The sequence below is a fragment of the Paenibacillus xylanilyticus genome, assembly GCF_009664365.1.
Taxonomy (GTDB): Bacteria; Bacillota; Bacilli; order Paenibacillales; family Paenibacillaceae; genus Paenibacillus; species Paenibacillus xylanilyticus_A.
Genome location: NZ_CP044310.1, coordinates 5,016,883 through 5,074,553, shown reverse-complemented (window position 1 = coordinate 5,074,553; position 57,671 = coordinate 5,016,883). Strand labels below are relative to the sequence as shown.

At 49.2% G+C, this 57,671-nt stretch carries 45 protein-coding genes, 1 pseudogene and 1 riboswitch (2 of these 47 only partly in view); of the genes and pseudogenes, 36 read left to right on the top strand and 10 right to left on the bottom strand.

Annotated features, from left to right (window positions below; genetic code table 11):
* A protein-coding gene (locus tag F4V51_RS22535; protein ID WP_153979715.1) for a polysaccharide deacetylase family protein crosses the window boundary here: on the top strand, positions 1 to 781 show its 3' portion. Its footprint begins 644 nt before the window's first position; only the last 781 of its 1,425 coding nucleotides appear in the window; its start codon lies beyond the left edge, outside the window; its stop codon occupies positions 779 to 781.
* 147 nt (positions 782 to 928) lie between these two features.
* Here the strand turns inward: F4V51_RS22535 and ilvD are convergent, their stop codons facing one another.
* The 3 genes and pseudogenes from ilvD to F4V51_RS22520 form a co-directional block, all read right to left on the bottom strand.
* Complete coding sequence (gene ilvD, locus F4V51_RS22530; RefSeq protein ID WP_153979714.1) at positions 929 to 2,614, bottom strand: dihydroxy-acid dehydratase; 1,686 nt, start codon at positions 2,612 to 2,614, stop codon at positions 929 to 931.
* 320 nt (positions 2,615 to 2,934) lie between these two features.
* Positions 2,935 to 3,177: pseudogene (locus tag F4V51_RS22525) on the bottom strand (KGG domain-containing protein); the annotation flags it as partial.
* Between the two features lie 121 nt (positions 3,178 to 3,298).
* Entirely contained in the window at positions 3,299 to 4,339 is a 1,041-nt protein-coding gene (locus F4V51_RS22520; protein ID WP_153979713.1) for an acyltransferase family protein, read from the bottom strand.
* A 222-nt stretch (positions 4,340 to 4,561) separates the two neighbouring features.
* On the opposite strand from F4V51_RS22520, the gene F4V51_RS22515 reads away from it, so the two are divergent.
* From F4V51_RS22515 to mgrA, 6 genes are all read left to right on the top strand, one after another.
* On the top strand, positions 4,562 to 5,527 hold the full coding sequence (locus F4V51_RS22515) for a sugar kinase (protein ID WP_153979712.1): 966 nt from the start codon (positions 4,562 to 4,564) through the stop codon (positions 5,525 to 5,527).
* Between the two features lie 87 nt (positions 5,528 to 5,614).
* Positions 5,615 to 6,280: a bifunctional 2-keto-4-hydroxyglutarate aldolase/2-keto-3-deoxy-6-phosphogluconate aldolase gene (locus F4V51_RS22510; RefSeq protein ID WP_095359776.1), complete on the top strand. Its 666-nt coding sequence runs from the start codon at positions 5,615 to 5,617 to the stop codon at positions 6,278 to 6,280.
* A 90-nt stretch (positions 6,281 to 6,370) separates the two neighbouring features.
* Positions 6,371 to 7,135: an alpha/beta fold hydrolase gene (locus tag F4V51_RS22505; protein WP_153979711.1), complete on the top strand. Its 765-nt coding sequence runs from the start codon at positions 6,371 to 6,373 to the stop codon at positions 7,133 to 7,135.
* Between the two features lie 27 nt (positions 7,136 to 7,162).
* Positions 7,163 to 7,939 carry an HAD family hydrolase gene (locus tag F4V51_RS22500; RefSeq protein ID WP_153979710.1) on the top strand — a complete coding sequence of 259 codons (777 nt, stop codon included), beginning with the start codon at positions 7,163 to 7,165 and terminating at the stop codon, positions 7,937 to 7,939.
* A 30-nt stretch (positions 7,940 to 7,969) separates the two neighbouring features.
* Positions 7,970 to 8,710 carry an NAD-dependent protein deacylase gene (locus F4V51_RS22495; protein ID WP_153979709.1) on the top strand — a complete coding sequence of 247 codons (741 nt, stop codon included), beginning with the start codon at positions 7,970 to 7,972 and terminating at the stop codon, positions 8,708 to 8,710.
* Positions 8,711 to 8,791: 81 nt separating this feature from the next.
* A complete protein-coding gene (gene mgrA / locus F4V51_RS22490) occupies positions 8,792 to 9,799 on the top strand; it encodes an L-glyceraldehyde 3-phosphate reductase (RefSeq protein WP_153980822.1) in 1,008 nt (335 codons plus the stop codon).
* Positions 9,800 to 9,955: 156 nt separating this feature from the next.
* Here mgrA and F4V51_RS22485 read toward each other — a convergent pair whose 3' ends face one another.
* A complete protein-coding gene (locus tag F4V51_RS22485) occupies positions 9,956 to 10,915 on the bottom strand; it encodes an AraC family transcriptional regulator (RefSeq protein ID WP_236146620.1) in 960 nt (319 codons plus the stop codon).
* 153 nt (positions 10,916 to 11,068) lie between these two features.
* Here F4V51_RS22485 and F4V51_RS22480 point away from each other — a divergent pair, with 153 nt between their 5' ends.
* The 11 genes from F4V51_RS22480 to ptsP all read left to right on the top strand — a co-directional run bounded on the left by F4V51_RS22480 (position 11,069) and on the right by ptsP (position 24,762).
* Positions 11,069 to 12,250: a galactokinase gene (locus F4V51_RS22480; RefSeq protein ID WP_153979708.1), complete on the top strand. Its 1,182-nt coding sequence runs from the start codon at positions 11,069 to 11,071 to the stop codon at positions 12,248 to 12,250.
* A 1-nt stretch (position 12,251) separates the two neighbouring features.
* Positions 12,252 to 13,241, top strand: coding sequence for a UDP-glucose 4-epimerase GalE (gene galE / locus F4V51_RS22475; protein WP_095359770.1), 990 nt, complete (start codon positions 12,252 to 12,254; stop codon positions 13,239 to 13,241).
* 15 nt (positions 13,242 to 13,256) lie between these two features.
* A complete protein-coding gene (locus F4V51_RS22470) occupies positions 13,257 to 14,855 on the top strand; it encodes a UDP-glucose--hexose-1-phosphate uridylyltransferase (RefSeq protein ID WP_153979707.1) in 1,599 nt (532 codons plus the stop codon).
* Between the two features lie 292 nt (positions 14,856 to 15,147).
* A complete protein-coding gene (locus F4V51_RS22465) occupies positions 15,148 to 15,735 on the top strand; it encodes an MSMEG_1061 family FMN-dependent PPOX-type flavoprotein (protein WP_153979706.1) in 588 nt (195 codons plus the stop codon).
* Positions 15,736 to 15,825: 90 nt separating this feature from the next.
* Entirely contained in the window at positions 15,826 to 16,989 is a 1,164-nt protein-coding gene (locus F4V51_RS22460; protein WP_153979705.1) for an iron-containing alcohol dehydrogenase, read from the top strand.
* Positions 16,990 to 17,203: 214 nt separating this feature from the next.
* Positions 17,204 to 17,740, top strand: coding sequence for an NfeD family membrane protein (locus F4V51_RS22455; RefSeq protein WP_153979704.1), 537 nt, complete (start codon positions 17,204 to 17,206; stop codon positions 17,738 to 17,740).
* Between the two features lie 52 nt (positions 17,741 to 17,792).
* Positions 17,793 to 19,340, top strand: coding sequence for a flotillin lipid rafts scaffold protein FloT (locus F4V51_RS22450; protein ID WP_201281168.1), 1,548 nt, complete (start codon positions 17,793 to 17,795; stop codon positions 19,338 to 19,340).
* A 165-nt stretch (positions 19,341 to 19,505) separates the two neighbouring features.
* Positions 19,506 to 20,360 carry a glucose PTS transporter transcription antiterminator GlcT gene (gene glcT, locus F4V51_RS22445; RefSeq protein WP_153979703.1) on the top strand — a complete coding sequence of 285 codons (855 nt, stop codon included), beginning with the start codon at positions 19,506 to 19,508 and terminating at the stop codon, positions 20,358 to 20,360.
* Positions 20,361 to 20,648: 288 nt separating this feature from the next.
* A complete protein-coding gene (ptsG, locus tag F4V51_RS22440) occupies positions 20,649 to 22,703 on the top strand; it encodes a glucose-specific PTS transporter subunit IIBC (RefSeq protein WP_153979702.1) in 2,055 nt (684 codons plus the stop codon).
* 78 nt (positions 22,704 to 22,781) lie between these two features.
* Positions 22,782 to 23,057 carry an HPr family phosphocarrier protein gene (locus F4V51_RS22435; RefSeq protein WP_036617010.1) on the top strand — a complete coding sequence of 92 codons (276 nt, stop codon included), beginning with the start codon at positions 22,782 to 22,784 and terminating at the stop codon, positions 23,055 to 23,057.
* The gene (gene ptsP / locus F4V51_RS22430; RefSeq protein ID WP_095289546.1) at positions 23,050 to 24,762 is read left to right on the top strand and encodes a phosphoenolpyruvate--protein phosphotransferase; all 1,713 of its coding nucleotides are present in this window, start codon (positions 23,050 to 23,052) and stop codon (positions 24,760 to 24,762) included. The genes F4V51_RS22435 and ptsP overlap by 8 nt, the downstream gene beginning before the upstream one ends.
* Positions 24,763 to 25,008: 246 nt before the next feature.
* Here the strand turns inward: ptsP and gcvPB are convergent, their stop codons facing one another.
* From gcvPB to gcvT, 3 genes are all read right to left on the bottom strand, one after another.
* Entirely contained in the window at positions 25,009 to 26,484 is a 1,476-nt protein-coding gene (gcvPB, locus tag F4V51_RS22425) for an aminomethyl-transferring glycine dehydrogenase subunit GcvPB (RefSeq protein WP_153980819.1), read from the bottom strand.
* 74 nt (positions 26,485 to 26,558) lie between these two features.
* Positions 26,559 to 27,914 (bottom strand): aminomethyl-transferring glycine dehydrogenase subunit GcvPA, encoded by a 1,356-nt coding sequence (gcvPA, locus tag F4V51_RS22420; RefSeq protein WP_153979701.1) that lies wholly within the window; start codon positions 27,912 to 27,914, stop codon positions 26,559 to 26,561.
* The gene (gene gcvT, locus F4V51_RS22415) at positions 27,911 to 29,047 is read right to left on the bottom strand and encodes a glycine cleavage system aminomethyltransferase GcvT (RefSeq protein ID WP_153979700.1); all 1,137 of its coding nucleotides are present in this window, start codon (positions 29,045 to 29,047) and stop codon (positions 27,911 to 27,913) included. Before gcvT ends, gcvPA begins: the two co-directional genes overlap by 4 nt.
* A 292-nt stretch (positions 29,048 to 29,339) precedes the next feature.
* Positions 29,340 to 29,463: riboswitch (glycine riboswitch) on the bottom strand.
* Positions 29,464 to 29,802: 339 nt separating this feature from the next.
* On the opposite strand from gcvT, the gene gcvH reads away from it, so the two are divergent.
* The 5 genes from gcvH (at position 29,803) to F4V51_RS22390 (ending at position 35,805) form a co-directional block, all read left to right on the top strand.
* Entirely contained in the window at positions 29,803 to 30,195 is a 393-nt protein-coding gene (gene gcvH, locus F4V51_RS22410) for a glycine cleavage system protein GcvH (RefSeq protein WP_095289549.1), read from the top strand.
* Positions 30,196 to 30,625: 430 nt separating this feature from the next.
* Entirely contained in the window at positions 30,626 to 32,086 is a 1,461-nt protein-coding gene (locus F4V51_RS22405; protein WP_153979699.1) for a PTS mannitol transporter subunit IIBC, read from the top strand.
* Positions 32,087 to 32,126: 40 nt separating this feature from the next.
* Complete coding sequence (locus F4V51_RS22400) at positions 32,127 to 34,223, top strand: BglG family transcription antiterminator (RefSeq protein ID WP_153979698.1); 2,097 nt, start codon at positions 32,127 to 32,129, stop codon at positions 34,221 to 34,223.
* Positions 34,224 to 34,228: 5 nt separating this feature from the next.
* The gene (locus F4V51_RS22395) at positions 34,229 to 34,663 is read left to right on the top strand and encodes a PTS mannitol transporter subunit IIA (protein ID WP_095359756.1); all 435 of its coding nucleotides are present in this window, start codon (positions 34,229 to 34,231) and stop codon (positions 34,661 to 34,663) included.
* Complete coding sequence (locus F4V51_RS22390; protein ID WP_153979697.1) at positions 34,660 to 35,805, top strand: mannitol-1-phosphate 5-dehydrogenase; 1,146 nt, start codon at positions 34,660 to 34,662, stop codon at positions 35,803 to 35,805. The genes F4V51_RS22395 and F4V51_RS22390 overlap by 4 nt, the downstream gene beginning before the upstream one ends.
* A 69-nt stretch (positions 35,806 to 35,874) precedes the next feature.
* Here F4V51_RS22390 and F4V51_RS22385 read toward each other — a convergent pair whose 3' ends face one another.
* Positions 35,875 to 36,144 (bottom strand): cysteine-rich CWC family protein, encoded by a 270-nt coding sequence (locus tag F4V51_RS22385; protein ID WP_153979696.1) that lies wholly within the window; start codon positions 36,142 to 36,144, stop codon positions 35,875 to 35,877.
* 53 nt (positions 36,145 to 36,197) lie between these two features.
* Positions 36,198 to 38,207, bottom strand: a complete 2,010-nt coding sequence (locus tag F4V51_RS22380) for an endonuclease MutS2 (protein ID WP_153979695.1) — start codon at positions 38,205 to 38,207, stop codon at positions 36,198 to 36,200.
* A 558-nt stretch (positions 38,208 to 38,765) separates the two neighbouring features.
* On the opposite strand from F4V51_RS22380, the gene F4V51_RS22375 reads away from it, so the two are divergent.
* The 12 genes from F4V51_RS22375 (at position 38,766) to F4V51_RS22320 (ending at position 56,276) form a co-directional block, all read left to right on the top strand.
* Positions 38,766 to 41,102, top strand: a complete 2,337-nt coding sequence (locus F4V51_RS22375) for a helix-turn-helix domain-containing protein (protein WP_162009976.1) — start codon at positions 38,766 to 38,768, stop codon at positions 41,100 to 41,102.
* Between the two features lie 284 nt (positions 41,103 to 41,386).
* Positions 41,387 to 42,340: an ABC transporter permease gene (locus F4V51_RS22370; RefSeq protein ID WP_095289557.1), complete on the top strand. Its 954-nt coding sequence runs from the start codon at positions 41,387 to 41,389 to the stop codon at positions 42,338 to 42,340.
* A gap of 50 nt (positions 42,341 to 42,390) precedes the next feature.
* The gene (locus tag F4V51_RS22365) at positions 42,391 to 43,263 is read left to right on the top strand and encodes a carbohydrate ABC transporter permease (protein WP_095289558.1); all 873 of its coding nucleotides are present in this window, start codon (positions 42,391 to 42,393) and stop codon (positions 43,261 to 43,263) included.
* A 90-nt stretch (positions 43,264 to 43,353) separates the two neighbouring features.
* Positions 43,354 to 44,853: an extracellular solute-binding protein gene (locus F4V51_RS22360; protein ID WP_153979693.1), complete on the top strand. Its 1,500-nt coding sequence runs from the start codon at positions 43,354 to 43,356 to the stop codon at positions 44,851 to 44,853.
* Between the two features lie 23 nt (positions 44,854 to 44,876).
* Positions 44,877 to 45,980: a glycoside hydrolase family 88/105 protein gene (locus F4V51_RS22355; protein WP_153979692.1), complete on the top strand. Its 1,104-nt coding sequence runs from the start codon at positions 44,877 to 44,879 to the stop codon at positions 45,978 to 45,980.
* 96 nt (positions 45,981 to 46,076) lie between these two features.
* Positions 46,077 to 47,588 (top strand): extracellular solute-binding protein, encoded by a 1,512-nt coding sequence (locus tag F4V51_RS22350; RefSeq protein ID WP_153979691.1) that lies wholly within the window; start codon positions 46,077 to 46,079, stop codon positions 47,586 to 47,588.
* Positions 47,589 to 47,758: 170 nt separating this feature from the next.
* Complete coding sequence (pulA, locus tag F4V51_RS22345; RefSeq protein WP_153979690.1) at positions 47,759 to 49,828, top strand: type I pullulanase; 2,070 nt, start codon at positions 47,759 to 47,761, stop codon at positions 49,826 to 49,828.
* A 293-nt stretch (positions 49,829 to 50,121) separates the two neighbouring features.
* Positions 50,122 to 52,998, top strand: coding sequence for a type I pullulanase (pulA, locus tag F4V51_RS22340; RefSeq protein ID WP_153979689.1), 2,877 nt, complete (start codon positions 50,122 to 50,124; stop codon positions 52,996 to 52,998).
* 283 nt (positions 52,999 to 53,281) lie between these two features.
* Positions 53,282 to 53,917, top strand: a complete 636-nt coding sequence (locus tag F4V51_RS22335; protein WP_153979688.1) for a 50S ribosomal protein L25 — start codon at positions 53,282 to 53,284, stop codon at positions 53,915 to 53,917.
* Between the two features lie 178 nt (positions 53,918 to 54,095).
* Complete coding sequence (locus F4V51_RS22330) at positions 54,096 to 54,614, top strand: hypothetical protein (protein ID WP_153979687.1); 519 nt, start codon at positions 54,096 to 54,098, stop codon at positions 54,612 to 54,614.
* A gap of 272 nt (positions 54,615 to 54,886) precedes the next feature.
* Positions 54,887 to 55,852: a helix-turn-helix transcriptional regulator gene (locus F4V51_RS22325; RefSeq protein ID WP_153979686.1), complete on the top strand. Its 966-nt coding sequence runs from the start codon at positions 54,887 to 54,889 to the stop codon at positions 55,850 to 55,852.
* 61 nt (positions 55,853 to 55,913) lie between these two features.
* The gene (locus F4V51_RS22320; protein WP_153979685.1) at positions 55,914 to 56,276 is read left to right on the top strand and encodes a DNA-binding protein; all 363 of its coding nucleotides are present in this window, start codon (positions 55,914 to 55,916) and stop codon (positions 56,274 to 56,276) included.
* A gap of 55 nt (positions 56,277 to 56,331) precedes the next feature.
* Here F4V51_RS22320 and F4V51_RS22315 read toward each other — a convergent pair whose 3' ends face one another.
* The gene (locus tag F4V51_RS22315) at positions 56,332 to 57,426 is read right to left on the bottom strand and encodes a glycosyltransferase family 4 protein (RefSeq protein WP_153979684.1); all 1,095 of its coding nucleotides are present in this window, start codon (positions 57,424 to 57,426) and stop codon (positions 56,332 to 56,334) included.
* 158 nt (positions 57,427 to 57,584) lie between these two features.
* Between F4V51_RS22315 and F4V51_RS22310 the strand changes: the two genes are divergently transcribed.
* Positions 57,585 to 57,671, top strand: partial view of a DUF3817 domain-containing protein gene (locus F4V51_RS22310; protein WP_162009975.1) — the 5' portion only. Its footprint extends 231 nt past the window's final position; 87 of the gene's 318 nt are visible here — the first part of the coding sequence; the start codon lies at positions 57,585 to 57,587; its stop codon lies off the right edge, out of view.

Genomic DNA, 57,671 nt, shown 5'->3' with positions numbered 1-57,671 from the left:
GGTGCTGCAAGAGGCCGAGCGGCAGGGATTGCAAAGTGTACGCATCGATACCTTAATGGGAGGAGGCATTACCGTGAGTGAATCTCAGAAAACGAGTCCAGCTCAGACCGTATTATCCCCATGGAAACGAATTGTGGTTGCTTTATGGCTTGGCTGGGAGAAGCTGTTCCACTGGGTGTATCATCTGCGTACAGCTTCGCCAGAAGACCCGATGCTTCATTATCGATCCCGTGTATATCACGGTGCGTTGGTTGAGATGAGCGAGGGGCAAGTCATCCGAAACGGCGACCCGGTTATTGAACTTCATTTTGATAATAAAAAATTATTTGAACTCGGGATGACCTCGCGTTCCAGTATGCATCTGGCCATCCGTATGATTCGGGCCATGGAACAGCAGCTTCCTGATCTGGCTCGGCAGATTGCATCGGAACCGGAACTCCGTTCTGCCAAAGCAGTGTACGGTGTAAGTATGATTAATCGGGGGCCGGAGAAATTCGGATTCACCGTTAAGGATCTGCCGCCTGGACCTTTCAGTTCGGCTTCCAAGGTGTATCTTAAACTATTGCTCAGCGTAATTCATCCTTCAGGAACCAAGCGTCTGAAACAGCGTTCCGAGCAATTGGTTCCGAAAATGATTGCTATGCCGCTGGAGGCATTAATGGAGCGTTACGGACAACATGCCCTTGTAGCTGCAACAACGGAACAGATGCAATCTGATCTGGTGGAGACTGAAGCGGAAGTACTGGCCGGTGCCGAGCTGAACAACACACCAACGGTTTAATAAACTAGAAGGTATTATTCATATCTAATTCGTTTGCATGTAAATCACTGCAAAAAGGGTTGCTCCCTTGCCATCACTGGCAGAGGAGCAACCCTTTTTATTTGGTATTTTGCATCAGATAGCAAAACAATTATAAATGGCAAAAGATTAAATTTTCAAAACCCCACCGTTACTTGCGTTGGTAACGAGTTTGGAATAGCGAGCCAGCAAGCCTGTTTTTACTTTTGGCTCGAAGCCTTTCCAACCTGCACGGCGACGTTCGAACTCTTCATCGCTGATGTGCAGCTCGATGATGCGGTTGTTCAGATCCAGCTCAATGATATCGCCTTCTTCAACAAAAGCGATTGGACCGCCTTCTGCTGCTTCCGGAGAGATGTGGCCGATACTGATACCCCGGGATGCACCAGAGAAACGTCCGTCTGTGATCAGACCGACTTTGGCACCAAGTCCCATACCTACGATCTGGGAAGTAGGAGCAAGCATCTCAGGCATACCTGGTCCGCCTTTTGGTCCTTCGTAACGGATAACGACAACGTGTCCTTCTTTTACTTTGCCGTTCGCGATGCCTTCGAGTGCTTCTTCCTGTGAATCGAAGCAGATTGCAGGTCCTTTGTGGTAACCGCCAACCGAAGCATCAACCGCACCGACTTTGATAATCGCGCCTTCCGGTGCAAGGTTACCAAACAATACCGCAAGGCCACCTCTTTCGGAATGCGGGTTATCCAGCTTGTGGATAACATTCGTATCCTGAATCTCTTGTCCCTCTACGTTCTCACGGATCGTTTTACCGGTTACGGTAATACAGTCAGCGTGGATCGCGCCTGGTTTCTTCAGCAATTCGTTCAGAACTGCACTTACGCCGCCGGCATTGTGTACATCTTCGATGTGCAGGTCGGATGCTGGTGCAAGCTTCGCCAGGTGAGGTACGCGGTTAGCCACTTCATTGATGCGCTCGATTGGATAATCGATGCCTGCTTCATGAGCAAGAGCCAAAGTGTGCAGTACAGTGTTGGTTGAACCACCCATAGCCATGTCCAGTGCGAAGGCGTTGTCGATCGCTTCAACCGTAACGATATCGCGTGGTTTCAGATCCATTTTGATGAGTTCCATCAATTGTTTCGCGGATTGTCTAACAAAATCACGACGCTCAGGAGCTACTGCCAAAATGGTACCGTTACCTGGCATAGCCAGTCCCATTGCTTCAGCCAGACAGTTCATTGAGTTCGCTGTGAACATACCGGAGCAAGAACCACAAGTTGGGCAACCGAACTGTTCAAGCTCAAGCAAGCTCTTATCGTCGATTTTACCAGCCTGGAATGCACCTACGCCTTCAAATACGGAAGTCAGGGACAGGGCCTTACCATTGCTGTCACGACCTGCTTTCATTGGACCACCACTTACAAATACAGTAGGGATATTGCAGCGGAGTGCACCCATCATCATGCCTGGCGTGATTTTATCACAGTTCGGGATACAGACCATGCCGTCGAACCAGTGCGCGGATACAACCGTTTCAACAGAATCGGCAATGATATCACGGCTTGGCAGCGAGTAACGCATGCCGATATGTCCCATGGCAATTCCATCGTCTACGCCGATCGTGTTGAATTCGAATGGAACACCGCCGGCTTCACGGATGGCATCCTTAACAATTTTACCGAATTCCTGCAGGTGAACGTGGCCGGGCACGATATCAATGTAAGAGTTACATACAGCGATAAACGGCTTGCCAAAGTCCTCTTCTTTAACGCCCGCTGCGCGGAGCAAACTCCGGTGCGGTGCACGGTCAAAACCCTTTTTGATCATATCGGAACGCATCTTCTTGGCTGACATGGTGTATTTCCCCCCAAATATATAATATTGAGCAACATGAATGGAAATATAAATGGCAGTGCATCTGTCGTTTAATTTCATCCGTACTCTAAAAAATAACCGACGTGGTCGGCTTCGAGCTTCCCGTAGTTTATGAAGTTCTTTGCTGCTTTAAACCCGTGAACAACCCGGTTTTTTATAGAGTCTATCACAACCGTCGTCATATTTCTACAATCAATAGAAAGAAGCCGTCTCTCATTTCCATGGAGTTCGGCTTTCTTAACAGCAATATGACGTTTTGTTATTATTCGGATAGGATTCGGTGCAAAAGGCTAGTTGCTTCCGCCTTTGCGTCCGATCTCACGATAGAATTCTTTGGTATGCGTTTCGGAGGTTGCTTCGCCACCTTTGCGGCCAATCTCCTTGTAAAAATCGGAATCATGAGCATCGGAGGTCGCTTCTCCACCTTTTTTGCCTATCATTTGGTAAAAGCTGCGGTCATGATTTTTGGAAGTGGCTCTGCCACCCAATCGGCCTGCTTCCTCGCGACTCATCTTTTGTCCAGCTGCCTGTGAACGTGCCATTACAAATCACTCCTTAAGGGATAAGTTGTTTTTTGTAGCGCGTATCCCTACTTACCACGTTGCTTCCAGCATGAAACAAGCCGTTACGATAGAGAGTAATGAACAAGGGACAGATGAGCATTCACGCAGAACGTTTGAATATTTCACGGCGATGCAGGGAAAACCGGGAGATATCCGGTTCGATTACGGGCCGAAAGGCATGACGTACTGCAGGCTGGGCCAATAGTACAGCAAACATTACGGCAATGGCAACGATCACGGGAATGTATAATCCGCTTTCGATATAATTATAAACGCCTGACCAGATCAGAAGGCGAACGAGAAATCCGTGCAGGAGAAATACATAAAGTGTACGCCGTCCCATATCGGTCAATCTGGATGTAAGAGAAGGCACCCAGGCCAGAAATAGAGCTCCCGAGATCATTTCAAGGGCATAAATTGCAAGACGATAGATTCCGGCATACCACTCATGGTGACCGAGTTCAGCATAAGTCATGCTGCCCATTAACCAGCCTGTGGAGATCTGAAGTCCTCCCAAACCTATCCATATCAAAAGACCAGCAGATAATATTGCGGCGGCATGACGCCCCCAGCCAGTTCGCACATAAGAACGGATGGACGCTCCATAGTCATAACCGATCATGAAGAAAGGGAGAAATACAAACGTTCGGCTGAAGCTGAGCCAGAATCCGTCCACAGGCAGGTAACCCGCCACGACTCCCAGCAGAACGGAGGCAATGAGCCGATAGATCGGCTTCCACGATAAGGTAGCTCTGAGCAGAAGCCTCCAGCAGAAGTGGCTGGCCAGAAACCACAGCAGCAGATAAGGAGCAAAAAAGGACAGTTTCATATGAGGAGTGTGGAACACCGTAACATCCATTAGAGCGTATAACGATTGAAACAGAACGTATTGAAGCGCAATTTGTTTAAGCACTTTGCGTCCGGGTGCACCCTGAGGAGCATGTCTGGCGAAATATCCGGTAACCCATACGAATAACGGCATATGAAATGTATATATCCACAGGAACAGAGCCTCTGCTCCCGCAAAGCGTGTAATGAGTGGTTCAAGCGCATTTCCAACGAGTACACAGACTATAAGCATAAAGCGCAAGTTATAAAAAAATGATTCCTGATCACCACGGATTCCAGTCCGGTTGTTCATGTTGTAACCCTCCTGTTGACCTCACGCTCGAGGCCATCTGTATCTTTCATAAGGGTAATACGGATAAGAAGTAATCATTGTGATATAATTCACAATAGAAAGCGTTATCCTTTCCCGGAGCTGTGACAACAAAATGAACGGGCGGGATTGACAACGGTTGCATAGAGGATGACAATGGGAAAAGAAGATGAGGAATTGTAAATTTAAGGAGGCTAAGAAACGATGTCAACGAATACCCGCCAAAGTCCTGAAATTGTTACATTCGGTGAAAGTATGGGTCTGCTGACAGCCAAGGATACAAGAGGTCTTGAATACGCGGCTTCATTGGACAAGTCGTTTGGCGGCGCAGAGAGCAATCTGGCCATCGGTGTGTCCCGTCTGGGCCATACAAGTGGTTGGTTTGGGCGCTTGGGTCAGGATCCCATCGGCACCATGATCTTAAAAGCAATTCGTGGTGAAGGTGTAGATGTATCCAGAGCACGCTTGAGTGACGCGGAACCGACAGGTCTGATGATTCGTGAGAACGCTTCCGGTAAATCCTCTGTACATTATTATAGGAAACTATCCGCTGCAAGTGCGATGACTCCGGATGATCTTGATCCGGACTATATTGCCGGGGCTGAGATTTTGCACGTTACAGGTATTACTGCCGCTATAAGCCCTTCGGGTTTGTCAACGGTAGAAGCTGCCATACATATAGCCAAACAGGCTGGTGTAAAAGTAAGTTTTGATCCGAATCTGCGTCTCAAACTCTGGTCAGCAGAGCAGGCTCGTCCGGTTTTGCTTCGTCTGGCAGAGCAGGCTGACTACTTTTTGCCAGGTCTGGACGAGATGAAGCTTCTGTATAACGAACAGGATGAGCAGAAGATATTTGAGCGTTTGTCAGCTCTGAATGCCGTCTCCATCGTAAAAGGCGGACCGGATTTGACCTATGTATTGGTGAATGGTACCCTAACGGAAGTTCCGTACTTCAAGGCGGATCATGTGCTGGATACGGTTGGCGCGGGAGATGGATTTTGTGCAGGTTTCCTAGCAGGCCTGCTCAAAGGATACTCTCCGGAGGAAGCTACCCGGCTCGGGAACTTAACGGGCTCCATGGTCATACAGGCCGTTGGCGATTGGGAGGCGCTTCCGACGTGGGAGCAAGTCGAGGCCAAGCTGAACAACGTAACCCATGTTGAGCGCTAGTCGCTGCTGATATCATGTAAGTCTCATCTTCGTTCTTCAATTGTAAGGCTTGTAATAAACAACCACATTGATAAGGGAGAGAATGAAATGAAGAAGCTTCAGCTGCTGCAAAAAATAACGGATAACGGGGTAGTCGCCGTGCTTCGGGCCGACTCTGCCGATCAGGTCATTGCCATGGCCGAGCAAGCCATTGCCGGTGGAATCAAAGTGATTGAAATTACGATGACGGTTCCCAGTGCACTCAAAGCCATCGAGAAACTGAGCCGTGTCTACCATTGGAACACACAGGATCCCGAAAAGTTTGCGATAATAGGAGCAGGTACAGTGCTTGAGCCCCAGACAGCAAGAGCTGCAATTATGTCAGGTGCTGAGTTTGTTGTCGGACCATCGCTGAATCCGGATACCGTACAGATCTGCAATCTCTATCGAATTCCGATCCTGCCTGGCGTGATGACCATTGCCGATGTTCAACGTGCGCTTGAGCTTGGTGTGGACATCGTGAAGCTGTTCCCAGGCAATCTGTATGATCCATCCATTATCAAGACGATGAAGGGGCCTATGCCTCAAGCGAATTTTATGCCTACCGGCGGGGTATCCTTGTCCAATCTGGGTGATTGGATCAAGGGAGGGGCCGTAGCTGTGGGAATCGGGTCCGACCTGACTTCCGAAGCGATGAAAACAGGGGATTTAAGTCATGTTCGCCGCAAGGCGGAACAATATATGGATGCTTACCGTAAGGCGAAAGCGGAATAGAGGCAAGGCGGGGAATATGAGCAGGTTCAGCCTTGCTCTTTTTCCCCAAGAGCCGCAGCACCTGCGGTAAGTGAAGAAAGGTGATTGAAGTTGAGGAACCGGTATAATACAGGGCGCAAGAAGAGGGGCATCGGAAAATTTCTGCTCGTACTTCTGGCGCTCATTGTCATTGGCTGCGGGTTTGTTGCCTGGAAGCTATTTACCCCGTACGGACCGCAGGAAATGGCCCAGAAGGCTATGGAAACAGCGGAACAGGTTACGGTGAGTGAACAGGAAAACTGGATTGATTTTATGCCAGACAAACCTGAAGGGATTAGTGTTATTTTCTATCCAGGCGGTTTGGTGAAACCGGAAAGCTACGCTCCTCTGGCTCACGAGTTGGCTGAAGCCGGACACCATACCATCATTGCCAAAATGCCGGTCAATCTGGCAGTACTGAAACAAAATCTGGCAGATGATATTCGTAATGCTTATCCGGACGAATCATTCGTCATGGGTGGACACTCATTGGGTGGCTCCATGGCTGCACGTTATGCAGCATCCCATCCGGGCGCGCTTCAAGGTATCTTTTTCCTGGCGTCCTATCCGGATCAAAAAGGCAGCGTGAAGTCATTGGGGATTCAGGCGCTATCCATATTGGGTACCAATGACGAAGTCGTCAATGCGACCAAATACCAAAACGGCCGCGCCTATCTGCCGGAAGACACGGTGTACTACACAATTGAAGGAGGGAACCACTCGCAGTTCGGTGACTACGGGCACCAGAGTGGTGACGGAGAACCTGAAATTACGGGCGAAGAGCAGTTGTCTCAAACGGTAAAGGCGGTTACTGAATGGCTCGAAGGTATCCAATAATACATCTGCCAGGAGGGCGGCAAGGTTATGGCCATACTTCAAATAAAGGGTCTGCAGCTTCCCTGCCAGGGCATTTTGTTCGATAAGGATGGGACACTGCTTGAATTTTTGCAATTATGGGGGCCGTGGGCCGATTCCTTGCTAAATCAATTGGAAGCCGTGTTATCAGGCATGGGGTCTGGTTTCACGGTGGAAAGAGGCAGGGTACTTGGTACAGTCCACGATCGCGAAGGACACATTATTGATTATGACAGGCAGGGTCCGCTGGCCATCGCTACCGTAGATGAGAGTACCGGGCTCCTGGCCGGACAGTTGTATGCAGCAGGCATGCCCTGGAATGATGCGATCACAACAGTCCGTGAACTCTCCAATTCAGCCATGCAGGAAGTTCGTTCCAAACGGCAGGCTGAGCCTATGCCTGGACTGGTCTCTTTTTTGGAGAGCTGCCGAGCAGCTTCGATCAAGGTGGCGGTGGTAACCTCGGACAGCACGTCCGCAGCAGAAGAGCATCTGGAATGGATGGGGATACGATCTTTCTTTACGTCGATCGTAGGCTGTGACCGCGTTACCTTAGGCAAGCCGAATGGCGAAACTGCCAAGCTGGCATGTCATGAATTACATATTCATCCTAACCAGGCCATCGTTATAGGTGATAGCAACGGGGATATGCAGATGGGGCTGAATGCAGGAGTTTCGCATGTTATTGGTGTGTGTCCCCCTGGGAAGGAAGCAGTACATTTACAGGATGCGGATGTCGTTATTGGGGATTATCATGAAATCCGGGTGAGTCCGGATGGTGCCTGAACGGGATTATTCCGCTAAGGAGGAGAGAGGATGAACGGGGTAGAACAGCTGGCTTCCTGGATTCAGGAAAGTTCGAATATTGTATTTTTCGGAGGGGCAGGAACGTCGACCGAAAGCGGGATTCCCGACTTCCGCTCTGCCGCGGGTCTATATCAGACAGAGCAGCATTCCCCTTATCCGCCGGAGGAACTGCTGAGTCGTCACTTTTTCGATCAGCATGCCGATATTTTCTATGATTTCTATCGGGGCAAAATGCTTCATCCCGATGCCGAGCCCAACGGTTGTCATAAGCTCCTTGCACGTTTGGAGCAGGAAGGTCGGCTGAAGGCGGTCATTACCCAGAATATTGACGGGTTGCATCAAAAAGCAGGCAGCACCAACGTACTCGAATTGCATGGTTCCGTTCATCGGAATGCCTGTATGGATTGCGGGCGTTTCTACCCGCTGGATGATATCATTCGGTCGAAGGATGCGGTTCCCCGCTGTACAGCTTGTCATGGAGTCATTAAGCCTGACGTTGTGCTCTATGAAGAGGAACTGGACCAGAACACGCTATACCAGTCTGTGGACGCAATCTCTTCTGCTGATCTGCTGCTGGTCGGCGGTACCTCGCTGACCGTCCATCCTGCTGCACAGCTAATTACGTATTTTCGGGGAAAACATACCGTCTTACTGAATGCCACGCCAACGGCGTATGACCGGCAGGCAGATTTGCTGATTACCGAGCCGATCGGCGAGGTAATGATTAAGGTGGACCAGCTTCTTGGTTAAACGGTTTGTCTGAAATAACCGCCTTCTCCCGCGCTCGAACAGAGTGCAGGAAGCGGAACCTGGGGAAAGAAGGGATTCATGATGGTCTACTTAGCCAGCGATACACGCTATGAAACGATGAAATATAACCGGGTTGGACGTTCAGGGTTGAAACTTCCGGCCATTTCACTTGGACTTTGGCATAATTTTGGCGGCATCAATAATGCGGAGAACGGTCGAAACATGATTACTCGATCCTTTGATCTGGGCATTACGCATTTCGATCTTGCCAACAATTACGGTCCGCCCGCAGGTTCTGCAGAGCAGCTGTTTGGTCAGGTGCTGGCCCAGGATCTGAAGCCCTATCGGGATGAACTGGTGATATCCACCAAAGCGGGATATTATATGTGGCCCGGACCGTACGGCGAATGGGGTTCCCGCAAGTACCTGGTATCCAGCCTGAATCAGAGTCTGAAGCGCATGGGGCTGGATTATGTCGATATTTTCTATTCACATCGATATGATCCGGAAACACCGCTTGAAGAAACGATGATGGCTCTGGACCATATTGTTCGTTCGGGTAAGGCACTGTACGTGGGCATCTCCAATTACCCGGCAGAGCAGACGAGAGAGGCTGCAGAAATTCTGAAAGGTCTGGGTACACCTCTATTGATCCACCAGCCGAAGTATTCCATGCTGGACCGCTGGATTGAAGATGGGCTGCAGGATGTGCTGGATGAGTATGGTGCAGGCAGCATTGCATTTTGTCCTTTGGCACAAGGGGTACTGACGAACAAATATCTGAACGGCATTCCGGAGGATTCTCGTGCGAAAGGGCCGTCCGTTTTCTTGAACGAGAACAATATCTCACCTGAGACGCTGCGCAAAGTTCGTGCTCTCAATCAGATTGCTGCAGCTCGTGGTCAGAGTCTGGCGCAGTTCGCGCTGGCCTGGGTTTTGCGAAGCGGTAGGGTAACGTCGGCATTGATCGGTGCAAGCCTTACATCGCAGATCGAGGAGAATGTGGCCGCGCTCAATCAGCTGGACTTCTCATCGGAAGAGCTGGAGCGGATTGAATCCATTCTTAGTCCCGAACCTCATGACAAATAAGCATGTGACTAAGAACCTATAATAAATGAAAAAAAGAAGGTGCATGTTAGCCGTAATGGCAGATGCATCTTCTTTTTTTCACTAATTTGCAATCATGCATGGTGCCCTAGTAACGAGGAGTTTTTCGTAACACTTACCACTTTTCCTGAAGGGTTATTACTTGTTTGGTTGAGTCATGCCGGGCCTCGAAGCTGGAGGTCTGGAGAGTATATTTTCCCGATAGAGAGTCGGGGCTTCTCCATGGAAACGTTTGAACTGTTTGGAGAAATAAAGGGCATCTGGCATTCCTACGGATGCGGATACCTGCTCAATGGACAGATCCGGACGTTCACGCAGCAGCTGCCGTGACTTGTCTATGCGGAGCTTGAGCAGATACGTGACCGGAGATAGACCGGTTTCCTGCTTGAATATCCGGGATAGATAAGCACGGTTGTAGCCAAGACTGGCCGACATCTGTTCAATGGAGACGGGGTGAGCATATTGGGTAGACATGTATTGGATCATCTGTTTTACCGTCCGCCTAATCGAAGATTCACCAGGAATCAGAGTTTGTCCCTGAGAAAGGTGATTTTGGGCTTCGGCTAGAATCATATATAACGTACCGATGGATGTAAAATGAGAGCTTTCCTTGCGCTCTGCAAATGCATTTTGCATGACGGATAGCCAGTCAGCAATTCCGCAGGAAGGTCCGGCATGAAAAACGGATTTTTCCGGACGAAAGCCCGCTTCTTCCGTGTGTTTACCAGCCTGACTGCCTGTGTAGGCCATCCATCGATATTCCCAGGGGCGGCGGGCATCGGACTGGTAGCTTACCAGTTGCCCGGGATGAATGAGGAAACAATCTCCTGCGGATAATTCGTAGGTATGGAGTTCCGTACGGAATGTACCAGCGCCCTTTTCTACATAATGAAGCAGATAATAATCGTATAGTTTTGGACCAAGGGCATGACCCGGAAGGGTCTGGCTTGCGCCTGCAAAAAGGACATGTAATGGCCCCTTTTCATAATAGACCGGATTGGAGGCAACGGAGTACGTTTTTGCTCCACTTTTCCCCGAGGATTCCTGGATGTTTTTTATCGGGTCTACTGCTGAATGTTCCTTGTGTTGATCAATCATGCGCCGTTCCTTCTTTCTGTGGTGTTCTTTCCATTATATGACGGAAGGTCACATTTATCCATATGAAACACACATGGTTGCATTTCAAGAGGTACCGCTTTCTTGTATAATAACCTTAACAAAACAACAACATTGAGATGAGGTGCAGCAGCAATGAACATACATGAATTGAAACAAAAGTTTATTGAGAAGTACGGAGAGAGTGAAGCGGATCTCCGTGTATTCCATGCTCCTGGACGTGTCAATCTGATCGGGGAACATATCGACTACAATGGTGGGTACGTGCTTCCGGCAGCACTTGAATTCGGTACAACACTTGTTATCCGGGAACGGAAGGACGACAAATTACAGCTGGCTTCCACCAATATGTCCTATGAAGGCGTGCTGGACACATCCTCGATTGGCAAGGAGAAAACAGGGGAGTGGACAGATTATCCAGTTGGTGTCATGGTTGAACTGCAAGCTAAAGGCTTAAAGGTAACGAAAGGATATGACTTCCTGTACCACGGTGAAATTCCGAACGGTGCCGGACTCTCCTCTTCGGCTTCGCTGGAGGTGCTTACGGGATACGCGATTCAATCCATGGGAGGTGTATCGGAGATCGATACAGTACAGTTGTCACTTCTGTCCCAAAAAGCAGAAAACGAGTTCGTTGGCGTCAACTGCGGCATTATGGATCAGTTTGCCGTAGCTAACGGAGCAGAAGATCATGCCATTCTGCTAATGTGTGATACGCTTGAATATGAGAAAGTACCTTTCCGTACAGGCTCTTATAAGCTGGTCATTGGCAATACGAACAAACGTCGCGGTCTGGTAGACTCGGCCTATAACGAGCGGCGCTCCCAATGCGAGCAGGCACTTGCCATTTTGAAGGAACAGCTGCCTGCACTTGATTATCTGGCGCAACTGACGCCGGAGCAATTTGTGACCCTGCAGGATCACATCAAGGATGAGAAGGTAAGACAGCGTGCCGAGCACGTTGTGGAAGAAAATGCACGTGTGCTTGCATCGGTGGAAGCACTGCGTAATAACGATCTGGAAACGTTCGGCAAGCTGATGAATGCTTCTCATGAATCACTCCGCTATCTGTATGAAGTAAGCTGCGAGGAATTGGACGTGATGGTGGAGGAAGCGCAGCGCATTCCAGGCACACTCGGTGCACGCATGACGGGAGCCGGATTCGGTGGATGCACGGTGTCACTGGTACATGAGGATGATGTAGAGCGCTTTGTCCGCGAAGTGGGGGCAGCGTATGAAGCACGTACAAGTCTCAAGGGAGACTTCTATGTGTGCGGAGTAGGCGACGGTGTCAAAGAATTGAAGGAGGCGAAGTAAAATGGCAATTTTGGTGACAGGTGGAGCAGGATATATTGGTTCGCATACGGTAGCGGCTTTGTTGGAACGCGGCGAGGAAGTTGTGGTTCTGGATAATTTGCAGACAGGGCATCGTGAAGCATTGCTCGGCGGCAAGCTGTATGAAGGAGATCTGCGTGACAAGGCGTTTCTGGCAAAACTGTTCGCTGAGAACTCCATTGATGCAGTCATCCACTTTGCAGCCAACTCGCTGGTCGGCGAGAGCATGAAGGATCCGGTTAAGTATTATGACAACAACGTGTTCGGTACGTTGTGCCTGCTGGAAGCGATGAATGCAGCCAATGTGCGCCGGATCGTATTCTCTTCGACAGCAGCGACATATGGCGAGCCTGAGAAAGTGCCAATCGAAGAAAGCGACCGTACTGAACCTACGAACGTGTATGGCGAAACGAAACTGATGATGGAACGCATGATGTCCTGGTTCGATAAAGTACAGGAGATTAAATATGTGTCCCTGCGTTACTTCAATGCAGCTGGAGCACATGATAGCGGCAAAATTGGTGAAGACCATCAGCCGGAGAGCCACTTGATCCCGCTCGTGCTGCAAACCGCACTGAAACAACGTCCGCACATCGCTGTGTTTGGCGATGACTACGCGACAGAAGATGGAACCTGTGTCCGCGATTATATTCACGTGAGTGACTTGGCAGATGCGCATCTGCGTGCGGTAGATTATCTCCGCAAAGGGGAGAACAGCAACGTGTTTAACCTGGGTAATGGTCAAGGCTTCTCGGTTAAACAGGTGATTGAAACTGCAAAAAAAGTGACTGGACTGGATATCCCGGTTGTACAGGAGCCGCGCCGTGCAGGTGATCCGGCTGTGCTGGTCGCATCGTCTGCCAAAGCAAGATCCGTACTGGGCTGGAATCCGACACGGACCAATCTGGAAGATGTCATTCAGAGTGCCTGGAGCTGGCACCAATCTCATCCTAACGGCTACGGAAAAAACTAGGAGGCGAACATCCATATGTCACAGACCCATAATGCTGCAGGCACCACAGACCGGACACCGGAGCAGCAGGAAGCACTGCATGCCATTGAACGTCTGGTTGCATTTGCCTTGCAGAACAAGCTGATTGAAGAAGCGGATCGGGATTACAGCCGCAACCTTCTGCTGGAACAGTTCGGATTTTCCGAGCCTTACGATGGAACATTGAACGAGATTGTACCAGATGGACCGCAATCCTTGCTGGATACGTTGATTGACTATGGTTATGCCATTGGACTCATTCCGGAGAATACCGATACGTACCGTGATTTGCTGGATGCGAAAATTATGGGTCAGCTGATGGCCCGTCCATCCGAGGTGGTTCGCGCGTTCCGCCACACAGAGCAAACAGAAGGTATCGAAGCAGCCACATCGAAGTTTTACGAGCTGTCGATTCACTCCAACTACATTCGTATGGACCGAATCTCGAAGAATGTGTATTGGACACAGGAAACGCCATATGGCGATATGGAAATTACGATTAACCTGTCCAAGCCGGAGAAAAGTCCGAAGGAAATCGCCATGGCCAAATTGCTTCCGCCGCCGGTGTATCCGAAGTGTCAATTATGCCGGGAAAATGTAGGCTATGCTGGCCGGGTCAACCACCCGGCCCGTCAAAACCTGCGCGTTATTCCGCTGGAATTAAACGGTGAACCTTGGTTCTTCCAGTACTCGCCATATGTGTACTATAACGAGCACTGCATCATTTTCCATCATGATCATGTGCCTATGAAGCTGACAAAAGATACGCTGCGCAGGCTGCTTGCCTTTGTAGGCGAGTATCCGCATTATTTTATTGGTTCCAATGCCGATCTGCCTATCGTGGGTGGTTCGATCCTGACTCACGATCACTTCCAAGGCGGACGCCATACATTTGCCATCCAGAATGCGAAACCTGAAGCGGTGTTCCGTCATGCGGATGCACCTGGGCTTACCCTGAGTCTGGTCAAATGGCCAATGTCCGTTCTTCGGCTCGCTTCACATGATCCAGCGGAGCTGCTCGAAGCGGGTAACGCCGTGTATGAAGCTTGGAAACTGTACAGTGATCCTTCCGTTCAGATCCAGGCGTTCAGCGAGGTGGATGGAGAGCAGGTACCTCACAACACCGTAACGCCAATTGTTCGTCGCAGTGCGGACGGTGGTTACGAGATGGATCTGGTTCTCCGCAACAATCGTACGAATGAAGAGCATCCGGAGGGGATTTTCCACCCGCACCGTGAAATGCATCATTTGAAAAAAGAGAACATCGGACTTATCGAAGTTATGGGGCTTGCGATCCTTCCAGGGCGATTAAAGGAAGAATTGGACGGAATCGCCGATATTCTCGCAGGGGACACTCAGCTTGCGGAAGCTGCCCAGGCTTCTGATCATGTTTTGAACCAGCATCTTCGCTGGGCGGAGGAACTGAAAGAGCGTTTCGGTTCCAACCTGGACAAGGAACAGGCCGTTGCTTTGATTCAGCAGGAAGTCGGCCTTAAGTTTTCCGAGATTTTGGAGCATGCCGGAGTTTACAAATATGATGAAGCCGGACGCCAGGCTTTCCGTCGATTTGTAGAAAGCATGGGATATACCGAATAAGTACAAATGGGCTGTAATATGATGCTATGAATAAACAAATCCGAAGGATAGGTGAGCAGCAATGCTCGTCTATCTTTTTTTTTCAATACTATAAATCATTCATCTTGCGAATTCCTGGGTATGTGGCTCGATGGGTATTTGTACTCATGCAACTCATGTAACCAAAGTATTCTTCCATCAATGAGCAATAAACACAGAGCCATGGCAGAGGGGGATGGTTCATTGTATAATATGAGAATGATTATCATAGGCTTGAACAAATATTCGAAGTTTAGGAAACGGGGACGAATAAATGGAAAAGAAGCCACTGAACATACCGCTAATCACCGACGCAGCAGAATTGCAAAATATGGTGGGTGAGCCTCATGAGCACGTGAGAAACAAAGCGATATCGTTTGTGGACTCCCATGTTGAACATTTTTTATCCATGTCACCCCTATTTTTTCTGTCCAGTTCCGACGGGGAAGGTAGAAGTGATGCATCCCCCCGGGGAGACGAAGCAGGCTTCGTGAAGGTTCTTGATCCGCATCGTCTGGTCTATCCCGAACGTCCAGGCAATCGCCGCATCGACTCGCTGTTAAATATCCTAACCCATCCTGGGGTGGGCATGCTCTTCCTCATTCCTGGCATGAACGAAGTATTACGCATCAATGGAACAGCTTCTATTACGAAGGATGAGGAGTTTATCCATAGTATGGGCTGGACGGGAAAAACGATTGGGGCAGCGGTTATTGTAGACGTGAATGAATGCTTTATCCATTGCCCAAGAGCATTCAAGCAGGCGGGCTTGTGGTCTTCCGAGACCTGGGTGGATAAGGAGAGTCTGCCTTCCAGCATGGATATGTTCCGTGCCCATCTGCAAATCAACGGCTTGTTATAAGTGAGTGACTGTGGATTTGTTTTTATAAAATCGGGGTACTATAATTGGAGTTGCACAAACATTCTAACTCCAATGGAGGCGACATAGATTATGAAATCTTTTCAATTTTATAACCCGACCCGTCTGATTTTCGGTAAAGGGCAACTGGAAGCGTTGAAAACCGAAGTACCGAAGTATGGCAAACGGGTCTTGCTTGTATATGGCGGCGGCAGCATTAAACGTAGTGGTCTGTATGATCAAGTGATCGGATTGCTTAAGGAAATTGGAGCAGAAGTTACAGAACTGGCGGGCGTGGAACCGAACCCGCGTCTTTCGACTGTTCATAAAGGGGTAGACCTCTGTAAAACTAAGGACATCGAGCTGATTCTCGCTGTAGGTGGCGGTAGTGTGCTTGACTGCGCCAAAGCGATTGCCGTAGGTGCGAAATATGATGGCGACATGTGGGACTTTGCTCAGCGCAAAGCGGTTGCTCAGGATGCACTTCCACTTGGTACGGTGCTGACCATGGCAGCAACAGGTTCCGAGATGAACTCGGGTTCCGTTATTACCAATCAGGATACACAGGAAAAATTGGGCTGGGGCAGTGCGTATTCGTTCCCTGCGTTCTCTATCCTTGATCCGGTTAATACATATACCGTGCCTTTGGATCAGACGGTATACGGCATGGTTGACATGATGTCTCACGTATTGGAGCATTATTTCCATCTGGATGAGAATACGCCAGTACAACTTGGATTCTGTGAAACGATTCTGCGTACGGTTATGGATGCAGCACCTCGTTTGGTAGAGGATCTGGAAAACTATGAGCTGCGTGAAACGATTCTGTACTGCGGTACCATGGCATTGAACGGTGTACTGAATATGGGTCTTGCTGGTGACTGGGCAACCCACAACATTGAACATGCAGTATCTGCGGTATATGACATCCCGCACGGCGGGGGTCTTGCTATTCTGTTCCCGAACTGGATGAAACACAACCTGGACGTAAACGTGGATCGTTTCAAACGATTGGCGATTAATGTCTTTGAAGTCAATCCGGAAGGCAAATCGGACAAACAGGTTGCCGAGGAAGGCATCGAAGCCTTGCGCAAATTCTGGACGTCCATTGGCGCGCCTAGTCGTCTTGCTGACTATGACATTGACGACAGCCAGATTGATGTCATGGCTGACAAAGCGATGCTGTTTGGCCCATTTGGTAACTTCAAGAAGCTGCAGCGTGAGGATGTTGTATCCATTTACAAGGCATCGCTGTAATAAACTGCATTCAATTATTAAAAAAGACCGCATATCTCCACAATATGGAGATATGCGGTCTTTTTGCGTGAAATATCATGTAGAATAACCATTATCGGGTCTGGAATACAAATGAGGAAAGATTTTGAAACTTTTTGCGGGTAGCTACGTATTTATTTACATGAGGAATGCCCAGTGAGTTAGGTGTTACGGCAGAAGAGAGGAGGAACGGGGAATGGAGTCCATCTATTGGGGATGTCTAATCGGAGGAGCCATATTTGCGATCGTCAGCTTGGTGCTGGGTGATTTGATTGACGGATTGCTGGATGGAGCCTTTGAACTGCCAGGCATTGATTTTCTCAAACCTGTTGTACTTGCTGGTTCCATCACAGCCTTTGGCGGGGCTGGTATCATGTTGACACGTTATAGCTCGGTAAGTGCCATTGCGGGTCTTATCTTATCCCTGCTTATAGGTATTGCTGCTGCCATGCTGGTATTCTTTGCTTATATCAAACCGATGCGGAATAGTGAGGTTTCCATTGCGTTTTCCATGAAGGAACTATCCGGGAAAATCGGAGAAATTACGATTCCAGTACCTGAAGGGGGTTTCGGTGAGGTCATGATCCGTGTTGCTTCCGGTAACACGATTCATACGGCATCCAGCTTCGAACATCGCCCTATTGCGGCGGGAGTGCGCGTTGTCGTGGTGGACGTAACTGAAGGTGTGCTTCGTGTGGCGGAATGGGATGAGGATGTACTTAAAGACGTTTGAGTAGAACGAGAGAATTGTTTTGTCATCATTGTAATAAGGGGAGAGATGTGGAATGGAATTAAATATGGATGTCTTGTTGATTCCTGCAATTGTTGTAGGTGTCATTTTGGTTCTTGGTTTGGCTTTCTGGGCGAGATATAAGACGGTTGGACCCGATGAAGCGATGATCGTTACGGGTTCATTCCTGGGGAATAAAAATATTTCCGAAGATGAGTCCGGTCGCAAAATTAAAATTGTACGTGGCGGTGGTGCCTTCATCTGGCCTGTGTTCCAGCAGTCCGAATTTATCTCATTGCTGTCTCACAAGCTGGACGTATCCACGCCTGAAGTGTATACGGAACAAGGCGTTCCGGTAATTGCAGACGGTGTAGCCATTATCAAAGTTGGTAGTGCTGTGGAAGATGTAGCCACAGCAGCTGAACAATTCATCGGTAAACCCGTCGATGCCTTAAGAGGCGAAGCACAGGAAGTTCTGGAAGGGCATTTGCGGGCCATACTCGGAACGATGACTGTAGAAGAAGTTTATCGAAATCGGGATCGGTTCGCACAAGAGGTTCAGGGTGTGGCTGCACGGGATCTGAAGAAGATGGGTCTGCAGATCGTATCCTTTACCATCAAGGATGTTCGCGACAAACAAGGATATCTGGACGCGCTCGGTAAGCCGAGAATTGCTGCCGTGAAACGGGATGCCGAGATTGCGGAAGCCGAAGCGATGAGAGATGCTCGTATTCAAAAAGCGAATGCAGAAGAGCAAGGGCAAAAGGCGGAATTGCTCCGCGATACCAATATCGCTGAAGCAGCCAAAGAGAAGGAATTGAAAGTGGCAGCGTTTAAGCGCGATCAGGATACGGCTAAGGCCGAAGCAGACCAAGCGTATCATATCCAAGAAGCACGTGCGAAACAGACGGTTGTTGAAGAACAAATGAAAGTTGAACTCGTTCGTAAAGAACGTGAGATTGACCTGAAAGAAAAAGAAATCACCGTACGCGAGAAGCAGTATGACGCCGAAGTGAAGAAAAAAGCCGAAGCCGATCGTTATGCTGTCGAGCAGGCGGCCGAAGCGGACAAAGCAAAAAGAATGCGCGAAGCCGATGCAGTGCAGTACTCCATCGAGACCCAAGCCAAGGCAACGGCAGAACAAAAACGGCTTGAAGGTCAGGCGGTGGCAGATGCAGAACGGGCCAAAGGTACTGCGGATGCAGAAGTCATTCGTCTGCGCGGTCTGGCCGAAGCGGAAGCGAAGGAAAAATTGGCGGAAGCGTTCCAGAAGTTTGGCGAAGCTGCAGTACTCGATATCATCGTCAAGATGCTGCCTGAACTTGCAGGTAAAATTGCAGAGCCGATCTCATCCATTGATAAATTGACGGTCGTAGATACAGGTAAGGGCGAGGGTGCAGCACGTGTAAGTAACTATGTGACCGAACTGATGTCTACTGCACCTGAGATGCTGAAAAGCGTATCAGGCATTGATGTAGAGCAGTTAATTAAAGGATTGACCAAGTCCAAAACACCAGCACCTGTTGCTGTTCAGCAAAGCGAGACACCAACAACTCCATCTGTGATTGACAAGATTGTGGAAAGAACTGGGGCAGAGGATTAGGACGAGGTGTGAACGATGCGTGAAGCTCTATTGACCTTAACGTGATTTTTTGTTACTTTTTAAGCGAGACGTTCGGCGCGGTTTGCCCGCACCGGACGTCTTTTCGTTCATTACGAGGATGTGACGAATCACATTCCAGATGGTATGAAAAAAGAGGTGCAAACATTGAGCAGCCTGCATGTAAACAAAGCTTTAAATAATAATGTAATTATTGCACAGCATCCTGAGCATGGAGAAGTCGTTGTCATCGGTAAAGGCATTGGCTTCAACCGGAAAACCGGTGACATCATTCCCTTGATGGCTGTGGAGAAGATGTTTATTTTGAAAAACCAGCAGGAGCAAGAGCAGTACAAACAGCTTCTTCCGCAAGTGGATGAGGCATTGATCGAGATTATTAACGAATGCATTACGTATATTGCAGAGCGTACGGATGTTCCGCTTAATGAACATATTCATATTGCATTGACTGATCATATTTCTTTTGCACTTAAGCGCAAAGAACAGGGCATTGTCATCCAGAATCCGTTTCTATATGAAACACGTGAGATCTATCCAGAAGAATATCGGATGGGAGAATACGCTGTTCGCCTCATTAAGGAGAAGCTCGGTGTCGACTTGGGCATGGACGAAATTGGATTTATAGCGCTGCATATCTACAGTGCCATGACCAACCAAAACATATCCCAAGTACGCGAACATTCACAGCTCATTACCGACCTGGTAGGAATCGTCTCGGATCAGTTGGAATATTCGTTCGAAACGGAGTCGCTGGACTATTCGCGCCTGCTTACGCATCTTCGCTTTGCATTGGAACGTGTTCGTCGAGGGGACAAGGTGGAAGAACTTCATAAGCTCGATTCCTTGCTCAAGTTGGAGTATCCCGAAATGTACTCGCTTGCATGGAAGCTGACCAAAGTCATGGAGAAAAGATTGAATCTTCCTGTCTATCCTGCAGAAGTGGGTTATCTGACTATTCATCTTCAACGGCTGTATCAAAGGAAAGAAGAAGAGAACAAGTGAAAATTTTCCACGTATGGAATGGCGTCCTGAGAAATTTAGTGTAAAGGCTTGCACTGTTTTTGAAGTGATGCTACAATGGTGTCCGTAATCAAGCAACTGAAAAAAACATAAGCGACGTGTTACTGACTCGATCAGGCATGAGTTTCTAGAGTGTGATTGTTCTTACCTTATACAGGGTATGCTATACCCGAAGGTTGGTACAATTCGCTTTATTAGCTTATGCCTTTTTTGATTTCCCTTGCTTGCATCACGACATACAGATCTAAACGAAAGGGTGAATACGACGCGATGTTTAAAAAGCTTTTTGGCGTCTTGCAAAGAGTAGGTAAAGCTCTTATGCTTCCTGTAGCCATTCTACCAGCAGCGGGCTTGTTGCTCGGAATCGGTAACATGCTGGTGAATCCGGACTTTTTGCAATATGTAACTGCACTGGATACCCCATGGGTAAACTCAATTGCAACAATCATGATGAACGCAGGTCAGATCGTATTTGACAATCTGGCATTGCTCTTTGCAGTAGGTGTAGCCGTTGGGCTAGCCGGAGGCGAAGGTGTGGCAGGTCTTGCGGCCATCATTGGTTATCTGGTGATGAATGTCACTTTGGGTACAGCCGTTGGTGTAACGCCGGCAATGATCGGCGAAGTACCAGGTTATGCTAGCATTTTGGGTATTCCTACACTGAGTACAGGTGTGTTCGGAGGTATCATCATTGGTATAGCCGCAGCACTGTGTTACAATCGGTTCTTCAAAATCGAACTGCCGTCTTACCTTGGATTCTTTGCAGGTAAACGTTTTGTTCCGATTATCACGTCGGTTGTTTCCCTCTTGCTCGGGTTACTGCTGGTGGTTATCTGGCCACCGATTCAAAATGGACTGAATGCTGTATCTCATTTCATGGTAGATACAAGTCCGACGCTCTCGGCATTCATTTTCGGAGTTGTGGAACGGTCCCTTATTCCGTTTGGACTCCATCACATTTTCTACTCTCCATTCTGGTTTGAATTCGGTGAGTATGTGAACAAGGCTGGAGACGTCATTCGTGGGGACCAGCAGATCTTCTTCAACCAATTGCGTGATGGTGTAAACCTCACGGCGGGAACCTTCCAAGTAGGTAAATTCCCGTTCATGATGTTCGGTTTGCCGGCTGCGGCACTTGCGATGTACCATGAAGCAAGACCGGAGCACAAAAAGTATGTTGCAGGGATCATGGGTTCAGCTGCGCTGACCTCGTTCCTTACCGGGATTACAGAGCCACTTGAATTCTCGTTCCTGTTTGTGGCACCAGTCCTGTTTGCAGTACACTGTATCTTCGCAGGTTTGTCTTTCATGACAATGCAAATTCTGGGTGTCAAAATCGGGATGACGTTCTCCGGTGGATTCATTGACTTCCTGATTTTCGGGATCATCCCGAACCGCACACCATGGTGGGACGTTATTATCGTCGGTTTGATTCTTGCCGTGATCTACTACTTCGGATTCCGAATGATCATTCGCAAGTTCAACCTCAAAACACCAGGTCGCGAAGATGCAACACCTGAAACAAACTCGGGTGGAGGATCAGGTTCAACAGACGATCTGCCACACAATATTCTGGAAGCCTTCGGTGGACAGCAGAATATCAAACACCTGGATGCATGTATCACTCGTTTGCGGATTGAAGTAAATGAGAAATCCAATGTAAATAAAGATCGTTTGAAACAATTAGGTGCATCTGGCGTGCTTGAAGTGGGTAATAATGTACAGGCCATTTTCGGTACACGTTCAGATACAATCAAGTCCCAAATGCAGGACATCATTGCAGGACGCACCCCGGCACCAGCACCAGCTGCTGATGTTAAACCTGCTCCTGAAGAGGAGAAGGCAGCGGGAGCAGAAGGCGAACGCATTATTGCCGAAGATATCGTCATGCCGGTTAACGGTGAATTGATGGATATCACTAACGTACCTGATCCGGTTTTTGCCGAGAAAATGACAGGTGACGGTTTCGCTGTGCTGCCGCATGATGGCAAGATTACTTCGCCTGTATACGGTAAAGTGTTTAATGTATTCCCTAGCAAACATGCTGTCGGCATCATGTCTGACGGCGGCAAGGAAGTACTGGTTCATATAGGTGTCAACACGGTGAAATTGAAAGGTCAAGGTTTCAACGTGCTTGTGCAGGAAGGTGACCTGGTATCGGCGGGTCAACCGATTATGGAAGTGGATTTGGAGTATGTAAAAGCTAACGCTCCATCCATCATCTCGCCAGTGATTTTCACCAACTTGCCTGAAGGCTCCACAGTGACCCTGAAGAATAGTGGAGTACTGAAAATTGGCGATCAGCCAATCATTGAGATAAAATAAGAAGTGTTCCGACAATGGCAAGCAAGTGTAAATATATGCAATGCCTAAAATAAACTACTTGAAAGTGAGATGATTGTAATGCAACAAACATTCAGAATTACAGACGAAGATGGTATCCACGCACGTCCGGCGACAGCCTTGGTTAATACAGCTAACAAATTCAAAGGTGCAGAATCCTTTGCAGAAGCTAACGGTAAAAAAGTAACACTGAAATCCATCCTGGGCGTTCTGTCCCTCGGTCTGGAACAAGGCGACACCATCAGCATCATCGTTGAAGGCGAAGGCGAAGCTGAAGCTCTTCAAGCTCTGACTGACGTTATGGTTAACGAAGGGCTGGGCGAAATTAATGCTTAATGTTTCCGGGATCGCGGCTTCGGCGGGTATTGCTATCGCCAAGGCGTTTATCTTGGAGCATCCTGATTACTCTGTAGAAAAACGCCAAATCAACGACGTTGACGCAGAGATCGCAAAACTCGACTCAGCACTGGGCAAGTCCCAGTCTGAGCTTGAGGCGATCAAAGAGCGTACTTTACAAGAGCTTGGCGAGAAGAAAGCTGAAATCTTTGCTTCCCATTTGCTCATTCTGAATGACCCGGAACTGATTGATCCGGTAAAAGCAAAAATTGCTGATGAAAAAGTGAATGCAGAATTTGCACTCAACGAAACGGCATCGCAATTTATCTCCATGTTCGAAAACATGAAGAGTGCTTACCTGCAGGAACGTGCTGCAGATATGCGTGACGTGACCAAACGTGTGCTGAATCACTTGCTTGGTATCGACTTCATGAGTCCGGCTGAGATCAGCGAAGAAGTGATTGTGCTGGCGGAGGATCTGACGCCTTCCGATACAGCTCAATTGAACCGTCAATATGTTAAAGGTTTTGCAACTAACATTGGCGGACGTACTTCCCACTCTGCAATTATGGCTCGTTCTCTTGAAATCCCGGCTGTTGTGGGAACCAAAGACATTCTGGCACAAGCTAAACAAGGCGATATGATTATCGTTGATGGCTTGGACGGTCATGTTCTGGTTAACCCAACAGATGAGGTAATTGCGGAGTATCGTTCCAAACAGGAACAATATGATGCACAACGTGCCGAGTGGAGAAAACTGCGTGACGAACCAACCGTAACAGTGGATAACGTTCATGTGGAACTGGCAGCTAACATTGGTACGCCGAATGACGTTACCGGTGTTCTGGAGAACGGTGGAGAGGCTGTAGGCCTGTACCGTACCGAGTTCTTGTACATGGGCAGAGATAAACTTCCTTCCGAGGATATTCAGTACAATGCTTACAAAGCTGTACTTGAAAAAATGGAAGGCAAACCTGTCGTTGTTCGTACACTCGATATCGGTGGAGACAAAGAGCTTCCATATCTGGATCTGCCAAAAGAAATGAACCCATTCCTTGGTTTCCGTGCAGTTCGTCTGTGTCTGGACCGTCTGGATATTTTCCGTACTCAATTGCGTGCATTGCTGCGTGCAAGCGTACATGGCAACCTGCGTGTCATGTTCCCAATGATCGCAACACTGGGTGAATTCCGTGAAGCGAAAGCGGTCCTGCTCGAAGAGAAGGAAAAGCTGGTAGCTGAAGGGATTGCTGTTTCCGACAGCATCCAACTGGGTATCATGGTCGAGATTCCTTCGACTGCTGTGCTTGCGGATCAATTTGCCAAAGAGGTTGATTTCTTCAGTATCGGAACGAACGATCTGATTCAATACACGATGGCAGCTGACCGTATGAACGAGCGTGTATCCTATCTGTACCAACCATACAACCCTGCTATTTTGCGTCTGGTGAAAATGGTCATCGATGCAGCACATCGCGAAGGTAAATGGGTTGGTATGTGTGGAGAGATGGCGGGAGACGAAACAGCAATTCCATTGCTGCTTGGTCTCGGACTGGATGAGTTCAGCATGAGCGCAACATCCATCCTGCCAGCTCGTAGCCAGATCACCAAGCTGTCCCGTGCGGACATGCAGGAACTGGCTGCCAAAGCTCTGGACATGCAAACTGCTGAGCAAGTGGTTGAATTGGTTCAAAGCATCAAAGCGTAATTTTGCGAGGGTTTTCCTCCGGATTTTAAGGTCTTTTCTTTTTCCGATGAATGGGCTGCAGGAATGCAGCGATATTGCCGGTATCTGCGAACAGCGGATGCCGGCTTTTTTTGCGGGCTAGTTTAGGATTATATGGAATGAGAAAGAGAGGGTTGGCGCGTAGGAGGCAGCGACATCTGCAACTAAAAAACGGCTTCAGCTGACGTTGAAACATCAGCTGGAGCCGTTTAGTTGTATTGCTGGGTATTAACTGCAAGCGCAGTTCAATACAGGTTTACGTGCTGCTGTGGTCTCATCCAGACGGGTAACCGGCGTGCCGTAAGGGGCATTGAGTACCAGTTCAGGTGTCTCTTCTGCTTCCTTGGCGATGCGAATCATCGTATCGATAAAGCCATCCAGCGTTTCTTTGCTCTCCGTTTCCGTTGGTTCAATCATGATACATTCCTCTACGTTGAGCGGGAAGTAGACGGTTGGCGGATGATACCCGAAATCAAGCAGTCGTTTGGCTACATCCAATGTTCTTACACCATATTGCTTCAGGCCCCGGCCAGACATGACAAATTCATGCTTACATACGCCCGGGTACGGAATTTCGTAATAAGGTGCAAGCCGTGCCATCATATAGTTTGCATTGAGTACGGCACATTCGGATACCCGGCGCAAGCCTTCAGGTCCATACGTAAGAATGTAAGCATAGGCGCGTACCAAGATACCGAAGTTGCCGTAATATGCTTTGACCCGACCAATCGATTGATCTCCTTCGCGATCCAGCGCGTATTGTCCCTGATCGTTCTTGATCACCATCGGTTTCGGTAAGAACGGAATCAGGCGATTTTTTACGCCGACAGGTCCCGCACCAGGACCTCCTCCGCCGTGCGGAGTACTCATCGTTTTGTGCAAGTTCAGATGCACGACATCGAAGCCCATGTCACCAGGACGGGTAATACCCATAATGGCATTGGAGTTGGCTCCGTCATAATAGAGAAGGCCACCGGCTTGATGCACGATGGAGGCAATCTCCTGAATGTCCTTTTCAAACAATCCCAGGGTATTTGGGTTGGTCAGCATCAAGGCTGCAGTATCCGAACCTACGGCTGCACGCAGTGCATCCAGATCAACCAGACCGTCCGCCCGGGATGGAATGGTTATTGTCTCGAAGCCAGCCACGGTTGCACTTGCCGGGTTGGTGCCGTGTGAAGAATCCGGAACAATGACTTTGGTCCGCTGTTCACCACGACTTTCGTGATAGGCACGAATCATCATGAGTCCGGTCCATTCACCATGTGCACCAGCAGCTGGTTGCAGGGTCACCGCGTCCATGCCAGTCAGACCTGCAAGGTCGTTTTGCAACGTATACAGAAGTTCAAGTGCACCTTGAATACTGGATTCAGGCTGATGCGGATGAATCTTGGCAAATCCATTGTAGCGAGCGACATCTTCGTTAATTTTCGGATTGTACTTCATTGTACAAGAGCCAAGTGGATAGAATCCATTATCTACCCCGAAGTTCCGGCGGGAAAGGGCAGTATAGTGACGAATGACATCCACTTCAAATACCTCAGGCAGTGCAGCTGCTTCCGAGCGCAGCATTTCCCGGGGAATCAAGCTCGCGGGATCTTGACGCGGAACATCGCATTCAGGAAGGGAGTAAGCGACACGACCCGGGCTGCTCAGTTCAAAGATCAGCGACTGCTCTGGAGCAGGCGATGCTGCTTGTGCCATTTGTTGCGTGCTGGTTTCGGCTTGGGAAGGAGCTGCCGTTTCCGGCTGTCCTTGGATGGTTGTCATTTCCTGAGTCACAGCGATCCCTCCAATACACGTGTGAATTCGTCAATCTCTTCCTTGCTGCGCCGTTCCGTAACAGCGACCAGCATATGTCCGGCAAGCTCCGGGTAATCCCGTCCAAGTTCATATCCACCGATGAAACCGGCATCCAGCAGCTTCAACTGAAGGGCATCAACGTCTGTCCCATCAGGGAGTTGGATCACAAATTCATTGAATGTGGGTGCATTAAAGGTCAGGCTGACTCCAGGAATTGCTGTCAGTGCTTGAAGAGCATAATGACTCTTTTGCAAATTCAGGTCAGCCACATCAATCATGCCCTGTCTTCCCATAGTAGACATATACACCGAAGCGCTTAGGGCAAGCAGTGCCTGGTTGGAACAAATATTGGATGTCGCCTTTTCGCGGCGGATATGTTGTTCACGTGCTTGAAGTGTTAGTACAAAACCTCGTTTGCCGTTGCGATCCGTTGTCTGGCCAACAATTCGGCCAGGAATCCGGCGCATATGAGCCTGGGATACAGCGAAATATCCGCATGTCGGACCACCGAGCGAAGCGGAGATGCCAAGGGGCTGTGCATCACCGACAACGATGTCGGCACCCAGCTTGCCTGGAGCTTCGAGCATACCAAGCGCCAGCGGGTTTGCGCTGACAACGAGCAGACCCTTGTGCGCATGCGCGAGGTCTGCAGCCTGTTTTACATTTTCCACGGCACCGAAGAAGTTCGGGCTCTGGATCATGACAGCTGCGGTATCATTTGATACGGCGGCTTGAAGGGCATCCCAATCGGTCACCCCGTCCTGATAACCAATCTCGACAATCTCCAAATTCAGACCGTGAGCATAGGCTTTCAATACCTGACGGGCTTCGGGATGAACCGTACGGGAGACGATCAGCTGTTTGCGGCGGGTTGCCGCAGCGGCCAGATTTCCTGCTTCTGCAAATGCGGTCGCGCCATCATACATGCTCGCATTGGCTACAGCCATGCCAGTCAGTTCACAGATATACGATTGGAACTCGAAGATCGCCTGGAGCTCGCCCTGACTGATTTCGGGCTGATATGGCGTATAGGCGGTATAGAACTCGGAACGGGAAATGACGTGATTAATCACGGAAGGGATATGATGATCGTATATGCCTGCGCCCAGGAAACTGGCGTGTGTCTCAAAATTGGCATTCGAGCCGGCTTGTTTGGACATATGACGCGTCAGTGCGTATTCATCCAGTTTGGAGGAGACAGGCAGCTCGCCTTGATAACGAATCTCCTGCGGAATGTCCTGGAACAGATCTTCAATCGTATTCACACCGATGGTTGCGAGCATGGCGCTCTGATCCTGTTCAGTCATGGGAATATAGCGGTGCTTGCTCATGCTTGCTCAGCTCCTTGGGTAGGTGTCTTTGACGTACGTGTCCGTTTATGAAAAGGGGTCTTCACAACTTCAGCTTTCAGCTTTTTGCCACGAATCTCAATCTCGAGCGGGGTGCCGAGTGCAGCATATTGGCTGTTAATCAGGGCGAGCCCCAGATTGCGCTTCAGCGTAGGGGACTGTGTACCGGTTGTTACTTCCCCGATCTGCACGCCTTCCGCGTAGATGGGATAGTGGGGACGTGGAATCCCGCGTTCCAGCACTTCAATGCCGACGAGTTTGCGGGCAGGTCCATCATTCTTTTGCTGCAATAACGCTTCGTGTCCGATAAAAGGTCCGGCATTCAGCTTCACAAACATGCCAACGCCTGCTTCCAGCGGTGAAATGGTCGGCGATAGTTCCTGTCCGTAGAGGGGCAGCTTCGCTTCGAATCGAAGTGTATCCCGTGCACCAAGTCCAGCCGGAACCAGTCCGTGGTCAGCACCCGCCTCCATCAATCCGTTCCAGACCGCAGCGGCCTGATCTGCCTGTACGTATAGTTCGAAGCCGTCTTCTCCGGTATAACCGGTGCGGGACAGCAGCAGTTTTACACCACAGACCTCAGCATTCAGTACAAAACGGAAAGGCTCGATTACAGATACGTCGGTATCTGTAACTTTTCCGATGATGTCTGCAGCAAGCGGGCCCTGTAGAGCCAGCAGAGCTGTTTCCGCGGAGTCATTCGTCATGCTCACCCCAGGGACCATGTGCTCCTGCAGCCATGCCCAGTCCTTGTCGATATTGGAGGCATTCACGACGAGCATATAATGCTGATCTTCCAGCTTGTAAACGAGCAGATCGTCCACTACGCCACCGTCCGGGTAACACATTAATGTGTATTGTGCCTGGCCGGGAACCAGTGTAGTTACGTCGTTGGTCGTCAGTTTCTGCAAAAATGCTTCGGCCTGTTCACCCTGCACCGTGAATTCACCCATGTGGGATACATCGAACAGTCCAGCCCGTTCACGCACCGCTTCATGTTCCTTCTGAATCCCGCTGAATTGCACCGGAAGCTCCCAGCCTCCAAAATCGATGCACCGTACACCTTCATATTGCTGATAAAGTGGATAGAGTGGAGTTCTAAGCAAATCGGACATCAAATCACCTCGTTATGGCCGCTACCGGGCCGAGTGTATAACATGAATGATGCATTCTTTTCTTGGATAAGTATGGTTAAGGCTGCTGATGACAGCGCCGGTTTTGATCCTGAATTTCGTTTTTTTGGGAAAAAGGAAAAGGACAGGCCAAAGAACCGGCATGCCAGAAGCACGCTGTATTCTTAGGCTCTGTCCTTGGTACCTGAGAGTTACCCCGCCAATAGGTTGCAGCAGGTTTCCCCTTGGGTGATCAAAACGCCCCTACCGGGCGAATAGATGCTCTCCAGAGTTGCGTCCCGTAAAAGTCCTTTTGCCTGAGAGATTCACCTCCCGCTTGTCGGGTGGTTTACTCCTTCGGCGTTACCGCATGCATCCAAGAGTTGGGCGTCACGGGTAATCTCTCCCTTTACATTCATCCGCGGGTGATGCACACAACGATTAACATTTACTCTCTCATTAAAACGTGAATCCCCTATCGATGTCAAGAACGATATCACAGAAATTAATAAAAAACCGAATAATATTTAGTTATCTCAATTTATTGTTCGTGTATATAAAAAGAGTGCGCTTTCTATTCTAATATTACCCATTATATGTAGAGTGAGGGTGTTTGCGTTACAGGCTGTAATCATCAAAAATCAAATAATTTGTGAGGTATCTTGACATTTCAATCCAAAATATCTTACGCTATGTTCTGGGAAAAAGGTTGGCCGAAGGACGCATGCACTCATTAATGAAAAGCGAGGCGGATATCGATGAGCGAATTGAAAAGTGATTTCCTGTACAGTGAAGAGCACGAGTGGGTGCAAACCGTAGGGGAGGATACTGTACGGATCGGCATTACCGAGTTCGCGCAGCATCAGCTGGGTGACATTGTGTTTGTGGAATTGCCTGACCTTGAATCGGATGTAAAAGCAGAAGACAGCATTGGTACGATTGAATCCGTTAAAACGGTTTCGGATTTGTTTTCTCCGGTAAGCGGTTCGATTATTGCTGTGAATGAAGCACTGCAGGATGCACCTGAACTCGTCAACAGTTCACCTTACGAAGAAGGCTGGATGATTGAGATTCGTGTTGAAGGTGATCTGACAGCAGCGTTGTCTAAACTTATGAATGCAGATGCATATCGTAAGCATACCGAGGAGTGAAATGTATTTGCATTAAATAACCTTTAGTAATTAATGTTTTTTTTGATAAATTGGACGGTCGTTCACGTCTTCAGAGCCTGTGTGAGCCTTGGTGCTCATACAGGTTTTTTTGTGTTCAAAAGGACAGGCTTGTTGCCATATAAGGCACTTGAACAGGATGGAATAAGGCTGAATCGCACAAGCTATATGATAGAATTTAACACCGTAAATGATATAAGTCACACACGAAAAAAGCCAAGTATATCAATGGTTAGAACCCTCTCAGCACCATAAAAACGATTACATAAACACAATGTTGTCATCAATGATCATGACGAAAGTACGCTTTCATTTCGTTGAACCGGAGACCAAACTGGCTTAGGATAACAGCAGGGGAGAAATGATACCCCTTTCATAAATGATAACTACTTGATCCGAGGAGGATAATACAATGAGTAACTTGGACCAAACGTCCAATTCCAAAGGCGGTCTCCGGGTAGGCGTTCAGCGTTTTGGCCGATTCCTGAGTGGTATGGTTATGCCGAATATGGGTGCATTTATTGCCTGGGGGCTAATTACGGCCATGTTTATCAAAACAGGCTGGTTCCCTAACGAAACGATTGCAACGTTAGTAGATCCGATGATCAAATATTTGCTGCCACTTCTTATCGGTTACACTGGAGGTACGATGGTGCATGGCCAGCGTGGTGGTGTCATTGGTGCCATCATGACTATAGGGGTTATCGTCGGCAGTGACATTCCGATGTTCCTGGGTGCCATGATTGCCGGACCACTGGCTGCATGGATCATCAAAAAGTTCGATAAAGCCGTTGAAGGCAAGATCAAAGCAGGGTTCGAGATGTTGGTTAATAACTTCTCTGCCGGTATTATCGGTGGTATCCTGGCGATCATTGCACTGCTGGGTATCGGACCTGCTGTAGAAGGAATTAGCACCGTATTATCGGCTGGTGTACAGGGGCTGATGAATCTGGGATTGCTCCCACTCGTCAACCTGATCATTGAACCAGGGAAGGTATTGTTCCTGAACAATGCAATCAACCACGGCATTCTAACACCGATTGCAACAGATCAAGCAAGAGAATTGGGTCAATCCGTATTATACATGCTTGAATCGAACCCGGGTCCCGGACTTGGCATCCTGCTGGCTTACTGCTTCTTCGGTCGTGGAACAGCAAGATCTTCCGCACCGGGTGCGGTGATCATCCACTTCTTCGGGGGAATTCATGAAATTTATTTCCCTTACATTCTGATGAAACCGATTCTGATTCTTGCGGCAATCGCAGGCGGCGTGGCAGGTACAGCAACCTTCATGCTTACTGGAGCAGGACTGGTCTCAGCACCTTCACCGGGTAGTATCATTGCATATTCCCTGTTAACGCCAAAAGGTGGATATCTGCCGATGCTCGCCGGGGTGGCTGTGGCCGCTATCGTATCCTTCCTGGTTGCAGCACTGCTGCTGAAAACAGGTAAGCAAAAAGAAGAAGATCTGGAGTCTGCAGCGAATCGCATGAAAGACATGAAGAGCCAAGGCAATACAGCGAATGCTGCTGTTACAGCAGATAATCGTGAAGCAGACAGAGCCGCGGATTTGGCTTCTTCCGCTGTGAAAGCAAAAACCGATGTGAAGAAAATCGTCTTCTCCTGTGATGCAGGCATGGGTTCAAGTGCCATGGGGGCTTCCATTCTCCGCAAGAAGATGAAAGCCGAAGGGATTGACGTTGCGGTAACCAACACAGCAATCAGTGATATCCCGCAGGACGCAGACGTTGTTATAACGCAGAAGACATTGACGGACCGTGCCCGCAGCGTGGCACCGAATGCAGAACATATATCCATCGACAACTTCCTAAAAAGCCCGGAATACGATGCGCTCGTTGAACGCCTGAAATAACAGGTTTGCGATCGTTTTCCCTGAGCCGGAGGCTTGAGATATGAGTATTACGAAAAGACAGCGTGAAATTGTGGAGTTCCTGTTGGAACATCCGCAGGAAGTAACCGCCGGCGACATTGCAATAGCGGTCAAAGTCAGCACACGAACCGTCCATCGGGAGCTTCAGATGATTGAGAAGTGGCTTGCACCCTTTGGCATGAAATTGGAAAAAAAATCAGGAACCGGGGTCCGCATAGACCCTGGTTCCGATGATTTGGCTTCACTGCGTGAGCAGCTGGAGCTGAACGAATATGTGGAGTTTACGCCCGAAGAGCGTAAACTCTTCATGCTTTGTATTTTGCTGGATGAGGCGGAGCCTGTAAAACTGCTTGCGCTCGCATCAGATCTGAGAGTAACGGTCTCGACCGTGAGTAATGATCTGGATGAACTGGAACCCCGGATTCGTCAAGCGGGCCTGAAGCTGGTTCGCAGGAGAGGATACGGAGTGAAGATCAATGGCAGTGAAACAGCCTATCGCGCAGCAATCGCAGGACTTGCGCTTGAATATCTGGATGAATCTGATCTGTTCGGAAGGCAGCCTGACCAGGGGATTTCCAAGGTGAACCAGAAGCTGCTGGGCATGATTGGCCATCGTGATGTACTGACGGTCGAGAATGCCTTATGGCAGCCGGATATTGACTGGCTCGAAAATATTCCCGAGCGCCAGTATACCAAATTGCTTATTCAACTGTCCGTTGCGCTGGTGCGCATTCGCAGGGGGTTTACCGTCGGGCGTATTCCTTCTTCGGATAAAAAAGCGGTTTACCCTTCTACTGGAGATCAGAGTGTGCCTGAATACATGGCTGCGAGACTATGCAGCGTGCTCTCCGATCAGCTTGGCATCTCGTTTGCCAAGGAAGAACAGAGCTATTTGCACAAATTACTAATTGAAACCGAGCAGCTTATTCACTCCACACGCTTACTGCCTGTTGACGATTTGGTATTGCTGGACATGGTTCGTTCCCTGATGGATCAGATGCAGGGGAGAACGGGCTATGCATTCCAGGAGGATCGTCTTCTGCGAGAAGGGCTGATTGCCCATATGCAGCCGGTGATGGAGCGGATTGGCGGCAGGCAAAGCATACGTAACCCGCTGCTTCAGCAGATTCGCAAGGATTACGATTCATTGTTCGGGGATGTGAAGAACGCGGTGCATGACGCATGGCCGGATACGGACGTGCCGGATGAGGAAATTGGATTCCTGGTCATGCATTTTGGCGCTTCGATCGAGCGATTGCGTGTGCTGAAGCGCGAGATTCGGGCCATTATCGTGTGCACAAGCGGAATTGGCTCATCCCGTATGCTGTCCAGCCGGTTGTCCAAGGAGATTCCGGAGATCCGGATCGTTGACAGTGCTTCATGGTACGAGGCTGCACGGATCCCTGAAGAGGACTATGACCTCATTTTATCCACAGTCGATCTGCCGATGGAACCGCATCAGTATTACAAGGTGAGTCCCTTGTTAACAGCGGAAGAAAGCGAACGTTTGCGTCTGTACATTCAAAATACGACGCTGCAGCGGGTACAAGATAAATATGGAGAGAGTAAATCAAGTGGAAAGGCACCTGACCGCCATGCTGATCCGGCGGGGCTTGATGCCACACTCATTGAAATCGTTAGAATCACAGGCAAGTTTCAGGTATTTCCACTGGATAACCGCAAGATGGGCTTTTATGAAACGGCATTTGCCATGTGCAAGGTACTGCAGGAATCCGGGGTGCTGAAGGACCCGGAAGAGATCGCCAGGCTGCTTGAAGCGCGTGAGAAGGTGGGCAGCCAGAAAATTCCGGATACATCACTCGCGCTGTTTCATACCCGCAGTGATGGCATTTATAGGCCGTCCATTAGCCTGTTCCAATTATCAGAGCCGCTGCTTGTGACGACGGAGGACCCGGTTGGCGTCAGCCATATCCTACTGATGGTTGGACCGAGGGAGTTATCCCGGGAGAGCCTGGAGGTGCTAAGCGAGATCAGCGCATTGTTACTGCAGGATGAGATGATTACACTGCTGGAAAAGGGAATCAGGGACGATCTTATTCATTATCTGTCCCGGGAATTGGTTGGATTTTATCGAAGTAAAACCGAAATTGGAGGTTAATAAACATGAGCATACTTACAACAGACAAAGTGGTTATGAACGCAACGGCACAGGACAAATATGAGGCTATTCGCATGGCAGGACAGATTCTGAAAGACGCTGGACATATTACTGCCGATTATATCGACAAAATGCTTGAGCGCGAGGAGATCGTATCGACTTACGTGGGCAATGGACTTGCCATTCCACACGGAACGAAGGAATCCAAATCGTTCATTCTGTCCACAGGCATTTCGGTGATTCAGTTCCCGCAAGGTGTAGATTTTGGGGATGAAAAAGCCTACATGGTGATCGGTATCGCCGCTCAGGGCGGTGAGCACATGGAGATTCTGACCAGCATTGCGGTCATTTGTGCGGAAGATGAGAACATGGAAGCCCTTCGTTATGCCAAAACGGCGGAAGAAATCATTACTATTCTCGAAAGTGAAATGGAACTATGAGGGCCCTTCATTTCGGTGCAGGTAATATCGGACGCGGGTTCATCGGATTAATCCTGTCACGGGCAGGTTATAATGTCATCTTCTCGGATGTGAACCAGGAGCTGGTCAAGGAATTACAGGAGCGTGGACAGTATACGGTCGAATTAGCCAACGAAACAAAAGATATGGAAACGGTCAAAGGTGTAAATGCCATTGATGGAACGCAGCTGGAGACGGTTGCCCGGAACGTTGCAGAGGCAGATCTTGTTACGACCGCGGTCGGAGTGGGCATCCTGAAACATATTGCACCAGGCATCGCCAAAGGGCTTGAGGCAAGATTGAATTCAGGTTCGGTGCAGAAACCACTTCACATTATTGCATGTGAGAATGCCATTGGAGCCAGCACACAGCTGAAAGAGCATGTGTATGCTCTGTTGGAAGAACCCGTTAAGGCTCTTGCTGATCAATATGTGTATTTCCCTGACTCCGCAGTAGACCGGATTGTTCCCATACAGCATCACGAAGACTCGCTGCATGTACAGGTTGAACCTTTTTATGAGTGGGTTGTGGACCGTTCACAGATGGCGGCTGCATTCCTTCCGATTGAAGGTGTACTCTATGTGGATGACCTTGAGCCTTATATCGAGCGGAAGCTGTTTACCGTCAATACGGGACATTGCTGCGCTGCATATCTCGGTTACGTGAACGGGTATGATACGATTCAGAAGGCGATTGCAGACGATAAAGTGAAATCTCTTGTCTATGGTGCACTGCAGGAAACGGGTGAGGTTCTTGTGAAACGGTTTGGTTTCGACCCCGAAGATCATCAGAAGTATATAAATAAAATTCTGGAGCGATTTGTAAACCCGCATCTCACCGATGAAGTCACCCGGGTAGGCCGTTCGCCGCTGCGGAAGCTGTCGCCCAACGACCGTCTGGTTCGTCCGGCGCTACAGGCACATGACTATGGAATGGGCACGACGAACCTGGCAAGAGGCATGGCGGCAGCCTGCAAATTCGATGTACAGGATGATCCGGAGGCAGTAGAGCTTCAGGATATGATCAAACAAAAGGGCATTGCTGCAGCACTTAGTCACTACACAGCCATGGATGAGCAGCACCCTGTGCTTAAGCAGGCTGTAGAACATTATCATCAAATGTAAGGAACAACTCATATAGCGATTGCGTGCCGCATTATGACACCCAATCGCAAAACAAGAGCCTCACAGGAGTTAACTGTGAGGCTCTTGTTTGTGTTCAGCCTGATCTGTATACGATTCCAGACATCGCTGACAGATGCACGATTTACGCCGCTGCTCCACCGGAATGCGGTCAAACACACCTTCGGGAAACTCGGCATGATTGCACCAGCATTCGGAGTGGGGACGGCCAGCCGCATAGGAGCAGCCATTAGCCTCTCCGCATAATGGGCATAAGAGCACATTGACCTGGGAGGCTTTTGCAGCTGTCGACTTGGCCTGTGAAGAATAACTTTCGCTCATGGCATTCCTACTTTCTCCATATCGTCATACCTAATAGTATAGCAGGGCTGGCCCTATTCTTCAGGTGGCAATTCAATGGTCAGCCCTTCGACATGTTTGCGTCCCATTAATTTGCGCTTCTTCCGGTTCTCCTTTGTCTCCAGCACAATATCCAGATCATAGTCATCGCCTGGATACAGCTCATCTGCAGATATATGAAGTGTGAGGCGTTTCTTGTGAATTTTGACTTTCCGCCCGCGCAGCATTACCCCGATGTTTCCACGACTGTCTTCCACGTCACAGACGATTCCTGACTGGTTCAGATAGGCTGCGTATACACGATCCCCTTTTCGGAATTTTTTTGCTGGTGGATCCGACTTTGTACCTTCTACCTGCAGGGATGGATTTCCAGATTTAGTCGCTGCCGGGGAATGTACTTTCTTCTCCGTCTTCTGTGCAGGTGTGGAGTTCGGAAATGGCTCAAGGACAGAACTCTCAGTTGGTATTGGTTTCACTACTGGCATGATGGAGCTCATGCTGTTGATAGTACTCTTCGATATGCCTTGATCTGATATGGACTGGGAACGATCAATAATGTGCTGTGGCATCCCCAGCTTCAAGGCGATGGAATAGGCGTAGCTCTCACCTGCCTCGCCGATACGCAGACGGTAAAGGGGCTGCAGCGTAGCCGTATCAAATTCCATCCGTGCATTTTCGAATCCTCGCGCGGCAGCAGCAAAATGCTTGATTTCCCCAAAATGAGTGGTAGCCACCACGGTTGCCCCGCGGCTGTGCAGTTCCTCCAGCATGGCGATGGAAAGACCAACCCCCTCTCCAGGGTCCGTCCCAGAAGCCATCTCATCGATCAGGACAAGGGTGGATGAATTCGCCTGCTCGAGGATACCGATCATGTTGCGGATATGTGCCGAGAAGGTGCTGAGTGCCTGTTCCAAGCTCTGTCCGTCTCCAATATCGACAGCCACTTCGTGATATACGGCCATCTCGCCGCCTTCACCCACAGGAACGAGCAGACCGGACTGCATCATCAGGGTGAGCAGCCCCAAAGTTTTGAGCGCTACCGTTTTGCCGCCTGTATTTGGCCCTGTAATGATAAGTGAGGAATAATCCCTTCCGATGGCAAAATCAAGCGGAATCATGGAGGTGCCCATCAGAGGATGACGCGCCTGCTGAAGCGTAATTCGGCCCGATGTATTTACTTGAACCGTACGTCCATCCATAGTCGCCGCGTATTTCGCTTTGGCAAACAGGAAATCAAGGATACCTACCGTCTCGGTGTTCAGCGCAATCTCGCGGTTATAGGATTCGGCGAGTGACGTTAAATCACCCAGGATTTTCATTTCTTCTCTGGATTCCTCAGCTTGCAATGAAGCGAGTTCCATCTGCAGTCCCACCAGTTCCGCAGGTTCAATATAAACGGTTTGCCCGCTCCCGGATTCATCCAGGACACTGCCTTTCACCTGCTTGCGGAATTCTTTCTTGATGGGTAATACCGTTCTTCCGCCGCGCTGGCTGATTACGTTCTCCTGCATAATGGACCGGTGCTTGCTCACGAGAGAATCCAGCTTGCGCTTCATTCGTTCCTCGTTCACAGTCATCTTTTTCCGGATACGTGTCAGTTCCTTGCTTGCCTGATCCTGAATCCGGCCGCTGTAAATGCAGCGTTCGATCTCGCTTAACAGGGATTCCATCCGCATCATGGATGAAGCATACCGGCTTACCGTAGGAGCTGCTTCGGATTTGCCCTCCATGTATTTCATTAATTGTGCACAGCTTCGCAGAAACTGCGCAAGTTGAGTGAAGTCCCGCTCACTAAACAGATACCCGGTACCGAGCAGATCCATAATGGTCTCCATACCGTCAAGTGAAGGGATGGGGACACTGGCGCCATAACGGATGAGAGCAGAGGCCTCTTCTGTTTCCGCGAGGCGCATCTGGATCAGCCCGGGCTCCACCATGGGTTTCATTTCTTTCGCGTAACGTTTGCCCAGATAAGAAAGGGCGCAGGAAGCGACGTTGTTTTGAATTTGATGATAGCCCAGTGTATTCATTGTGTTTTCATTCATGCTTGATCTCTCCTTCGATTTTGAATTTGTAACTTCGGTGGTAACCCAGAATCTATTCCTGAAAACGCAAAAAGGGCGGAGAATGAACAAACGTCATTCTCCGCCCTGCATGTAGGGGAAAGCAGAGTCCATGATAGGTCTATACAAAAAAATCCACGCTGAACACAGCGCGGAAATAGACCCGGACAAGTACAATCCCGGAGGCGATTTATGATATCCGCTGTTCTTAACTAAGTACAGGGTTACGGCGCATCAAGAAATACACGTATGCCATAAGGCACAAGCGCACATGAAAGGCCAAACTCCTGAATATGAAACTTGATTAGTTAAGAACGCTCACCGACATCAAAATCTCTCCTTCGAATTGAGGAATATGCCTCCACTATAAACTGGAAACAGCCCCAAAGTCAATCTTAAGAATAAATAGTGGACTTGAATAAGATTGGGTTTTAAAATAACAATAGTAAATTAATCCAATGAAAGCGATATTATACAGACGGATATGTATTCCATCAGGCATTCATATATGCAGATTCTATACAAAGGAGGATGCTCACATTGCCTAAATATTTGCTGCGTTTGCTCTGTTTTACCATGATTCTAGGAGCCCTTCCAGTCATCGTTATCGGTTCCGTTTCCTATTCGATCGCTTCGCGTGACATTGAACAAAAAGTACGTGAGAGCAATCTGCAGATTCTGCATCAAACCCAAATGCGGGTAGAACAAGTTTTACGCAGCCTGCAATTGTCATCCATCCAGTATGTGAATTCTCCCTTAGTACTGCAAGCCATGAAGAAGCCGCTGGACAGCTCCGAGTTTCAGGAAATACGTGATCTCACGTCCGGGTTTAACAACCTGCAAGCGGTTACAAATATAGATCAGGCCTATCTGGTTAACCTGGATCAGGACTGGGTGGTTTCCATGAGATCATTTGGAAAGTTGGATGATTTCAGTATTCGGGACCGCATTGGCTCCTATCTCACCTATTCGAACAGTCTCTTCTGGGTGACTCAGAATGATCATTTGTCTACGGAAAGCATACCGGCCTCGGCTGGAATAGCCGAAGAGTCACAGGAACAGATGCCCACACTCATTTCATCGAATGACGTGGTCAGTATGGTATTCAAAATTCCAATGGTGCCGACGAATGTGAGCCCAAAGGGATTTCTTGTGATTGATATCGCAGATGCGGAAATTAGCACGTTTCTGAGCCAAAATCCGAACACCGGAGATATGTATGTCCTGGACCGGGATCAGAACTTTTTTCTGAACGAGAATGGGCAAGAAGAGAAATATGCTGCCTTGAATGAGGTAATTCAGGCTAAGGTGGAAACGAGCAATCAGGCAGAAGGCTTCTTTAACGCTGAAGTGGAAGGAAACCAGGTGGCTGTAAGCTACAGGAAATCACCGCTCAATGGGTGGCTGTATGTATCAGTGGTATCTCTTGGACAGATCACTGCCCAGTCTCAGAAAATTGCTCTTGTGACGGGGGTAGCTACACTCGTCATGTTATGCGTGACCGGATTGTTTGCCATCTATGGCAGCCGCCGGATGTATTCTCCCATCTCCAGACTGCTTCAGTTTACGAAGGGGCTGGACTCTCCGGTTTTGCAGACGGGCCGCCGTCAGGATGAATTTATTTATATTGAGGAGCGTTTATCCACGCTGTTCAGCTCGGAAAAATCGCTGCGGGAACAGATGAAGGGACAGCATGTTCATCTGGAGGAATTTTTCATGACCAAACTGCTGACCGGTAAAATCTCGGAAGAGGATTTCAGGTATCAGGGTGAACGTTATGATTTTCCGGCAGACTGGTCGAGCCTGGGTGTGCTTACACTGCAGATCGATACGCTCGAAGGAACCAGGTACGAAGAACAGGACAGGGACCTGCTGCTGTTTGCCGTTAACAATATGGTTGGAGAGCTTCTGCCTGCGGAATTGCGCTTCACTCCAGTTATGATCGATGATGCACAAGTGACGGTTCTGGCTACAAGGCTGAATGATGAGCTGCAGCTCAAGGAGTGGATGCACAATCAGGCCGAATGGATCAGGGAACGCGTAGTCACCTATCTCAATCTGCCCGTAAGTATCGGCATAAGCCGTTCCTATTTTGCCATTGGAGATACACCTAGGGCGTATCAGGAGAGCCGGGAGGCGCTGCAGGGCAGGGTGAGTCTGGGAAGCCGTATCATTTTGCATTATGAAGATATCCAGCCGCGAGGCCAGACCGAGGCAGCCTTATATACACAGCTCAGAATGATCGAGGATCAGCTGGCCTCTGCCTTGAAACAAGGCGATGAGGAGAAAACCGATATGTATTTTACACAGTATCTGGGGCTGCTCGCTGACAAAAAACTGCATTTTAGTGAATATCCCGTCATTATGGTTCAGCTTCTGTCCCGTGTGTACCAGCTGGTGCAGGAACAGGGAGGGGATGTGGCCGAAGTGCTTGGCGAGAAGGCATCCATGGCTCAGCTGCTGAAGCTCTCCACCCTTGATGAAATGACGAACTGGTTCCGTAAACGGTTATTTGTACCCGTCATTCGTTTCTGGCGGGAGCAGGAAGAATCACAGTATATGAACATCGCCCGGCGGATGATCCGATTGATCGAGGAGCGCTATGACCGTGAACTGTCATTGGAGGCCTGTGCGGAAGAGCTGAATTTCCATCCTGTTTATTTAAGCCGGGTTTTCAAGAAGGAAGCTGGTGTGAATTTCACGGAATATCTGGCAGAGTATCGAATGGAAAAAGCCAAGACCTGGCTTCAGACAACCAACCTCAAAATATCGGAAATTGCCGAGAAACTAAATTACACTAACCCCACTGCGTTTATCCGAACGTTTCGTAAAATTACGGGAACAACTCCCGGCAAGTATCGGGAACAGCAGCGGTAAAACTAAGCCTGCTCTGCCTGCCATGGCGGGCAGGCTTTTTTATGCTTGTACACTCTGCTGACCGTGCGCCATCGTCCCGGGTTAAGACAGGATTATAGAGGTTAAAACGGGTGCATCTGCGCCTGAGATTTCAACGGGCGAAGTGCCCTAAACCCTTGCCTGGCAAGGAAAAACAAGAAGCTAAAACCGGACGATAGCCAGTGATTCGTTTATCCTCCACAATGAAGGCATGAGTTCAGGAATTGAACTTTTGTAATCGTTTCCAATGTGGGGAGGAAAACACTATGAAAGCCGAAACGACGGCTCGGACACGGCCCGCTGCCCGCAGTGACAAAAACCTGCTGTGGAGGGACGTTATCAAAAACCGGTGGCTCTACATCATGCTGATACCGGGAGTGCTTTACTTTGTTATTTTCAAATATATACCCATGTATGGCATTACGATGGCTTTTCAGGATTACACACCGTACAAAGGCATTTTGGGGAGTGACTGGGTAGGACTCAAGCATTTTCAGCGTTTCTTCGGGGAACCGCAGTTCTGGACCCTGTTCCGGAACACGTTTTTGCTGGCGATCTATAATCTGGTCTTCTTCTTCCCACTGCCCATCGTGCTGGCACTGATGCTGAATGAAGTGCGCCGTGAGCGCTTCAAGCGTTTTGTACAGACGCTGGTCTATGTTCCGCACTTTGTATCATGGGTTGTGGTTGTCGGGGTATTCTATATGCTATTTACCACGGAGGGCGGCGCCATCAACGAATTGCTGTACAGTCTGACGGGGCAAAAGATTGCGTTCCTGCTGGAGCCAGGCTGGTTCCGTTCCATGATTGTCGGACAATCCATCTGGAAAGAGGTGGGCTGGGGCACGATTATTTTCCTCGCGGCACTTTCCGGTGTAGACACGCAGCTCTATGAAGCTGCACGGATTGATGGAGCCAACCGCTGGCGCCAGACATGGCATATTACGCTGCCTGCCATCCGCAGTACGATCGTAATTTTGCTCATTCTTCGTCTGGGCAACTTCCTGGATACAGGATTCGAACAGATCTTCCTGATGCTGACGCCGACCAACAGGGATGTGGGTGAGGTATTCGATACCTACGTATACACCAAAGGTCTGACGCAGGCACAGTACAGCTACAGTGCTGCTGTCGGTTTGTTCAAGTCGGTTGTTGGGCTGGCGCTTGTACTGGGTGCCAACAAGCTGGCCAAAAAATTCGGGGAGGAAGGCGTCTACTGATATGGGAATGAGCAAGCAGACGTCTTCACCAGACAGGAGTGAACATTAAGATGCAACAGGATAAAACGTGGGGCAACCGAATCTTCGATATCGTCAATCATGGTTTGCTTCTGTTGATCGGAATTGTGACCGTCATTCCGTTTATCTACATTCTGGCTGTCTCGTTTACCAGCCCGCATGAGGTGGCGAAGGGAGGATTCATCCTTTTCCCCAAAGAATTCTCCCTGGCGGCCTATCGTTACATTTTCTCGACAGATACACTGATTCGCAGTCTCGGAGTCTCGATCTACATTACTGTGGTCGGTACATTGATTAACTTGTTATTCACGTCGCTGATGGCGTATCCGCTATCCAGAAGATATCTGCGAGGACGGCAGCCAATTCTGCTCGGCGTATTGTTTACCATGCTGTTCAGCGGAGGCATGATTCCTACCTATTTCGTAGTTAAATCACTGCACCTGACCGATACGTTATGGTCCCTGATGCTGCCTACCGCCATCAGTGCGTTCAACCTGATCGTACTTAAGAACTTTTTCCAGGCCATTCCGGATGAATTGGAGGATGCCGCCAAAATAGACGGCTGTAATGATGTCGGTGTTCTGTTCCGTATTGTACTGCCTTTGTCGATGCCGGCGATGGCCACGTTCTCCCTGTTCTATGCAGTCGCTCACTGGAACAGCTTCTTCAACGCCGTCATCTACATCAATGATAGCGAGAAGTGGCCGGTTCAAGTATGGCTTCGTGAGATTGTCATTCTGGCTCAGAGCCGGATTGGTGACACGAGTATTGAGGAGACGGAGATTCAGCCGCTGACCATTCGCATGGCTGTCATTGTGTTCTCAACGATTCCAATCATGCTTGTGTATCCATTCCTGCAAAAGCATTTTGCCAAGGGAGTGATGCTGGGGTCTGTGAAAGGTTGAGATTGGTGATTGAATGGATGGTTGCAGAATATAGCATACAGCATGCAGCATGCGGAATCAGCAATGTATAAAAGGGGAGGTTTTCATTTGATGAGAGGAACAAAAAAGAAAGCTCTGTCTGTCCTGAGCACACTTGCACTGGTAACGGGATTGCTGGCTGGATGCGGATCAGACGAGGGTCAGGCTGCCGAGGGCGGCGTACAGAACATCTCCATCGCGATTGCACAGGTAGGGGATGTGCCTAGTAAAGGAAATGAGGTTCAGCAAAAAATCGAAGCCTTTACCAACACCAAGCTGGATATTCAGTGGATCCCCGCTTCGGCGTACAATGACAAAATTAATGTCATGATCGCTTCCAGCGATATGCCGAAGATCGTCAAAGTGCAGTACAACCCGACAGTCACAAGTGCCATGCGCAACGATGTGTTTTGGGAGATCGGTCCCCTGCTCAAGGATTATAAAAATCTGTCCGCTCAGAACGAGCGCTTCTTCAACAACATCAAGGTAGACGGAAAAGTCTATGGCGTACCGGTGTTCTCCGATATTGCACGGGCGACGGTCATATACCGCAAAGACTGGTTCGACAAGCTGAATCTCAAGGTACCGACCACACCGGATGAATGGTATGAAACGATCAAAACCCTGGCAACTTCCGATCCGGATGGAGATGGGCAGGATAACACATTCGGTCTGATGCTGTTCAAAAAATACAACGAAGATCAATATTCCTTCACGACGCGTCTTGGCGTAAGCTTCGGTGCGCCGAACAAGTGGAAGGTTGAGGATGATGGCAGCTTCACACCGGAGTTCATGACCCCTGAATACATGCAGGTGCTGGATCTGCTGAAACGCTTGTATGATGAGAAGCTGCTGAATCAGGACTTTGCCGTGTTTGATTCCACGGAAGCGGAGAAAAAGTATGACTCCGGCGTTGTCGGCATGCGTGTCGGCGTAGCACAGAACGGTAAGAGTCAGCAGGAGCGTCTCTCCAAGAATGACCCGGACGGGGTTGTGGACATTGCAGGTTTGCTTGGAGCGAACGGCGACCGTGTTGCGGGCCAGACAGGCAACTCCGGCATATTGGCCTTTCCTAAAGCGACAGTGAAATCCGAAGAGGAGCTGAAAAGCCTGCTGAGCTTTTTGGATAAGTTGATGGAACCGGAGATGGCCACACTGCTCATGCGTGGAATAGAAGACAAACATTACACCAAAGTGGGCGAGGATGAAGTGGAAATGAGCGACTTCGATGCGTTCCAGCGTGAGGTGAAGCCATATCGTGACAATCTGCCATACGTTGAAGGTTATAATGTGCCGAAATTGAAGGATACCGAGCTGGGGGTAAAAGGAACGGAGCTAGCCAAAGAGCTGGCCGAACATGCGGTTCCGAATCCTGCACTTACGTTATACTCGCCAACCTACGGTGATCGCGGGGCTGATCTGGATCAGATGATTGCCGATGCGCAAACCAAATACATCATGGGCAAGATTGATGAAAATGGCTGGAAACAGGAGATTGAGAATTGGGCTAATGCGGGCGGAACGAAGATTCGCGAGGAATACGCAGAAGATTACAAAAAACAGGCTCAATAAGCGAGCGGATGCGGAGGGTATCGATGAAGGAAACCTTGCAGTTCACACCGGTACGAATGGCAGATCAGTTCATGGAAAGTTACCGCAATCATCAGCTGTACCCCACCTGGCATTATGAGAACGGCTGTCTGCTGAAGGCGCTGGAAGAACTATATCATCGTACAGGGGAAGCCAAGTATTACGATTACATCCGGGAGCTGATGGATCACTTTATTCAGGAGGATGGCACGATACGCTCGTATAACGTCGAGGAGTACAATCTGGACCAGATTAATCAGGGGAAATCTTTATTCTTCCTAATGGCTCAAACAGGTGAAGCGAAATACCGCAAGGCAGCAGACCTGCTCATGGTTCAGCTCAAAGGGCAGCCGCGAACCAGCGAAGGCGGTTTCTGGCACAAGAAGATCTATCCTTTTCAGATGTGGCTGGATGGATTGTATATGGCAACTCCGTTTCTCGCGCAGTATGGGGCAGTAACGGGCGAAGAAAAGTGGTTTGACCGGGCGGCTCAGCAGCTGCTGCTGGTGGAGAAGCATACCCGCGATCCGCGCAGCGGTTTGCTGTATCATGGCTGGGATGAGAGCAGGGAGCAGCGCTGGAGCTCGGGCGAAACCGGCTGTTCTCCCCATGTCTGGAGCCGGGCCATGGGTTGGTATGTGATGGCCGTAGTGGATACACTGGATCATCTGCCTGTAGATCATGAACAGCGCGGCCAGATTGTCGGCATTTTTGAACGCGTGGCCAATGCACTTGTGCATGTACAGGATCAACAGACGGGGCTATGGCCTCATCTGCTGGACCAACCTGGGCGTGAGCGCAATTATCTGGAAGCGTCGGGTACATCGATGTTTGTATATGCGCTGGCCAAAGGTGTACGCAAAGGTTACCTAAGTGGCAAGTTCAAGGAGATCGCAGATAAAGGATATCAGGGGCTGCTCCAGCACTTGCTGCAAACCGATCGTGAAGGTGTACTGTCGCTGACTCAGTGCAACGGCGGTGCAGGTCTTGGGGGAAGTCCGTATCGTGACGGGTCGTACGAATATTATGTAACCGAGTCGATCCGAATCAATGATCCGAAATCGGTTGCCCCGTTTATCCTGGCAGGTGTGGAGATGGAACTGGCTTAACGCTGGTTCTTTTCTTCAGACAGAATTATGATAGCGCATTCATTCAGGCAAGCCTAATGCTGGTAGTGACGATAATATAAAAGGGAGAGATGGTTCATGAGTCCAAAAGGTCGGGTGTCCCGTATAGGCGGATTGGTTGTCATTGGTGCAATGTCTGCCGGACTGCTTGCAGGTTGTGGAGGAGAAAAGGCTCCAGCCGCCGGGGAAGGCAAGTTTCCCATTTCCATCTCTTTGATGCAGGTAGGCGATGTGCCCGCGAAGGAAAATGGGGTGGAGCAAAAGATTGAGGAGTATACGAATACGGATGTCAATGTTCAGTGGATACCACAGTCGGCTTTTGATGACAAGGTGAACGTCATGGTTGCTTCCGGAGAGATGCCGACCATTATGCGTGTAAACTACGTGCCGACCACGTTCAATGCAGCCAAAACGGGACTGTTCTGGGAGCTGGGGCCCTACCTGAAGGATTATAAAAATCTGTCTGCACAATCCGAGGCCTATTTTAACAATATCAAGATTGAGGGCAAAATTTACGGCATTCCGAACTTCCGCGATATCGGACGAACGGCCATTGTATACCGCAAGGATTGGTTTGACAAGTTGAAGCTGGATGTGCCAAAGACACTGGATGACTGGTATGAAGTGATGCGTTCCATGCGCAAGGATGATCCGGACGGGAATGGCAAGGAAGATACGTATGGTGCGCTGCTCTTCAAGAAGTATAACGAAGGCGTGTCTTCACCGCTGACCCGGATTGCCGTGAGCATCGGGGGTGTGAACAAGTGGGGGGTGGATGATGCGGGCAAACTGACTCCGGAATTCCTGACCACTGAATATGTGGACACCATGAAGCTGTTTAAGCGACTGTTCAGTGAAGGTCTGATCAACAGTGATTTCCCTGCTCTCGACCCTTCGGATGCGGATAAAAAAATGGACTCTGGCCTGGTCGGGATGAAGCTGAACGGCGTGGCGCAAAACGGCAAGTCATCCCAGCAGCGGCTGACGCCTAACGCTCCGGATGGGGTGATCGATGTAGCTCCGTTCCAAGGAGAAGATGGTATACGCATTGCCGGGGAACCGGGGAACTATGGCATGCTGGTGATCCCGAAGGCAGCCGTCCCGGATGAGGAGCAATTGAAGAAAGTGCTCACATTCCTCGATCAGCTGATGGATGAGGAGCTGAGTACGCTGCAGCTTCGCGGGCTGCTCGATGTGCACTACACCAAGACAGCGGACGGTAAAACCGAACTCAAGGATTTTGACGCTTATCAACGCGAAGTGAAGCCGTACCGTGACAATTTGTTAAGTGTTGAAGGATACAACGTGGCTGAATTGGTTGATGTCCCGATTGGCATGAAGGGCACCAAGATGGCTCGCGAGAATGAGCAGTATGCCATTCCGAATCCTGCGCTGACACTGTCATCGGCCATCTATACCGAGCGGGGTCAGGAACTGGATCAGATGATCTGGGATGCACAGACGAAGTACATTATGGGCAAGATGGACGACGCAGGCTGGGAGCAGGAAGTGGCTAACTGGCGAAAAGCCGGGGGAGACCAGCTGATCTCTGAACTGGAGGCATCTTACGCCGAACTGAACGGGAAATAAAGAAAGTGCAAATAATACGTGTGCTCGAAGAAGCTATGTTTTACGTGAATAGACGTGAAGCCTGGCTTCTTTTTCTTCTACAGGATTATGGTTGGGCAGTGGAACGGGTATAAAAGAAAGGAACATTCTTTTCACATCCATTTATACTCAAGCGAGAGGGGAAAGACATCATGATCGAAGAACACGACAAGCAAGACATAGCTGGAAATGATACATACGAGGGAAAAGATCTGGGGGTAACGATCGGCGCTCAATTCTGCCAATTCAAAGTATGGGCGCCCGATGCCGTTCAGATGCACGTGCTGCTCTACCCGGCATCCACAGCCGAGCTTCCAGGAGGACAGGGAGGAACCGGGGAAGAACGTGCCGAGCCAAAGGAATTCCTAATGGAACGACAGCAGCAGGGTATCTGGCTGTTGAAGCTGGATGGAGAATGGAATGGTTATCGGTATATGTACCGGGCCACCTTCAAGGGAGGACGACAGGAGACAGCGGTGGATCCTTATGCAAGAGCAGTTACCATGAATGGTGAAATGGGCGTTATTATCAGGCTGGAAGAGACCGATCCCCAAGGATGGAGTCAGGATTTTCGTCCAGAGCTGAAGAGTCCGGTGGATGCCGTATTGTACGAGCTGCATGTGCGCGATTTTTCAATTCACCCATCATCAGGCATGCTGAACAAAGGCAAGTATTTGGCTTTTACGGAAACAGGACTGCGCGATTGCGAGGGCAATACACTGGGGATTGATCATTTGGCCGAGCTTGGGATTACCCATGTGCACCTGCTGCCCGTGTTTGATTTTGCCACCGTGGATGAATCCAGGGCTGGAGACCGTGCTTACGGTGATTCCGAGGATTCCAGCTATAATTGGGGGTATGATCCGCTGCATTACAACGTTCCCGAAGGCTCTTATGCCACTCGTGCAGATGAGCCTGGTACACGCATCCGTGAGCTCAAAGCTTTGGTGCTAGCCCTTCATCAGAGAGGTATCGGAGTAATTATGGATGTGGTGTATAACCATACGTTTAATACAGCCGACAGTTCATTTGAGAAGCTGGTCCCGGGGTATTACTATCGTCAGAATGCGGATGGCACATACAGCAACGGTTCAGGGACTGGGAATGAGGTAGCCACAGAACGTCCGATGGTACGCAAGTTTATCCTGGAATCGGTGCGTTACTGGGCAGAGGAATACCATATTGATGGGTTTCGGTTTGACCTGATGGGGTTGATTGATACGACAACGATGCGGGAACTGGCTGCGGAACTGCATGAACATGTTTCTCCATCCATCCTATTGTACGGTGAGCCATGGGCGGCCTCGGACTCCCCACTAGGAGAGCGAATGACCCTCAAGGGAGATCAGAAAAGAGACGGACTAGCTGTATTCAACGATAATTATCGTGGAGCAATTAAAGGGGACAGTGATGGAGCAGAGAAAGGATTCGCGACAGGTGCGGAGGGAAAGGAAGAGGATATCTGGACGGGTGTAAGGGGAGCGATTACCGATTTTACGGCCAGTCCATCCGAGACGGTGAATTACGTAACGGTTCACGATAATCTGAATCTGTGGGACAAGGTTGTGCATTCACAAGAACTGGAAGAACAGCTTGGGTTTATCTCCTATGATGATGAGGGACACATTCGTGGATATGACAGTGTAGAGCAGGCAGTACAGCATGCGAATCCGTATATGCAGATTGATCCGAATCATGTGCTGGAGAATGAAACGGTTCGGCGCTGCTTGCTTGCGAATGGCATTGTGCTGACATCCCAAGGGATTCCGCTGCTTGCGGCGGGGGATGAGTTTTTGCGCAGTAAATATGGCGATGCCAACAGTCACGAGAGTGGTGATGCCGTCAATGCGATTCGTTGGGAACAAAAGCAGCGGTTCAAGCCGGTATTCGATTACTACCGCGGACTGATTCGTCTTCGCCGTGAACATGCTGCCTTCCGGTTGAGAACCCGGGAGGACATTAATCAACATGTATCTCTGTTAAAAAAAGATAAAAGCCTGCTTGCCTATGAGCTATCAGGCACGGCTGCCGGGGATTCCTGGGATCGAATTATCGTGATCTACAACGCGGCAAAGGAAAGCCGAACCCTCTCTATTCCCCGCGGAATGTGGAATATCGTTGTAGAGCAGGGACAAGCAGGTCTTGAACCACTGCGCACCGTCAACGATGGGCAGGTCAGCGTACCGGCGATATCCCTGATGGTCATGTATGTCAATAATTAAATTTTTTCGTATGGTAGTAAAGCACCCTTCTTCGCTGCGAAGAGAAGGGTGCTTTATTTTTTGTTTTTTTGATCAGACAGGTACAAATGCTGTCAATCTGCGGCGCTTGTTTACATATGCTGTATTTTGAAAGCGATTGCTGCAAGGGTTTGACCAAAATCCAGCGAGTGACTTCATGAAAGCCTCTGTTCAACCGATATGTTGAGTACAGACAACCCCGGGTTGACAAATGACGTCCCACTCCGTACCATCGGGACAACACGAAATCAATGGATATAAAGGCGGTGGGAACGATGCCGGAATGGACATCTTTTCGTTACGAAGGCAACGATCTTGGCTTAACATATACTCGTGCTTCCAGTACTTTCAAGCTGTGGGCCCCAACGGCTCAGCAGGTTTCTATATTGGTTTTTGAAAATGAGGGCAGCTACAATGCAAGAGGATGGGTAACAGAACATGATGGTGGGCAGGCAAGTGACATGACTCGTGATGAAGACGGTATATGGAGCGTGAAGCTGGCAGGCGATTGGGCCGGATTTTATTACATGTATCGCATTACTCACGATGATCAACGCATAGAAGTCGTGGTAGATCCTTATGCCCGCGCCGTGTCGCCCAATGGTCAGCGGACGGCCATTATTGATCTCGATACAACGCATCCACCGGATTGGGAGCTGGACGTGAAGCCTATTTTTCAGCGGCCGGTGGACGCCGTCATTTATGAATTGCATGTGCGTGATTTCTCCTCCGATCCCCATGCCGACATTCCGTATAAAGGGAAATTTCTGGCCTTCACCGCTTCGGGACTGACCGACAGGGCATGTCATCGTATCGGGGTGGATCATCTTGCCGAACTTGGGATTACCCATGTGCATCTTCTGCCTGTGGCGGATTACCAGACGGTAAATGAACTGGAATCTGCTGAAGAAGGCACAACGTTCAGAGCACCCTATAACTGGGGTTATGATCCACAGCACTATAACGTCCCGGAAGGCTCCTATGCTACGGATCCGCGGGATCCAGCCGTGCGAATTCGTGAGTTCAAAGCTTTGGTGCAGTCTCTGCATCGCCAGGGTATACGTGTCGTGCTTGATGTGGTCTACAATCATACGTATGGTGTGGACGAAGGTCCATTTGAACGGATTGTACCCGGTTATTTTTACCGCTATCGGTCAGACGGCACACTGAGTAATGGGTCGGGTGTAGGCAATGAACTGGCTACAGAGCGCCCAATGGTGCGAAAATATATTATAGACTCTCTTCTGTACTGGGCTGAGGAATATCATGTTGATGGTTTCCGTTTCGATCTCATGGGCCTGATTGACACGGATACGATGAATGAATTGACCCGTGAGCTGCGTGAGCAGATTGATCCTGCCATGCTAATTTATGGGGAGCCGTGGACAGGCGGAGACTCACCACTGGATCGCAAAACCCTGAAAGGAACCCAGCGGGGTCAGGGATTTGCCGTATTCAATGATCATTTCCGCAGTGCGATCAAAGGGGACAGCGATGGCAGCGGGAAAGGGTATGTAACCGGAGCAGATGGCCTGGAGCATGAGCTGCTTAAGGGAATTTCCGGAGCTATCGATGACTTTACATCCTCACCTGTGGAGACCGTCAATTATGTCACGGCACATGACAACCTGAACCTGTGGGACAAAATCGCAACCACAATGAATCTCAGACATGAATTAGGTTTTCCAGCATGGAGAGACGGCCAACCGGTGGAGGGAGGGAGTGCAGAATCGGCGGTAAAGGCAGCAGATCCCTATCGGTATGTGGAAGCTGATGATGTGCTTAACCATGAGATGGTTCGCCGCTCGCTGCTAGCCTCCGGAATATTGCTAACCTCTCAGGGGATACCTTTTCTGCATGCAGGGGATGAGCTCCTACGATCAAAAGCGGGAGATCACAACAGTTACCGCAGCGGAGATGCGGTTAACGCCATTCAGTGGGCGAACAAATCCCGTTTCAGACCTGTCTTTGACTATTACCGGGGGTTAATACATCTGCGCCGTACTCATCCTGCCTTTCGCATGATCAGCGCAGATCAGATCCGGAATCACCTTCGCATTCTACGTGCTGACGGTAATGTCGTCATATTCATGCTGCAGGATGGGGCTAATCAGGACACCTGGAATCGAATTATCGTGGCCTATAATGCGACAGCGTACCAGCAGCAGATTCATTTGCCGGAAGGTGACTGGCATGTGGTTGTTAACGATCATCAGGCAGGTACAGACTCGATTGTGACGGTTAGCGGCATTGCTCCTATAGAGCGCTGGTCGTTAATGGTACTGTATGATTTCGAACATGTGGGCGGAACAGAACCGGCTACCATTGAGATTAATACTCCACGGCAGGTGTATAGCCCAGGTGAAACGGCAGGGCTGCGGGCGATTGTGCGTGACCGTCTCGGTAATGTAGTAGAGAATTGCGAAGTCCTGTGGCATTCTTCGGAGCCGCAGCGGATTCAGATCGACCCGGATGGAACGATCCATGCCAAAGAGACAGGTGAAGCAGCGATAACGGTTCAATGTGGTCATATCTTTGCTACTAGTCTCTTGCAGGTGGAGCATCGTCATGCCGAACGAATTGAGCTTGTCGGTGAAACGGTTCTGTATACGACACGAATCAGTCGTTTCCGTGCATTGGTGCTGGATCAATTTGGGCAGCCGCTTCAAGGGACTGCCATACGCTGGCTTTCCTCGAATTCGGATATTGCAACGGTCAGTACGGCTGGAATCGTTCGTGCCTTATCCCCAGGGACAGCGCAAATTACAGCCATGGCTGGCAGTATACAGTCTACGGCAACAATCAAAGTCCACAAGCACGTCTCACGTCTGGTTACGCTTCGTTATGAACGGGAGGATCAACAGTACGAGGGATGGGATGTTTGGGTATGGGGCACAGGAATGGCAGATGGAGCGGTACCCCTTGAACGAGTGGGCAATGCCGCAGAGGCCCGTATTCGTGTAGCTCCAGGCCTGCACCATCTGGGGCTGATTATTCGGCTGAATGAGTGGCAGGCCAAGGATACCTGTGGAGACCGATATGTAGATATTGTGCCAGAAGACGGGGATGTGCAGATTGTTGTGCAGAGCGGTACAGACCAAATGCAGGTTATACGCGAGAGTGATGAAGAGGAGAACCGTACCAGTGCTTGAATCCTCTTGTCAGATTCGTATAGTAGGGGTAGATAAAACTAGAAGCAGCAGGCAGTCGGAGGGTCTTTCCGGCTGTCTTTTTTTGGTGAACAGAGCTTGGATTTTGAATTGGAAAAAGGGATGAATTGTACAAGCCAATGTTTGAGAAACAAGTTCATTGGGGTATATATAGATATGGCCCCAGATTTGGCCGCAGAAAAAAAGACCCATTGGTCTATGAGAGAAGCCGAATGCTTCCCAACACCAAACAAAGTAGGGATCCCTTGAAGGAGGATGTTCAATCATGAAATCCAACGGAAAAATGGCTCAACTTACTGCAACTCCACGAACTGAAAAGAAAGGTGCGGCCTTGCGCCTGTTAAGACAAGGCGGACGTGTTCCGGCTGTCGTTTATGGTCCAGAATTTGAAGGGGCCTCCATACATGTGGATGAAAAAGAGATGCTCAAAGTCGCTCGTACAGGTCGTTCCGAGATGTTCAACCTCAATCTGGAGGGTGGAAAAACCGTTCCTGTGCTGATTAAGGATCAGCAGGAGCGCAATGGACGTCTGCTGCACGTGGACTTCTTGCAAATATCCAAAAATAAACCGATCAGCGTAAGTGTACCGATCGATTTCCAAGGTACGGCTGCTGGCTCCAAAGCCGGTGGTGTGTTCCAGACGCAGGAAACCGAAGTGGAAGTCGAAGGACTTCCAGCCGACCTGCCGACTTCCATCGAGGTGGATGTCAGCGGGCTGGACATTGGTGATCGCCTGACAGCGGAAGATATTAAACTGGATAAGGGCTTGACACTAATTACGTCACCCGATTCCATTATCGCATCCGTTATGCCACCGCAGGCGGCTGAGGAAGAGCCAACAGCTTCTGCTGATGAGGCAGAACCTGTGGCTGCAGAGGAAGAGAAGGCAGCAGACGAATAATAGGGGCGTGGGAGTTCAGCTCTCCTACCCCAGACGAAGCCCGGTCAACATGACCGGGCTTTTTTTGCAATTAGAGATGGTTATAATGGATACAAGTGATACAATACACCGATCCGAAGCAGATCACGTCATTTTCGCAAACAGGTCAGTATAAGTTCTTAGGAAAGTAGGCAAGTTTATGTTTGATCCAACCGTGTACGACAATCTCAAGGTCGGTATTGAGAACTATCTGTATGATCTCGACAATCTCGATGAGATCATTCACATATCCAACAGGAAGGACATCCTGGAAATGGCGAGTATGTCCAGAGAGTTCGTGCTGCAGTTCGTTCTAAGGGAGCATTCTGAGGTCAAAGGGGAGATTATACTTCGAAGCTCTCTAGAAGCGCTGGCGGCCGAAATATTGGAGTCACCCGGCAGCCAGCCGGGATGCCGGCTTGAGCTTCGGTTTAGCCAGGAGACTCCTGAGCCAGACAGGCTATGTCCCGCAATTCGCTCCATCATACAAGTGAGCTGGCCAGATCAGCGCTTGGTACAGGACATTCACTTTGTGTATGGAGAGGAACCCATCAGGTATAATGTTTCAAGTCATGTGTATTTTGATCGAAACGTGAATGAAGACCAGATGGGAGATATTCCGGAATTATGTGAACATTTGGTGAACGTGTTGGGGAAATTAGTCCAGCTGCATAATTAATCATTCGTAAAGCCCTGTCTCTTCCCACGAGACGGGGCTTTTTTGTCATTTTATTAGAAATCTTAAATAGGCTTTGAGGCTTAGGTATAAGGGCTTGTATCTAATATTTTACGCAAGATAGTCATAAAATGTATATTAATAAAGGAGAAAAAGTGCAATTGAACTATACATAACTAGTGAGTTTGCGAAATAATGAATGGGACTAAAGATTTATAGATGTACTAAAGGAACTAGTTTTCCTTGCCGATAAAATATCGAAGGGGAGAAACTACATGACAGAGAAATTAATTCGTCTGCTGCGTATACTTCAGGCTATACAAGCCTATCCCGGAATCTCAGCCAAGGAGTTGGCTGCGAAATGTGATACAACTGTACGCACGATCTATCGCGATCTCCGGATTTTGGACAGGGTTGCCCCTATCATGAACGAAGGCTACGGCAAGGGTTATCGGTTTATTGGGAATTTCGCCTTGTATCCACTCGATTTCACGGAGCAGGAGGCTATGGTCTTCTCCATGCTTCCGTCTGTTCTGGATACTTCCCAATTGCCGGCTGAATTCGATGCAGCTTTTGACAAAGTGATGTCGGTCCATACCAAGCTAAAATCAAGAAACAGTGATATCGTGGAGAACATTGCAGGTATCATACGCATGGGCACGCCTGCATACCGGGAGGAAGGAAAAGACCCCAATCTGCTTATCCCGATTATTGAAGCTATTCTTAATCAGGAAACCATACGTACCCGGTATCGAACACTGACCAACAATGATATTACGGTCCGTGACATCGATCCCTATTATCTAATTCCACGCGATCAGCGCTTTTATCTTGTCGGGTACTGCCATCTGGTGCAAAAGGTGCGATTGTTTCGCATGAGTCGATTTATGGACGTGAATCAGACAGGTACCCACTTTGACAAAGCGGATTTCAACATAGCGCAGTATATGAAAAATACGTGGTCTGTTGATCGAGGGGACGAACATATTCATTTCAAGGTGAGATTTACGGAAAGAATGGCACCCTACATAAAAGAAGAAGAAATGTTTGTTCGTCCACGCATGACGGATCTGCCTGATGGCGGATTGTTATTCGAAGTCACACTAAACAGCAGTCGTGAGTTCCTGATGTGGTTATATCAATTTGGCCCTCAAGCGGAGGTTCTTGAGCCCCGAGAATTTCGAACAGAGATTCGCAAACAACTGACTCAATGGTTGAAGCACTATGAGGGAGATGAATAGTTTGATGATTGGTTATTTTAACTTTGAAACTTGGAATGAAGGAAAAGGAGAAAAACATGTTATGAGCAGCAACTTATTTGCAGCCATGGATCGAATGGAGCATTATCATGGTATCCAGGCATTAAATGTTGATGATACTGTATTTTTGGTTAAGGATCCCAATAATCGTACAGATCATCAGGCGATCAAGGTGGTTATTCCACCAATAGGTACCGTGGGATATATCGTGAACGACCCAGTTGTTGTTCCTCACGGGTGCTGGGCAGGATCTGGATTTTATGATGTCTTTCACCAGCAGACCTGTGCGAAGGTCCGGTTTGCCATGAAAGATATGATTATTGTTGAGCTGATTGAAATGGTACATGTCCCCATCCCCCAAATGGAGTCATGGATCACAAGCTGGCAGTCACGGGAAAAAGCCTAACCAGTCCCTCGCAGCAATTGGGGCAGCTTTGTTATGACTTCTGTTCAAATTATGCTCATTGGCGGATTAGTCTTGTATAAGCTGCTTCGAGATGCATGGCCGTTCGGGACCAGCCAAACTGGTTCACGGCAATTGCCCGCCCAGCCTTGCCAAGAGTTTCGGCTAGCTTCGGATCCCGGGCAAGCTTCTGAAGGCAAGCCGCAAATGGCTGAGGTTTGTCATATGGAGAAACCAGATAACCGCTGCTGCCGGACTCAATAATTTCTCGAATGCCACCATTGTCTGAAGCGATCACAGGCAGACCGGAAGCCATGGCTTCAACGTTAACTAACCCGAAGGCTTCGTGCATTTGAGACGGGCAGACCAGGCAATCAGCGGCCCGGTACAAGTGGTGTATTTGTTCATGGGCAATCTGTCCGAGAAAAGATGATCGTATCCCGAGTTTTCGGGCTAGCAGACGCAGCTTGCGCACATAGACCTGTGGTCCCTTGCCTGCAATAATCAGCTGTACATCAACCTTCTGCTGCACAAGTGCTACTGCGCGAATCAGAATGTCCACACCTTTGCCTGGAACCAGTCTGCCGACATACAGCACGGAAAAGGGTTGTGAACGCTCTGACAGCGTGAGGTTTGTTCCATCGCTTAGGGCTGGAACGAAGCGAGTGAGATCGGCACCCAGAGGAATAACATTCATCAGATGTTTCACCGAAGGGAACCTGCGCCCTAATCTGTCTCTGAGCGACAAACTGTTGACGGCGATGCAGTCGGCTTGTCGTAACAACGCTAATCTTGCTGGTCCAGGCTGAGCGAAGGTCAGGGAGTGAAGGAACAGGATTACAGGGGTGTCAGGCAGGCTTCGTTTGATTCGGGCCAAGCAGCGCGGCCTGTTATCCACCTGGATCAGATCAAACGAATTTTCCTTTAAGAGCCGAATGACCGCCTGAATATATTGATCAGGACTGCTGGATGGAACACGGCGGATCGTAATGCCTTCAAGCTGCTCTTTGGCTGGAAGACCAGGCATTTCGCGGCTAATAATGGTCACTTCATGACGCATTGCAAGTTCGCGAGCGATACCCAGAATGCTTATTTCAACAGAACCGTTTCCAGGCACAGGTAGTTTCTCCGGTGCGACCATTGCTATTTTCATTGGGCGGCTCCTCCTTGTCCCATACGCGTATCGAATCTTTGTCACATCTTATGCTTTTATGAAGCGTTTGGCGCCTCGGCAGTACCGAAGAAATAGGTACTTGTGATATAATGAACAGGTTGCAAATTACTCGTTACGTGGATAGAAACTGGAGGAACATGATGTTACATTCAACACTGGGCCGCTTCCGATTACTGCTGTGGCTGCAGGGACTTTCATATGTATTATTGCTGTTTGTTGCATTC

Bases quoted from the DNA above. Each gene is read 5' to 3' on its own strand.
- F4V51_RS22455 (WP_153979704.1), top strand. From the start codon at position 17,204: ATGGAGTCCATCTATTGGGGATGTCTAATCGGAGGAGCCATATTTGCG.
- ptsG (WP_153979702.1), top strand. From the start codon at position 20,649: ATGTTTAAAAAGCTTTTTGGCGTCTTGCAAAGAGTAGGTAAAGCTCTT.
- F4V51_RS22405 (WP_153979699.1), top strand. From the start codon at position 30,626: ATGAGTAACTTGGACCAAACGTCCAATTCCAAAGGCGGTCTCCGGGTA.
- F4V51_RS22480 (WP_153979708.1), top strand. From the start codon at position 11,069: ATGAACATACATGAATTGAAACAAAAGTTTATTGAGAAGTACGGAGAG.
- F4V51_RS22325 (WP_153979686.1), top strand. From the start codon at position 54,887: ATGACAGAGAAATTAATTCGTCTGCTGCGTATACTTCAGGCTATACAA.
- F4V51_RS22510 (WP_095359776.1), top strand. From the start codon at position 5,615: ATGAAGAAGCTTCAGCTGCTGCAAAAAATAACGGATAACGGGGTAGTC.
- F4V51_RS22470 (WP_153979707.1), top strand. From the start codon at position 13,257: ATGTCACAGACCCATAATGCTGCAGGCACCACAGACCGGACACCGGAG.
- gcvT (WP_153979700.1), bottom strand. From the start codon at position 29,047: ATGTCCGATTTGCTTAGAACTCCACTCTATCCACTTTATCAGCAATAT.
- F4V51_RS22315 (WP_153979684.1), bottom strand. From the start codon at position 57,426: ATGAAAATAGCAATGGTCGCACCGGAGAAACTACCTGTGCCTGGAAAC.
- F4V51_RS22330 (WP_153979687.1), top strand. From the start codon at position 54,096: ATGTTTGATCCAACCGTGTACGACAATCTCAAGGTCGGTATTGAGAAC.
- galE (WP_095359770.1), top strand. From the start codon at position 12,252: ATGGCAATTTTGGTGACAGGTGGAGCAGGATATATTGGTTCGCATACG.
- F4V51_RS22355 (WP_153979692.1), top strand. From the start codon at position 44,877: ATGAAGGAAACCTTGCAGTTCACACCGGTACGAATGGCAGATCAGTTC.
- F4V51_RS22370 (WP_095289557.1), top strand. From the start codon at position 41,387: ATGAAAGCCGAAACGACGGCTCGGACACGGCCCGCTGCCCGCAGTGAC.
- F4V51_RS22515 (WP_153979712.1), top strand. From the start codon at position 4,562: ATGTCAACGAATACCCGCCAAAGTCCTGAAATTGTTACATTCGGTGAA.
- gcvPB (WP_153980819.1), bottom strand. From the start codon at position 26,484: ATGGCACAAGCAGCATCGCCTGCTCCAGAGCAGTCGCTGATCTTTGAA.
- F4V51_RS22495 (WP_153979709.1), top strand. From the start codon at position 7,970: ATGAACGGGGTAGAACAGCTGGCTTCCTGGATTCAGGAAAGTTCGAAT.
- F4V51_RS22485 (WP_236146620.1), bottom strand. From the start codon at position 10,915: ATGATTGATCAACACAAGGAACATTCAGCAGTAGACCCGATAAAAAAC.
- F4V51_RS22460 (WP_153979705.1), top strand. From the start codon at position 15,826: ATGAAATCTTTTCAATTTTATAACCCGACCCGTCTGATTTTCGGTAAA.
- F4V51_RS22385 (WP_153979696.1), bottom strand. From the start codon at position 36,144: ATGAGCGAAAGTTATTCTTCACAGGCCAAGTCGACAGCTGCAAAAGCC.
- F4V51_RS22390 (WP_153979697.1), top strand. From the start codon at position 34,660: ATGAGGGCCCTTCATTTCGGTGCAGGTAATATCGGACGCGGGTTCATC.
- F4V51_RS22365 (WP_095289558.1), top strand. From the start codon at position 42,391: ATGCAACAGGATAAAACGTGGGGCAACCGAATCTTCGATATCGTCAAT.
- ptsP (WP_095289546.1), top strand. From the start codon at position 23,050: ATGCTTAATGTTTCCGGGATCGCGGCTTCGGCGGGTATTGCTATCGCC.
- F4V51_RS22435 (WP_036617010.1), top strand. From the start codon at position 22,782: ATGCAACAAACATTCAGAATTACAGACGAAGATGGTATCCACGCACGT.
- F4V51_RS22335 (WP_153979688.1), top strand. From the start codon at position 53,282: ATGAAATCCAACGGAAAAATGGCTCAACTTACTGCAACTCCACGAACT.
- ilvD (WP_153979714.1), bottom strand. From the start codon at position 2,614: ATGTCAGCCAAGAAGATGCGTTCCGATATGATCAAAAAGGGTTTTGAC.
- F4V51_RS22400 (WP_153979698.1), top strand. From the start codon at position 32,127: ATGAGTATTACGAAAAGACAGCGTGAAATTGTGGAGTTCCTGTTGGAA.
- F4V51_RS22360 (WP_153979693.1), top strand. From the start codon at position 43,354: ATGAGAGGAACAAAAAAGAAAGCTCTGTCTGTCCTGAGCACACTTGCA.
- F4V51_RS22350 (WP_153979691.1), top strand. From the start codon at position 46,077: ATGAGTCCAAAAGGTCGGGTGTCCCGTATAGGCGGATTGGTTGTCATT.
- gcvPA (WP_153979701.1), bottom strand. From the start codon at position 27,914: ATGAGCAAGCACCGCTATATTCCCATGACTGAACAGGATCAGAGCGCC.
- F4V51_RS22320 (WP_153979685.1), top strand. From the start codon at position 55,914: ATGAGCAGCAACTTATTTGCAGCCATGGATCGAATGGAGCATTATCAT.
- F4V51_RS22395 (WP_095359756.1), top strand. From the start codon at position 34,229: ATGAGCATACTTACAACAGACAAAGTGGTTATGAACGCAACGGCACAG.
- F4V51_RS22500 (WP_153979710.1), top strand. From the start codon at position 7,163: ATGGCCATACTTCAAATAAAGGGTCTGCAGCTTCCCTGCCAGGGCATT.
- pulA (WP_153979690.1), top strand. From the start codon at position 47,759: ATGATCGAAGAACACGACAAGCAAGACATAGCTGGAAATGATACATAC.
- F4V51_RS22520 (WP_153979713.1), bottom strand. From the start codon at position 4,339: ATGAACAACCGGACTGGAATCCGTGGTGATCAGGAATCATTTTTTTAT.
- gcvH (WP_095289549.1), top strand. From the start codon at position 29,803: ATGAGCGAATTGAAAAGTGATTTCCTGTACAGTGAAGAGCACGAGTGG.
- pulA (WP_153979689.1), top strand. From the start codon at position 50,122: ATGCCGGAATGGACATCTTTTCGTTACGAAGGCAACGATCTTGGCTTA.
- F4V51_RS22380 (WP_153979695.1), bottom strand. From the start codon at position 38,207: ATGAATGAAAACACAATGAATACACTGGGCTATCATCAAATTCAAAAC.
- F4V51_RS22465 (WP_153979706.1), top strand. From the start codon at position 15,148: ATGGAAAAGAAGCCACTGAACATACCGCTAATCACCGACGCAGCAGAA.
- mgrA (WP_153980822.1), top strand. From the start codon at position 8,792: ATGGTCTACTTAGCCAGCGATACACGCTATGAAACGATGAAATATAAC.
- F4V51_RS22450 (WP_201281168.1), top strand. From the start codon at position 17,793: ATGGAATTAAATATGGATGTCTTGTTGATTCCTGCAATTGTTGTAGGT.